Origin of the sequence: Thalassobacillus devorans MSP14 (genome assembly GCF_000496835.1) — a bacterium.
In the GTDB taxonomy this organism is placed as follows: domain Bacteria; phylum Bacillota; class Bacilli; order Bacillales; family Halobacillaceae; genus Thalassobacillus; species Thalassobacillus devorans_B.
Genome location: NZ_KI543238.1, coordinates 250,997 through 308,667 on the forward strand (window position 1 = coordinate 250,997; position 57,671 = coordinate 308,667).

Sequence of the window (57,671 nt, forward strand, 5' to 3'; positions counted from 1 at the left end):
ATCCGATGATACGAAGAAAAGGGGAGCGCAAGTTTTCCCGGCTCACCTGGGATGATGCTATGGATATGATTGCAGGTAAAATGAAGCATCTTGACCCGAAACAGTATGCTTTTTACCTGACATCCAGGGGTATCACGAATGAATCCTATTATGTAGCGGGAAAAGTGGCACGTTTTCTAGGAGCGAATCATATCGACAACGCATCCCGGATCTGTCATTCGCCTAGTAAGACAGCTTTGAAGCGTTCCGTTGGCGTGGGTGCTTCGACGGCGAACTACCAGGATTGGATCGGGACAGATGTCCTGTTGTTCTGGGGGAGTGTCGCTTCGAATAGTTCCCCTGTATCGACGAAGTACATGCTCGAAGCAAAGAAGAAGGGGACGAAAATCATCGTCATCAACCCTTACCGTGAACCTTCGATGGACAAGTATTGGATTCCATCCAACCCGGAGTCCGCTTTATTCGGGACAAAAGTAGCAGATGATTTCTACCAAATTAATATTGGTGGAGACATTGCCTTCATGCATGGAATCATGAAACACTGGTTCGATATGGAAGAAGAGCAGTATGGTGCTGCCATCAATCATTCCTTTGTAGATGAACACGTAAATGGCTATGAAGAATTGAAGCAGGAAGTGACATCCCAATCATGGGAAGAAATTACTGCCTCATCCGGCGTGACGAAAGAGCGTGTCATTGAACTTTCAGAGTTGTTGGCGAACAGTAAAAATGCTGTCTTCGCCTGGGCGCTTGGATTGACGATGCACTCCTTCGCTACAGATAATATTTCCCAAGTGGCCAACCTGGCGCTGCTCCGTGGGTTTTTAGGTCGTGAACACAATGGGCTGATGCCGTTTCGCGGCCACTCCAGTGTCCAGGGAAGTGGCGAAATGGGAGCGGATCCATTTGTCTTGCCTGGTGGTGATTTCAAGGATGACAATATCAGACGAATCGAAAAACTATGGGGATTTGAGCTTGCGAAGTGGCAGGGCGATGTAGTAGGGGTGACGCTCGAGAATATTTTGCTGCCCGAAGATCATGAACGAAAAGTGAAACTTTACTACTTATCCGGCGGTAACTTCTTAGAGACAATGCCGGATCCGGAGTTTGTTGAAAAAGCATTATCGGAGCTTGATATCCGCGTCCACCAGGATATAATCCTGAATACATCCACCCTCGTTGATGCCAAGGAAGCCGTCATCGTGCTGCCGGCAAAAACCCGCTATGAACAGGAAGATGGCGGAACTTCTACTTCCACGGAGCGGATGGTTTATTTTTCACCGGAAATCGAAGGGAATAAAAATAAAATAGAAGAAGCACGGACAGAATGGAAGATCTACATTGATCTAGCCAAGCGTTTGAAACCGGAAACCGCTCACTTAGTCGATTTCAAAGACGGACAGGCAGTTCGCGAAGAGATTGCTAAGGCGAACCCAAATTATGATGGTGTCCAGCACTTGAAGAAACAGGGGGATGTCTTCCAGTGGGGTGGTGCCTGGTTATGCGAAGGCGGTGTGTGTCCGACACCGGATGGGAAAGGCAATTTGATACCTGTAGAGATTCCAGACTTGAACAAAAAGCCAGGAGATTTTTATCTTACGACACGCCGCGGCAAGCAGTTCAATTCCATGGTATACAAAGAGACCGATCCGATTAACGGAGCGGAACGGTATGATGTTTTGTTGAATGCTGAAGATGCTGAGGAGAATAGAATTCAAGATGGAGAAGCTGTCGTGCTGTACAATCAGTATGGGGTTTTTCAGGGACGTGCTAAGCTTGCCAGCATTGCAAAAGGGAATCTCGGAGTCCATTTTCCGGAAGGCAACTTCTTACTTCCAAAAGGCCGTTATGAACAATTCGCTAAAATTCCTGATTATAATATTGGAGTGAAGGTCGAGAAAGCGGAGAAGTTCAATGCAAGGAAAGACACACAGTATTTAGAGAAACGAATTGATGATCTGGAAGATACACCAGGAGCATAGATGATAAACCTGATTGGGCTTAGAAAGTTCAATCAGGGGTTTTGATATATAGAAGGAAATTATCCAGGTTATTATTACAAAAAAACGAGATGGTTCGTCCATTGAACCATCTCGTTTATAACTATATATTAATTGGTGGAGTCAGCAAGCTTTACCAACACATGTGCCATATGCTTCCTTTCTTCTTCGTCAGCGAATTTCCAAAGTTCATTAAGCAATTTTTCCTCGCGGTTTCTTGGATCTTCATTCTTGGCGAGGTAGTCACCCACACGCTTGGCGCCTTTAGTAAGTCCTTCTTCCCCTAATCCAAGTTTCTCACCTTTGTTCACCTGGTCGCCTAAATAATCCTTGAACGTCTGGAAACTTTGCATGATATCGTCTTTTTTATCTTCGCTCATATTAGCTGCTGCATCACGTGGATCTTTCATGTTATCAAGCTCCTTTTTGTGTAATGGTAGACAATACCACTTACTGGTGAGATTGAAACATTTGGAAATGGTAAGTGGCAAGGTAATTTACATAAGAAAGAATTTTAACTAAAGTAATACTATAAACATTCCTGAGGATTAGGTGAACATATGGATATCAGACACTTGAAATATTTCATAGAAGTATCGCGATTCGGCAGTTTCACTCGTGCCGCTGATCATTTATTTGTAACACAGCCGACAATCAGTAAGATGATAAAAAACTTAGAGTCAGAACTTGGAGTAGAGCTATTTGACAGAACCAGAAAACAGCTGGTCCTTACAGATGCCGGCCGGGTGATTTTAAATCAAGCGCAAACGATTGATAAAGCCTTCGATAACCTGCAGACGGAGCTTGATGATTTGATTGGCCTGCAGAAAGGGCATATCAGAATTGGACTTCCGCCAATTATGGACGCCGATCACTTTTTTCGGATTTTGGGAAAGTTTCATCAACTTTATCCTAAGATAACTTTCCAGCTGATGGAAAATGGGACAAGAAAAATTGAGGAAGATATCATAGAAGATAACCTTGATGTCGGGATTGCTGTTCTGCCGACCGAAGGGGAAGAATTTGATCAATTTTCTTTTATGAAGGAAGAATTGCGTGCAGTTGTTCCTCCTTCCCATAAACTAGCCGCAAGGAAGCAAATTAAACTGGAAGAACTTAAGGATGAATTATTCATTCTTTTCAACAAAGATTTCGCACTGAATGACAGGATCAGGGGGGCCTGTAAGGAAGCGGGCTTTATACCCCAGGTCGTATCGGAAAGTTCACAATGGGACTTTATTGGTAAAATGATTACCTCTGAATTAGGTATCTCGATATTGCCCTATAGTGTGTCCAAGTTGTTGAAAGAAGACGTTCGTACGATCAAAATAGTTAAACCAATGATTGAGTGGGATTTGGCGATTATTTGGAGGAAAAATCATTATTTGTCTTATGCAACTAAAGAATGGTTGAAGTTTACCCAGGATAGGTTGATGCCGGGCACCTCGGAATAAGGGGTGCTTTTTTTAATAGATGATTTTACCATTCAGATACTTGCCGTGCATAGCTGAAAGCATTTGCATAGATAGTATCTATGTTTCCCATGATTAATATCCATTTCACTTATAGGAAACACAGGCTTACACTTGGAATATCAAACGTTTGAGAAACACTACATCAAAGAAAGGATCATTAATTATGATTGAAACAAAAAGTCCAAAAGAAAGCCTGATCGTGAATACTGATCAAGTGATGATCAACGATTTGAATAATTACAATACATTGTTCGGTGGTGTATTGATGAAAAAATTAGATAATAATGCGACTTTGTCGGCACGCCGGCATGCGCGGGCAAAAGAATGTGTGACTGCATCCACCGACTCGATTGATTTCCTGTATCCGATACATCAGACAGATTCCGTTTGTGTAGAATCATATGTATCCTATACCGGCAGCAAGTCGATGGAGATTTTTTGCAAAGTAATTGCGGAAGATATGATCACTGGTGAACGGCGGATGGCAGCCACAGCTTTTCTCACATTCGTTGCGCTTGATGAGAATAAAAGACCGATAAAAGTTCCTGAGATTGTACCGGAGACAGAAGAAGAGAAGTTTTTATATGAATCCGGAAAAGAACGTGCGGAGCGACGCAGAGTCCGAAAAGAACATAGTAAAGAATTGACTAAAATCATCGGTTTGGAGAAACCCTGGGAAAAAGGAGAGGAAGTATAATGGCCAACATGCTTGCTGGTTTGAACGACTTGTACGAAGCGAAGGAAGATTTGGATGCATTGAAGCAGGATTGCCCCGAATTAAGTGACCATCTGGTGCATGTCGTCAGCTTGACCAGACAGCTGCAGATCAAATATGGCTACATGGGCTCGTTATTGATGGATGAAGACCTGCCGGAATATAAGCCCAAGTTTGTTAGAGGTTCGATTCTTCACCTATATCAACAAGAAGTACAAAAACTGAAAGACCACCCTCGTATAGATGAGCTGAAAAGTGTAATGAGGAAACATCGGGCCATCAGTGACTCTAAACTATTTTTATTGACACTAGGCGCAAAACCCGAATTGCTCCAAGGTTCCACGATAATAAAATAAAGCATGAAAACAGCCAGCAGAAAATCTGCTGGCTGTTTTCATGCTTTTATAGAGTGACTGCGGATAGGGAAGCTCGCAAATATTGGGAGATTGATTGAAATCGCTCTCATGATAAAATAGATAAGAAAGATTTCAATCATCAGGAGCGTGGACGAATGCTGGAGATATTAGAAAATTACCGGGACGGCATACTGGAGACGATTTTCGGGAATGTCAACCATAGTATTGTAGTGGTTGATCGCAATGGGTTTGTTTCTTATATGAATGATAGTTATTGTGACTTTCTCGAAGTAGATAAAGAGAATGTCCGTGGCAAGCATGTGACTGAGGTAATTGAAAATAGCCGAATGCACATCGTGGCAGAAACGGGTAAAGAAGAACTTGCAGATCTCCAATATATACGTGGTAATTATATGATTGCCCACCGGATTCCGCTCCGGGCGGATGGAGAGGTGGTCGGTGCTCTTGGAATGGTATTATTTCGGGATACCGAAGAATGGCTTAAATTGAACAGTCATATCAAAGATTTGTTTCTGGAACTGGAATCCTACCGAAATCAAATGAAACAACTGAACGGTGTTTCTTATTCGTTGCATGATATCATCAGCAGTTCCTCGGAGATGCATGTATTAAAGGATAAAATAAAAAAAATAGCACCCGGCGATGTCTCGGTACTGCTTCGGGGGGAGAGTGGAACAGGTAAAGAACTGTTTGCCCATAGCATCCACCACCTTAGTGAACGGAATATGAAGCCCTTCGTTAAGGTCAATTGTGCGGCAATTCCCGCAGACCTTCTCGAGTCTGAGCTGTTCGGGTATAAAGAAGGTGCTTTTACTGGTGCCAAAAAAGGAGGCAAGCCGGGGAAATTCCAAATGGCAGATGGCGGGACCCTTTTTCTTGATGAAATCGGAGATATGCCGCTTCAGGCACAGGTGAAAATTCTCCGTGTCCTTCAGGAAGGGGAAGTTGAAGCAATTGGATCGGTTACACCGCAGAAAGTGGATGTAAGGATTATAGCGGCGACCAATCAGCCGCTCGAAGAATTAATAGCACAACAGAAATTCCGGGAAGATTTATTTTACCGGATAAATGTGGTCCAGATTGATATACCGCCGCTTCGAAAACGGCCGGAAGACCTCCGGGTGCTGGCAAAATATTTACTAGAAAAGGTAACCGAGCGGGTCGGTAAACGGGTTGTCGATTTTGAGCCCATCGTGTATGACTGTTTCCTGGAATATCACTGGCCAGGTAATGTCCGAGAGCTGGAAAACGTTATCGAGGCTGCTGTCCATCTCACGAACAATGAAACCATTGAACTGGAAGATCTGCCCGATCGCATTAAGCCAGATACACTATTAATGGAGGAAGATCGAAGTTTGAAGGCGATTTTGGAAACGGCAGAACGCCAGGCGATTGAAAGAGCATTGAAAAAAGTCCATGGTGACAAAGGAAAAGCTGCAACAATGCTTGGTATAGGAAAAACAAGCTTATATGATAAAGTGAAAAAATACCATTTATAAACCATTCCGGAAATTCGGAAAACCATTCCGATATTCTGGAATGGTTTATTTTTTGTTATATGATAAAGGGCTTTCATTGTTGTGATTGTAGTATTATGTTTAATTTTCCGAAAATCCGTAAATTATTTGTTAGCGCTTACAAGTGAATCGTCCTTCATCAGTGAATTTTCATTCACTTTAAAAGTTGGCATGCTTCTTGCATAAATAAAAGGTGAAGGGAGTGTAGCATGATGAAAACTATTTATACATCATTTGAAGAAGCAGTAAAAGATATCAAAGATTACTCGACAATCATGGTTGGAGGATTTGGTCTGGTTGGTATTCCGGAGAATCTGATTCTTGCATTAGTAGAATCAAAGGTAAAGCATTTAACGGTGATTTCCAACAACTGTGGCGTTGATGATTGGGGGCTGGGACTGCTCCTTGAAAATAAACAGATTGATAAAATGATCGGCTCTTATGTCGGTGAAAATAAGGAATTCGAACGTCAGGTGCTGGCCGGAGAACTGGAAGTAGAACTGACTCCACAAGGGACTTTGGCAGAACGTATCCGTGCCGGCGGAGCAGGCATACCTGCATTCTATACACCAGCTGGTGTAGGAACGCCGATTGCAGAAGGAAAAGAAGTACGTAATTTTGATGGAAAAGACTATTTGATGGTGACAGGTCTGAAAGCAGATTTCAGCCTCGTCCGTGCTGCCAAAGGCGACCGGCTGGGTAACCTTGTCTATAACAAGACGGCCCGTAATTTTAACCCGGAGATAGCAGCTGCAGGTACTACAACAATTGCAGAGGTGGAAGAGCTGGTGGAAGTCGGAACATTGCATCCGGATCATATTCATACCCCTGGTATTTATGTACAAGGGTTGATCGAAGGTAAACAGGAGAAACGAATCGAACGTCTGACGCTGAGAAAAGAAGCATAATAGGAGGGAACAGCATGGCAGTTAATGTGGATAAAGCACTAGTAAGAGAGAAAATCGCAAAACGAGCAGAGCGCGAAATTGAAAACGGTTTCTATGTCAACTTAGGGATCGGAATGCCGACGATGGTAGCGAACTACATCCAGGAAGATAAAGAAATCGTTCTTCAGTCTGAAAATGGTCTGGTGGGAATCGGACGCTCTCCGTATGAGAACGAAGTGGACCCGGACTTAATCAATGCTGGAAAAGAAACGGTCACAGCAGCGGTCGGAGCATCTTATTGCAGCAGTGCTGAATCATTTGCGATGATTCGGGGAGAACACTTGGATCTTGCCATTCTTGGTGGTATGGAAGTCTCTGAAACCGGTAATCTGGCAAACTGGATGATCCCAGGAAAGATGATCAAAGGTATGGGCGGTGCGATGGACATTGTCCACGGTGCTAAGAAGATCGTCATTATCATGGATCACGTAAATAAACATGGAGAGCCGAAAATTCTAAAAGAATGCAGTCTCCCTTTAACTGGTGAAGGTGTCGTGGATCGCATTATCACCGATCGTGCTGTCATCGATGTTACAGACGACGGGCTAGTACTGGTTGAAGTAGCAGAAGGATGGACAGTAGAAGAAGTAGTAGAAGCGACTGGCGCAGATCTTCAGGTCAGCGAAAATCTATTATCGGCAACGTTCTGATCTTTTAATCAAGGGGGATAAATGGAATGGTAGATAACAAGGTAGTATTCATAACAGGTGCAGCAAGTGGAATCGGCCACGAAATCGGAGTAGAGTTCGTGAAAAACGGCGCGAAAGTCGCGTTCAGTGACATCAATGAAGAAAAATTGCAGGAAGCGACAAAGAAGCTTACGGATGAAGGATATGACTGCATCGGCGTGAAGTGCGATGTTACAAAAGAAGAAGAATTGCAGCAGGCAATTGACCAGACAGTGGAAAAATACGGCCGGCTCGATGTCTTGATCAATAATGCCGGACTTCAACATGTAGCATCGATCGAAGACTTCCCGACAGAAAAATTCGAATTCATCACAAAAGTTATGCTGGTGGCCCCATTCATGGCAACGAAGCATGTTTTCCCGATCATGAAAAAGCAAGGCTTTGGACGTATTATCAATATGGCGTCAATCAACGGACTTGTCGGTTTTGCCGGGAAATCTGCGTATAACAGTTCCAAGCATGGTGTCATCGGATTGACAAAAGTTACCGCATTAGAAGGTGCAGAGCATGGTATTACCGTAAACGCGGTATGCCCAGGCTATGTCGATACGCCGCTTGTCCGCAACCAGCTGGAGGACCTGGCGAAAAATCGTAACGTGTCATTAGAGAAAGTACTGGAGGAAGTGATCTATCCATTAGTTCCACAAAAACGCTTGCTTCAAGTACAGGAAATTGCCGACTATACATTATTCCTCGCCAGTGATAAATCAAAAGGCGTCACCGGGCAGGCAGTCGTCATTGATGGTGGCTATACAGCACAATAAATGAAAGGGAGGAGTAACAGCATGGAAAACGTTTATATTTTAGAAGGTGCACGGACAGCATTTGGAAGCTTCGGTGGGTCACTAAAAGACGTCGATCCGACCGACCTTGGGGTGACCGTCAGTAAAGAAGCAGTCAAGCGAAGCGGCATCACTCCGGAAGATGTTGATTTAACTGTGATGGGGAATGTCATACATTCCGCAAACAACGCACCATACATGGTCAGACATATCGCATTGAAGTCCGGGGTGCCGATGGAAAGCCCGGCGCTTACGGTTAACAGACTATGTGGGTCCGGACTGCAATCGGTCGTATCTGCAGCCCAGTCTATTAAGCTGGGAGAAGGGAAAGTCGCCCTGACTGGCGGGGTGGAGAACATGAGCCAATCCCCGTATGCCATGCGTGGCAGCCGTTTCGGCACCAAGCTTGGCACGCCGAAAATCGATGACATGCTCTGGGCAGCATTGACAGATGAATATATTGGAAAAGGTATGGGCGTTACAGCAGAGAATCTATCAGAAAAATACGAAATTAGTAGAGAAGACCAGGACGCATATGCGGCAGAAAGCCACAAACGTGCAGCAGAAGCGCGCAACAGTGGAAAGTTCGAAGAAGAAATCGTTCCGGTAGAAGTGAAATCTCGCAAAGGTACCAGTGTTGTAGATACCGATGAACATATCCGTGAAGATACAACGCCTGAAGGGCTGGCAAAGCTGAAGCCTGCCTTCAAAAAAGATGGTACTGTGACCGGTGGAAATGCAAGCGGTATCAATGACGGTGCCGGAGCAGTCGTATTAGCAGGCGAGAGTTTTGTGGAAGAAAAGAACCTCAAGCCATTAGCTAAAATTGTATCCTGGGGAGTAGCCGGTGTTGATCCAGCCTACATGGGAATCGGTCCGGTACCCGCCATCAAAAAAGCATTGGCTCAAACGGACTTGTCTTTAGATGATATTGCTTTGATTGAAGTCAATGAAGCATTTGCTGCCCAGTACCTGGCAGTAGAAAAAGAACTTGGCTTAGACCGAAGCAAAGTGAATGTCAACGGAGGAGCTATTTCGCTTGGCCACCCGATCGGGGCAAGCGGCACGCGTGTTTTATATACAGTCATCAAAGAATTAAAACGCAAAAATGAAAAGTACGGGATCGCATCTCTATGTATAGGGGGAGGGCAGGGAATCGCGATGCTCGTAGAAATCGTATAGATAAACAGATAAAAAAGGTTTGGGAGAAACTATTCAACTAGTGGAGGAATCAACATGTTTGGAATATTATTAGGTCTCATTGTATTGATGGTACTGGCCTATCTCGGCTGGTCCATCATCTGGGTGGCCCCGATCGCTGCGGGAGTCGTAGCGGTCACAGGCGGCCTCGATTTGTTAGAAGCCTATAAAGATACGTATATGGGCGGGTTCGTTGATTTTGCTAAAGCATGGTTCCCTGTCTTCATGCTTGGGGCTATTTTTGGAAAACTGATGGAAGACACAGGCATGGCCAGGTCTGTCGCAGTTGCACTGACAAAACTGTTAGGAACAAAACGCGCCATTCTCGGGGTGCTTGCTTCCTGTGCTGTATTGACTTATGGCGGTGTCAGCTTATTTGTTGTCGTATTTGCTGTCTATCCACTCGCATTGTCATTATTCCGTGAAGCAAATATCTCCAGAAAGCTGATCCCGGCAACTGTCGCATTAGGTTCTTTTACCTTTACGATGACTGCCATCCCGGGTACACCACAAATTCAGAACCTGATTCCGATGCAATATTTTAAAACAGATGCCATGGCAGCCCCGGTTATGGGGATCATTGCAGCCATCATCATGGGGGTCGGAGGATATTTATACTTAAGGTGGCAGGAAAAGAAACTGACCCAAAAAGGGGAAGTATTTACCGAGCCAAGCGATAAAAATATGATGCAAGTGGAAGAAGAGGACGATCCTAATTTCATCCTGTCTATATTACCACTTTTGACTGTACTTATAACCTTGAATGTATTCGGATGGGACGTCGTCGCAGCCTTGATCGCAGGTATCCTGTTAATCATGGTATTGAATCCAGGCAAGTTCAAGCGCTTCATTTCATCGATGAACAAAGGAGCGAACGGCTCTGTCATCGCCATCATCAACACTAGTGCTGCGGTAGGTTTCGGTACCGTTGTGCGTGAAGTGCCAGGCTTCGAACGTCTGACTGAATTGCTGATGGGCGTCAAAGGGCATCCGCTCATTTCAGAAGCAATCGCGGTAAATATTTTAGCTGGTGCTACTGGTTCCGCATCTGGGGGGATGGGAATCGCACTGGAAGCACTCGGTTCCAAATATTACGAAATAGCACAGAACACCGGCATCAGTCCGGAAGCCTTCCACCGGATTGCTTCCTTGTCATCCGGAGGTCTCGACGCCTTGCCGCATAACGGTGCGGTATTGACGTTGTTCGCAATTACTGGCATGACCCATAAAGACAGCTATAAAGATATCTTTGTAGTAGCTGTCCTGATTCCGGTCATCTCTGTTGCAGTTGTTATCATGCTGGCAGCTATCGGAATTTTATAATTATAGAAAATAACCAGGTTTCCGCAATCCGGGCGGAGACCTGGTTTTTTTGAAATTTCAGCATAATTTAGCACTCATAAAGTAAAAATGGCTAAGCAGATATTGTAGAGAAGCAGCTTAGCCATTTTTTTGATGCAAAAGAGCCTAAATTAAGCATTCGCCCATTACACTTCTGCCCATATTACATAGATTGTAGTGAATAAAAGAAAGGGGTGGATACCATTGCCTTCCAGGAAGAAAAGCAACCTGCATCGTTATCAGACATTTAGAGAGAAACTATTAAAAATAATTAATCTTGTAACCTATCCTGAGTGTAATGACAGGGTAGGTTTTTTGGTGTTGTACAATCTATCAAAAAGGGAATACTACATAAAACATGATTAGCAGGTGATTACAATGAAAAAGCTATCTGCAGGGCTTATTTTGACAGATGGAGAATGGTTCCTCGGCTGTCATTCAACCGGAAATTGGTTTTATGATTTGCCTAAAGGAGAGGTAGGACGAGACGAAAATCCAAAAGAGACATGTATTCGGGAAGCCAAGGAAGAGACCAATCTGGATGTTCCAAAAGAGCAATTGGTCGATTTAGGAGTGTTTGATTATAACCCCAAGAAGAATCTTCATCTGTTTTTATGGAAGGTGAAAGAACTCCCAGACATAAATGAAATGAGCTGTTTATCCTTTTTCATACATCGTTATACTGAAAAAGAGACACCGGAAGTGGATGGATATAAGTATATTCGGTTTGGGGAGCAAGCGAGCTTTATGACGAAGAATATGGTAAAAGTGATTAAGGAGGTACAAACCTTAAAGCATAACTAGCAATCCTCCTAAAATTAATAATCAATAGGCAGTGAATCGACAGATTTACTGCCTATTTTCTTATTTAAAATATCAGAATAAAGAAATTAGTCGATTAAATCAGAAATTTTTAAAATGTATACTGAAATATCATAATATGAAATTTTGAGCTTTTTACTATTTCACTATTTTGTATAGTGATAACAGAAATTAATTATGGAGGTGGAATAACAAAAATGGATGTACGCGATTTAAGAAATTGTTTAGGAAGTTTTGCAACCGGTGTGACGGTTGTTACGTGGTATGAAGATGATGTGGTTAAGAAAGGCATTACGGTTAACTCTTTTACATCTGTATCCTTGGATCCCCCTCTGATTTTGGTATCCATTGATAAGAATGCTAAGTCTTATGAAAGTCTTAAGAATAAGAGTTTTATCGTGAACATCTTATCCTCAGGACAAGAAGCGATTGCCTGGCAATTTGCCGGTCGTGAACAGCAAGGGTTAAATATCGAATGGGAAGAAAGTGAATACGGTCCCAAAATCAAAGGGGCATTAGCAACCATTGAATGTACTCCATGGAAGGAATATGAGGGCGGAGACCATGTTTTATTTTTAGGTGAAGTAAAAAATTATACGTATCAGGAAGATGATGGATTAGTGTTCTTCAAAGGTAAATTTCGTCAGACAAAAGCTATTGAAAACTATGTTACAGATTAATTGAAGGAGGCACAACTGTTATGGGGATTCGTACTGGAGAGGAATATATAGAAGGTCTGAAATCACGGCAGCCTGAGGTATGGCTTGGTGGACAAAAAGTTACGGACGTATACAACGAACCTGTTTTTCACCAGCCAGTTAAGGAAATTGCCAAACTTTATGATATGCAAAACGATCCTGCATATCGGGATGAAGTCACTTATATTTGTGAGGAGAATGGGGAGCGAGTTTCACAGGCTTTTAAAGTACCAAAGTCATATGAAGATTTGAAAGCGCGTTCAAAACTTTTTGAGATTTGGGCAAGAGCTACTTTCGGGTTAATGGGCAGGACACCTGACTTTTTGAATGTAACAGTAACCGCAATGGCTAGTAACTCTTGGTTCCTTAAACAGTATGATCCCGAATGGGCTAAGAATATGATCGACTATCACAAGTACATTCGTGATCATGATCTCTTTTTAACGCACGCCATAATCAATCCTCAAAATGATCGAAGTAAAGCTTCTCATGAGCAAAATGATGAGTTTACTCATTTAGGAGTGGTTGAAGAAAGAGAAGACGGATTTGTCGTACGAGGAGCAAAGATGCTGGCAACTCTGGCCCCGATCACAGACGAAGTTATCATCTATTCTTTTCCTGGATTTAAACCAGGAGATGAAAAGTATGCCATCGCATTTGCTTTACCACTAGATACACCAGGGCTGCAAATCATTTGCCGGGAGCCGGCGCAGGATGGCAAACGTTCTCTGTTCGATCATCCGCTTTCCTCCCGATATGAAGAAATGGATGCCCTGCTTGTATTTGATGATGTCTTCGTTCCAAAACATCGAATATTCATCAATCAAAACGTGGAGGCTGCTAACCTGCTTTATCCTAAAACGGGCATTGGGCAACAGCCTGCACATCAATCGGGTGTTAGAGGGTTAATCAAGCTTCAATTTGCTGCGGAAGTGGCTGCCCGGGTCGCGGACTCTATAGGCGTGGATGGATATTTAAATGTCCAGACTCAGCTGGGAGAACTGATGCAGTCAGTGGAAGCTATAAGATCATTACTCCGTGTCTCTGAATATGAGTATGAAACATTGCCTCATGGGGAAGTTATGCCGGCAGGTACCCCGCTGGAGGCCATCCGTGGTATGCTACCCAAAATGTATCCGAGAGCAGTTGAAGTCATTCAGACTATCGGTGCTGGCGGCTTGCTGATGTCTCCATCAGAAGCAGACTTTGTTAATCCGGAGCTCAGGGGCGTTACAGAAAAATATTATGTAGGACGTGAAGGAGTTTCTTCAGAAGAAAGGGTACAATTATTCAAGCTTGCCTGGGATTTGAGTGGAGAAGCCTTCGGTCAACGCCTGCTACAATACGAGCGTTATTACTCGGGTGATCCTGTCAGAAGGCTGGGACGATTTTATGCCGGATTTAAACGCAAGAATAAATTTGAAATGGTAGATGAGGCATTGAAAGGAACAAAAATCGACCAGGTTCAAACGACCTAATTGTACATTTTCGTCAGGGCTGGTTAGCGTTTAGTTGAGTAATTCCTTTATACTGGGTGATATGGGAAAAATTACTTATAAACGTTATTGGAATGAGGGGGAAGGAAGCTCAGTGATCTCGTCTGTCCGAAAAGTTTCCAAAATTCTGAATTGTTTTACTAATGATGAGCCTGCACTTGGCAATTTAGAGATTGCAGAAAAGTTAGGGATGAATCCAAGCACGGTGAATCACCTTGTACGTACTTTATGCCAGGAAGGCATTTTAATACAAGATAGCCGCCGAAGATATCGTTTAGGCTGGAAGCTGCTTGAATGGAGTAATCATGTGATGTACCAGCAGGACATCTACAATGAAGCCACCCCGTTTTGTGAACGGCTAGTCAGAAAGTTTAATGGTACCGTGCATATTGGAATGTTTGATGCAGGGGAAGTTCGTTTTGTCCTTAAGGTGCAGTCGAAAGAATCCCTCCCTGTGCCAACTTACATTGGTGCTACCAAACCAGCCTATTGTACGAGTACTGGAAAAGTATTACTAGCTTATAACCCATCCTTTCTTAAACCGACGATATCCAAAGGTCTATTGAAACTGGCTCCAAATACAATTACAGATCTTGATACGTTGAAAAAAGAGTTAAGACAAATTAAAAAACAAGGTTATGCAATAAGTAATAATGAAAATGAACTTGGTTTATATGGAATAGCAGCGCCTATCCGTTCCTATACAGGGCAAATTATCGCCTCGTTAAATATGGTAGGGCCAATCACTTATATGAACGGCAGGAACCGTGAAGATATGATTAAAAATGTTGTGAGTACGGCGGAAAACATCTCGAAAGATTTGGGCTATATCAGCGCTTTATGAAAGCGTTTACAATAATGGTGATTTTTAATAAATAAGGAGGATTTTTGATGTCCACTAAATCTACATCTTTTTTACAATCCAGAGTGATGGATCTACAGAAAACGATTGAGGAAAATAAGCATTTGTTGCAACCACCTGTTAATAATAAAGTGCTATGGGAAGATTCCGAGTACATCGCGATGCTTCTTGGGGGACCTAATAAGCGTAGGGACTTCCATATCGATCCCGCTGATGAATTTTTTTATCAGGTGAAAGGAAGTGCCTTTGTAGAATGTATCAATGGTGAGGGAGAACGTGAAATTGTGGAGGTTGGAGAAGGGGAAATATTCATGCTTCCAGCTCACGTTCCTCATTCCCCGCACCGGGTTGCTGACTCGTATGGCATAGTCATTGAGCGTAAAAGAGGCGAGGGGGAGCTTGAGAGTTTCTCCTGGTTCTGTGATAACTGCAACCATGAAATGCACCGTGCTACCGTGCAATTGACCGACATTGGCACCCAGGTTAAAGAAGCAATTGAAACATTCAACGCTAGTGAAGAACTTCGAACTTGTGATGAATGCGGCTATGTTATGCCTCCTGAAGCAAAGGAATGGAAGGCATGAGGGTAGATTTTCACACACATGTTATTCCGAAAGATTTACCTGACTTCACAGAAAAATATGAGGGCAAATGGCCCACCTTGGATCAAACCTGTGCATGTGGCGCAAATATTATGATCGAAGGAAAAGTATTCAGGGAAGTGACCGACCAGGTTTGGGATCCTGAAAAAAGGATTAAGGACATGGATCGCGAAGGGGTGGATATTCAAGTCCTATCCCCGATCCCTGTTACCTTTTCATACTGGGCAGACGTAAAGGCTGCCACAGAGATGGCTAAAATACAGAACGATTTCATCTCGGAGACTGTCAAAGAAAACCCGGCACGTTTTATTGGCATGGGGACTGTCCCCATGCAAAACGTAAAAGCTGCTATCAAAGAAATGGAACGATGTATCAATGAGCTACACCTTTATGGGATTGAGATTGGTACGAATATCAATGGGGAGAATCTCGACTCCCCTCAATTTCTCGAATTCTTTGAGAAAGCAGAAGAATGGAACGTACCTTTATTTATTCACCCCTGGGAGACGATGGCGAAAGATCGTACGCCAAGACATAATTTCATGTACACCGTAGGGATGCCCAGTGAAACAGCACTGGCCGCAGCCAGCCTGATTTGGAGCGGGGTAATCGAAAAGTTTCCGAATTTGAAAGTTTGCTTTGCACATGGGGGTGGTTCCTTTCCATACATTCTCCCGAGATTAGATAAAGGCTGGGAAGTATGGCCTCATTTACGATTGACGTCCCATCCACCAAGTCATTATGTGAAGAACTTCTATTTTGATTCGTTAAACTATGATTCTCTTAATATCAACTATTTAATTGATCGTTTTGGGGATGACCGTGTAATGATGGGATCTGATTATCCATTTTTATTAAGGGAAATTCCACCTGGAAAAGTAGTTGATGAAATGGACAATCTCACAGATAAACAGAAAAGAATGGTATTAGGTGAAAATGCAATCCGATTCTTAAATGTAAAGGAGAAAAGACTGAATTATGGAACAAAAAGTAATAACTCCAGAGGAGAAACTTCAAAAACTCGGGCTTGAGCTTTCTCCTGTTCGCTCTGTGGTGGGGAATTATGTGAGCCATGTAAAGGCAGGTAATTTGATCTTCACTGCCGGTCAGGGAGTAGATCAATACCATGGGAAGCTGGGTTTAGACTTAAGTGTTGAAGAAGGATATCAAGCAGCACGTATCTCCATGTTAAATCTGTTAAGTGTCTTAAAAGCTGAGCTTACAGAATTAAGCAAGGTGAAGCGTGTTGTCAAATTATTAGGGATGGTGAATTGTACAGAGGACTTTATACACCAGCCAAAAGTGATCAATGGAGCCTCTGATCTTCTAGTCGAGGTGTTTGGCGAGAAAGGTCGTCATGCCCGTTCGGCAGTTGGAATGGCACAACTGCCAGGCGGCACAGCTATCGAAATTGAAATGGTTGTTGAAATAGAAGACTGAGATGGTGACGGAGCGTCACCATCTTCCCATAAAGCAATCCGAGATTTAGTAAGGGAGGATGTTACATGCATATAAAAGAGATGTCTGGAAAGAAGGTTCAGCCTATTGATTGCCGTCATTTTATCAATGGAGAGTATATGGACTTTGATGGTCAGAGCACCTTTGAAAATATTAATCCAGCTACAGAAGAAGTGATGGGCAAGGTGGCAGAAGGTGGATACGAGGAAATTGACTCGGCTGTTAAAGCAGCCAGGACAGCTTTAAAAGGACCATGGAGTAACTTTACTGCGGCAAAAAGATCACAGGTTTTACGCCGCATTGGGGATCTAATCCTTAATAGAAAAGAAGAGTTAGCAGCACTGGAGGCCATGGATACAGGTAAGCCCTATCAAATGGCACTGGAAGTTGATATTACAAGGGCAGCCTATAATTTTCATTTCTTTGCGGACTTCCTGACTTCTTTAGGAACTGAAGCTTATCAACAAGATGATCAAGCTCTGCATTATTCAATCCGCCGTCCGGTAGGTGTAGTAGGGATGATCAATCCGTGGAATTTACCATTACTCCTGTTGACTTGGAAAATGGCTCCATGTCTTGCGGCAGGAAACACAGTGGTAATGAAACCAGCAGAATGGACACCGATGACTGCCACAGTTTTAGCTGAAATCATTCAAGAGGCTGGCGTTCCAGACGGCGTCGTCAATTTGGTTCATGGGTTTGGCCCGAATTCTGCAGGGGCAGCTCTTACAGAACATGCAGATGTAGATGCAATCACGTTCACTGGAGAGACCAAGACAGGAACAGCAATCATGAAGGCTGCTGCACCTACTCTAAAAAAACTCTCCTATGAACTGGGGGGTAAAAACCCAAATATCATATTCGCAGATTCTGACCTCGATGAGGTAATTGAAACAACGCTTAAATCCAGTTTTATGAACCAGGGCGAAGTGTGTCTATGCGGTTCAAGGATTTATGTAGAACGGGAAGCGTATGACGAATTTCTGAAGAAGTTTGTAGCAAAAACCAGACAATTGCAGGTGGGAGATCCGTTTGACTCGGGGACAAAAGTTGGTGCTGTCATTTCGAAGGAGCATTATGATCGTGTGAATCAGTATATTCAGATAGCTAAGGAAGAAGGCGGAGAAATACTTGTAGGAGGCTATCGTCCAAAGGGAGTCCAAAAAGGATACTTTATTGAGCCTACTATTTTAGCCGGTTTGGACCGTGATTCCAGGTGTGTACAGGAAGAGATTTTCGGACCAGTTGTCACCGTATTGCCTTTTGATAGTGAGGAAGATGTTATAGACCAGGCTAATGATACGCATTATGGTTTGGGAACGACAATTTGGACAAATGACTTACGACGTGCCCATAGGGTAGCCCACCGAATAGAGGCGGGAATTATTTGGGTAAACACGTGGTACTTAAGAGATTTACGCACGCCTTTTGGGGGACTGAAACAAAGTGGTATCGGCAGAGAAGGCGGGATACACAGCTTTGAATTTTATAGTGAACTATCGAATATCACCATAAAACTTTAGTTTTTAACTATAAAAAAGGAAGGAGGTTTTGATTTTTGAGCAGAAAAATGCTGAGTAGCGAATTAGATGATTTATCCAGCAGATTAGAACAAGCAGAAAAACAACAGCAAAGTATACAGGCATTAACAGATATAATTAGCAATTTGACTATTGACGAAGCATACCAGATTCAAATGTCGAACATACAGAAAAAGGTGGAGCAGGGTCATTGGGTAGTGGGTAAGAAAATTGGACTAACATCGATTGCCATGCAAGAGCTGTTAGGGGTAAATGAACCTGATTACGGACATTTACTAAATACTATGGTAATAGAAAATGACGGGGAAATCCCACCATATAGAGTCCTGCAGCCAAAAGTAGAAGGGGAGGTAGCCTTTATATTAAAAGAAGAGTTGCGAGGGCCTGCTATTACCGTTGAAGATGTCATAAAAGCTACGGGTTCTGTGGTGACAGCTATTGAGATAGTAGATAGCAGGATCTCTGATTGGAAAATCAACCTCCCGGACACCATTGCTGACAATGCATCTTCTGGTCTGTATGTACTGAGTGATAACGCTACATCCATTCAAGAGGTAAACCTTCCAGAGGTGAACATGGAACTTTTTAAAAATGGCGAACGGGTGAATACAGGAAAAGGTTCGGCAGCCATGGGAAATCCAGCTAAATGTGTCGCCTGGCTTGCAAATAAGCTGGCTCAATATGATATTTCCCTGAAAAAAGATGAGGTAATTTTATCGGGAGCGCTTTCAGCAGCAGTTAACGCAGAACCGGGCGATGAATTTTTGGTAAGGATAGATCAACTTGGTGAAGCCTCCATAAGATTTTCTAATAAAAGTACATAGAGAAAGGAGCGTAAGGGTTGGAAACAAAAACATTTGATTTGAAAAAGTTAGCAAAGCACATCGACAAACATCAAAAAGATGCGGAGGAAATGGAAAAGCTAACAGTCCAGTATCCTGATATGACAGTAGAAGATGCTTATAGAATACAGAGCTTGTGGGGGAAACTGGCAGGCGCACGCGGGGATCGAATGATTGGCTGGAAGATGGGGCTTACAAGCCATGCAAAACAAGAGTCTGTGGGTGTCAATGAACCGATATATGGGCGACTCACTCAATCGATGGAAGTAGCGGAAAGAAAGTTGACTCTTAATGGTTTAATTCACCCAAGGGTAGAGCCTGAAGTTGCTTTTGTAATGAAAGAAAAACTGAAAGGAGAGAACTTTACTCCCAGGGATATTTGGGCAGCGACAGACTTCATCATGCCTGCAGTAGAGGTGATTGACAGCAGGTATAAGAATTTTTCTTTCACGTTAGAAGATGTAGTTGCTGATAACGCATCCTCTTCCAAGTTTTTTCTCGGAGATCAAGCTTATTCACCGTACCATACTTCTCTTAGTGATATGACAGTGAAACTGATTAAAAATGGGGAAATTGTACAATCTGGTTCAGGGTCTGCTGTACTTGGCCATCCTGTTCGTTCCATTATCGAACTTGCCAACATGATTAATAGATTTGACCTGGCAATTGAACCTGGAATGGTCATACTCACTGGAGGGATTACTGAGGCGGTAACCGTCCATGACGGGGATGATATTAAGGTGGATTTCGGTACGTTGGGAAGTATGGAACTCAATGTTACTGCTTTGTGAGGAGGGAAACCATGCCAATAGCTTTCCTCCATATCTTAAAAGGGCGTAAGGAAGGTACAAAAAAACAATTAATTAAAGAGGTTAACGAAGCAATAGTTCGAAATTTGAACGTTGATTCTGAAAAAGTACGTATTATTCTTCAAGAAGTTGAAAAGGAAAACTGGGCTGTTGCCGGCTTAACAAAAGCTGATAGCGAGAATTAAAAGTGAATGTTCATCTTGTTAACTTCTACTGAAAGAGGTGGTCCCTATGAGAGCACATTATAATAGTACACCAGATTTAACGGGGGCGGTGGTAGCCATTGGTGCATTTGATGGAGTACATCGCGGCCACCAGAAAGTCATCTTACAGGCCGTTCAAAGGAGTAAGGAACTAATGGTTCCAAGCTTAGTATACACATTTGATCCTCCTCCTCGATCTTTTTTTCAAGGCGCGAAAGTACTGACTACGGTGGAAGAAAAAGTTAGCAGAATAGCTGCGTTAGGGGTTGATCATATTGTAGTAGCCAACTTTGACCAATCCTATATCAATAGGACTGCTGATAGTTTTATTGAGGAACTTACAAGATTCTCTCCAAAAGAAATAAATGTAGGGCGGGATTTCCGGTTTGGAAAGAATCGATTTGGTGATGTGACAAAGTTATCAAAGCATTTCCACGTTAATATAACTAAGGCTGTTTGTTGTGCTGGAGGTGACACCATTTCTTCCACAAGGATTCGTAAACTATTACTGCAAGGAGAGCATAACGAAGCAGCTTTGTTATTAGGATGGGAACAACCATCCCCTGTCAGCTAAGGAGTTATGAAAAAGAAGGACCTTCCCCATGGCTTATTAAATTAATAGGAGGAATGTACATGAATAAACGTTTATATCTGCTCGTGTTTGCATTAATGTTGTTTGCCCTAGGAGCGTGTAGTAACTCATCTGGTACCGACGCTGCTCAAGATGCTAATGCACAGGATGGGGAGACTTATAAATTTAAATTGGCGCATATAACACCTCCTTCCCATATGTGGCATAAAGGTGCTGAAAAATTCAAGGAAGAACTTGATAAAAGGTCTGATGGAAGAATGCAACTGGAAATTTACCCTTCCAGCCAACTTGGTACGGAAGCAGATATGGTAGAACAGATTGTAGGGGGATCTATTGATTTTGGGTTGATAACTGCAGCTTATATGAGTTCGAGAGAGGAAGCATTCGCTGCATGGTTTACGCCTTATGCTTTTGAAAATCTAAAGGAGGCAAATGATGCCAGAGATTCAGATGTGGCTAAAAAGATACTGGACACTTTAGATCAACAGGGGTTAGTGGGGTTGGACTACCTTTTTGCAGGTCAACGGGTCATGCTTTTTAAAGACAAAGAGGTGAAAAATACAGCTGATATGGAAGGTATGAAGCTGCGCGTAACACCAAGTCCTCCAATGCAGGATTTTTATACATCAACAGGGGCTGGAACAGTAGGCCTTCCTTTACCGGAAGTATATTCTGCCGTACAGACAGGAGTCATTGATGGAATGGATATGGATCTGGATGCGGCTATTACAAATAAATACTACGAAGTAGTTGACCATGGAGCTGTGACAAATCATATGGTATGGCCTGCTATTGCTATGGTAAACAAATCTACCTTTGAAGGAATGTCAAAAGCAGATCAGCAAATTATACGCGAATCTATTAAAGCAGCTGCCGAATATACTGCTATGACTAGAGCAGAGAAAGAAGAAGAATTTAAAGAAGAGTTGAAAAGTAATGGTATGAATATCTATGAACTTGACTCTTCTGTCTTTGAGGAGCAGATTCAAATGTTTGATAAAAAATATGGAAAGAAAGATCCACTCATTCAAGAGTTCATAGATACATTCCGTTAAGACATAGTAGGGGGGACTAAAGATGAAGGCAATTAGTTATGGAATTTCAATAATAGAAAAAGGGCTTGCCATAATCTTGATGTTTTCTATGGCTGTTGTTTTGACACTTGCCGTAGCTTTTCGTTATGTATTGCAATCCCCATTGTCATGGGCAGGTGAAATTTCAATTTTTTTGCTTATTTGGATTAGTTTTATAGGTGGAAGCCTGGGGCTGAAATATAAGTCCCAGGCAAGTGTCACCATAATAACGGAATATATTTCGGGAAATATAAGGAGAATCATATTAATTATTGGGCATATCCTTATGCTGATTTTTCTATTTATACTTATTTTTTATAGTATAAATTGGATTTTGTCCCCAAGCGTAGCCTACCAAAAGTCAACTACACTTCTATTACCTATGTGGATTCCCTATATGGCGGTACCACTTGGATTGAGCTTTGCATCAATCCACCTGCTTTCCAATCTAGTGGATATTTTCAGGAAGGATGAAGGCTAATGAGTGTTTTAGTTGTCATCATGTTTTTTGTTTTTTTGTTTATGTCCATACCAATATCTTTGGTACTTGGGATGACGACGGTATTGTACTTTTTAGTGGAGGGGAATACCACTTTAATGCAGTCAGCCCCGATGCGGTTGTACTCTGGTCTTGATAACTTTGGGTTGCTGGCTATCCCATTGTTCATGTTAGCTGGTGAATTAATGAATGGAGGGGGAATTACCGCACGCCTGGTGAAATTTGCCAAAGTTCTATTCGGTCATGTCAGGGGAGGACTAGCATATGTGACTATTGTTTCTAATATGTTTCTAGCTTCTATATTAGGCTCTGCCAATGCTCAGGCTGCAATGATGAGCAAAGTGATGGTACCCGAAATGGAAAAAGAAGGTTACAATAAAGATTTTTCATCTGCACTGACACTCGCATCTTCTATCGTAGCACCGATCATCCCGCCGAGTATGATATTCATTATTTATGGCACATTATCTGGTACATCAATTGGTGGTTTGTTTATGGCTGGTATCATACCAGGGATACTTTATGGCTTAGGATTTATTCTTTTGGTAAGCTTCATAGGATATAAATACAACTTCCAAAAAAGTAATCGAGCAACTTGGAGGGAGGTCCTTACAAACACATTGAACGTATTGCCTGCTTTACTTGTTCCGTTTATTATTATCGCAGGCATCATTAGTGGGGTATTTACAGCTACAGAGTCTGCTGCAATAGCATCTGTTGTTGCTTATATAGTAGGTGCCTTCTTCTATAAAGAACTAAAATGGAGAAAAATGCCTGACATCCTCATTAATACTGTAATAACCTCTGCAACGGTGACGTTTCTCATAGCCATGGCGAACATTTTTGGCTGGATGATAGCATTCGAACAAATCCCTCAGGCAATAGTGGCTGGAATGACTTCCCTATCCGATAATCCAATCGTATTTTTGTTATTGGTGAATATCTTTCTTTTATTATTAGGAGCTGTGCTGGACGGGATTGCCGCTTTGATAATACTCGTACCTGTCTTTATGCCTCTCCTTACAACTTTTGAAATAGACCCCATACACTTCGGGGTAATAATATGTATTAATTTGACTATAGGTTTGTTAACACCTCCAGTCGGAACTGGACTCTTTATTGTTTCCTCTATAGCAGAAGTGCAGTTTGAAAAACTAGTACGAGCTGTTGCGCCATTTCTTGTTATGGGGGTCTTGATTCTCTTTGTAATCACATACTGGGAAAATGCTACCATGTTGATACCGAATTGGCTTGGCTTATAGAAAATGTTTCTTCACTATTCTTTTTTGGCATCAAGCATAAATAAAAAAGCTGCTGATTTCAGCAGCTTTTTGTTTACTTCCAGGCGAATGGCGTTTCCTGGTACACATAGTAATTCAACCAGTTATAGAACATCAGATAAGCATGGGAACGCCAGCGGTTCAATGGTTTCTGACCCGGATCATTATTTGGGAAATAATCAACAGGTACATGAGGATCCAGTCCTCTATTTGTGTCCCTGTGGTATTCGTCGGCAAGTGTTTCCGCATCATACTCGATGTGGCCTGTGATCATGACATGTTTTTGATCCTTGGAAAGAATCGTACATGGCCCGGCTTCCTCGGAGGAAGATAAAAGGATAAGCTCATCGTGTGCCAGGATTTCTTCTTCAGAAACACTGGTATAACGGGAATGAGGGACCACAAATTCATCATCGCTTCCTCTGGCAAGCTGGATATTGTCCTGCAGTAAGCGATGCTTAAAAACTCCAGTCAATTTTTGAGGTAACTCATATTTACCAATGCCATAGTGATGATAAAGTGCGGCTTGGGCGCCCCAGCATATATGCATGACAGAAGTGACATTATCTTTCGTCCATTCCATGATGTCCGTCAGTTCTTCCCAGTAGACCACCTCTTCAAATGGCAGCTGCTCGATCGGCGCACCGGTCACAATCATGCCGTCAAAACGCTGGTGTTTGATATCATTGAAACTTTTATAGAACTGCTGCAAATGTGACTTGCTGACATTTTTCGACTCATACGTAGCAGTATGTAAAAACTCGACATTTACTTGAAGCGGAGAGTTACTGAGCAGCCGTAGTAACTGAGTCTCCGTCCGTTCCTTTTCAGGCATCAGGTTCAAGATCAGAATATTCAAAGGACGGATATCCTGGGTTTTCGCCCGTTCTTCGTCCATCGTAAAAATGTTCTCTTCTGAAAGAATTTCGCCTGCTGGCAAATCTTTGGGTATATTGATAGGCAAACCAAGTTCCTCCTTCGATAAAAGAATAATATACTCATTATAGCGACGGAAGCAGATTCGGGCAATGGAGATGCAGGATAAATATCACTCTATTCGGAAGTTTTTGAAAGTAGAAGTACATATCTTCAAGATGATATAAAAAAGAAGCCCTTCCTTAAGAGCTTCCTTGTTTGTATTGGGTATTTAATTAAGAAAAAAATCCCAGATGGTAGGCTGGAAAAAAGAAATGACACGGAGTGCCTGCGTCAAAGATACATTATATTCAATGGTGCGATTAGCGGCTAGTTCAGCCCACTCATAAACCTCTTGGTGTACCTTATTTTCGTCTTTATATAAAACTTCTCCGAAAGATTTGAATAGATCAGCTCTAATTTTATAGTATTCTGCTTCTGGCATATCTGTTTCAGCAAAATTTTCCGGGTAAACTTTCATGACTTCTTCATTGAAGGTTTCTGTCAGCTCGTAGCGATGATCTACAATCTTTTCTCCTATATATTGGAACTCCGTTTGCATCATGAATTCTCCTCAATATTCGATCTTTTATCGAAATAAAACGCAACGTCAATCTTTTATTATCATACCAAAAAACTGGATATACACAAGCAATGCAACAATAGCATAGGGGAGGGAGTGTAATCGATTTCAATTACAGCTTGACAATAAAGTGTAGCAATTATACGATGAACTAAGAGAAATCTGCAGAGGTCATTTGGGGCCTTGTTATTTTTTTGTCCGTTTGTGCAATCGATTGCGCATTAATTATATAGAATACGACAACATGTTAGGAGTAGGCTATTATGAGCAGAAAATGGTGGAAAGAAGCAGTAGCATATCAAATATATCCGCGCAGTTTCATGGATTCGAATGGAGACGGAATCGGTGATATAAAGGGTGTCATCTCCAAACTGGATTACCTGAAAGATCTTGGAATAGACGTAATTTGGATTTGCCCGATTTACAGCTCACCGAACGATGACAATGGTTATGATATCAGTGATTATAAAGGTATTATGGAAGAATTCGGGACGATGGCTGATTTCGATCAATTGTTGAAAGAAGTGCATAAGCGAGGCATGCGTCTCATTATGGATCTTGTCATCAATCACACATCTGATGAGCATCCATGGTTTATTGAATCGCGTTCTTCGAAAGATAACCCATACCGTGACTATTATATTTGGCATCCTGGAAAAAATGGCAAAGAGCCGAACAACTGGGAATCTATTTTTGGCGGTACAGCATGGGAGTTTGATCCGGAGACGAAAGAGTATTACATGCATGTGTTTTCAAGAAAACAGCCGGATTTGAATTGGGAGAACCCGGAAGTCCGTAAAAACCTCTATGAAATGGTCAATTGGTGGCTCGATAAAGGTATTGATGGATTTCGCATCGATGCGATTTCCCATATCAAAAAAATTCCTGGCTTCCCGGATCTGCCTAATCCGGAAAATAAAAAGTATGTTCCTTCCTTCGAAGGACACATGAACAGAGAGGGCATCCAGGTTTTTTTGAAAGAGCTAAAAGAAAAGACGTTTGACAATTACGACATCATGACCGTCGGAGAAGCGAACGGTGTCAAAGTTGAGCAGGCTGAGGAATGGGTTGGTGAGGAAAACGGGAAGTTCAATATGATTTTCCAATTCGAGCATTTGGACCTTTGGGGCAAAAGCGCCGATGGAAAACTCGATATCCACGCTCTAAAAGAAACATTGACCAAGTGGCAAAAGGGATTGGAAGGCAGAGGCTGGAATGCCTTATTCCTGGAAAACCACGACCAGCCAAGGTCAGTTTCTACATGGGGGAACGACAAGAAGTATTTAAATAAGTCTGCAAAAAGTCTGGCGACGCTGTACTTTTTAATGCAAGGTACGCCGTTCATCTACCAGGGTCAGGAAATCGGCATGACGAACACGAAGTTTGATTCCATCAACGACTATAATGATGTAGCCATTAAAAATATGTACTTCAACGAATTAGAAGAGGGGAAATCACATGAGGAGATCATGGAGGTCATCTGGAAAAATGGCCGCGACAACTCCCGGACGCCGATGCAGTGGAATGATACAGAAAATGCTGGTTTTACAACAGGGACACCATGGCTGAAGGTGAACCCGAATTATACAGAAATTAATGTACAAAAAGGGATAAAGGATCCTAACTCCATCTATCATTACTATAAGCAGCTGATTGACTTAAGAAAAGGCAGCGATGTCCTCATTTATGGCAGCTATGATCTTATATTGGAAGACCACGATAGCATTTACGCTTATACCCGTACTTTGAAGGATGAAATGGTACTTGTTATTACTAATCTTCTTGAAGGTGAGGCTGTTTTAGAACTGCCATCTGATCTACAGGACAAAGAGGCACAGCTTTTGATCAGCAATTACGACATTGATTCAGAGGAAGACTTAATTTCTGCAACATTCAAGCCTTATGAGGCTCGCGTTTATAAGCTGAATTCATCTAAATAATCATAAGAAATGCACCTATCGTTTGTAGGTGCATTTCTTAATTGGTTAAACGCCATGAAAGCCATGATCAGATGGTATAGTGGATTTATTTGCTTCAGAGGCATGAAAAACAGAGCTTAGCAAAACCTAGAGATTGAGGTGATAATTATGAAAAAGCAACCAAAAGAGAATTTCAATACCCCTGTGGAAGCTAATAGCACAGGGGAGATAGGAATGCAAAATACAGTAAAGTCCAATCAGCCTTTTGACGCTGAGGATAGACTTTCTGGAGACTCCGTGGATGAACATAAGAAAATAGAATCTTTCAATGAAGATCAGGCCGCTAAAGAAATAGGACAGGTTTATAATAATTCCTGAGTTCGAGCTAATAACCTAATCACAACCATGTGGTTAGGTTATTTTTATTTGTAAAGGAATTCGGTTGCTTAATTCCACTGAAAATTAAAACGCATGGGAAAGGGACTTCCAAACATACATATAAGTACAAGTCTTCCTGGTAAGGGGTGTGTGTTTGAAAAAGTCATTAATCGACTGGCCGTTTTTTCTTGTGGCGTTTTTGTCCTTGTTAATACTATGCAGCATTGTTTTTTTCTTCCCAAATGTTACGCATACCTGGCTGGAACAGATGCATGTGCAATTAACGGATCTGACAGGGGTCCTGTACTTATGGATCGGTTTTTCTTCGTTGATTTTTTTAATATGGGCAGCGTTTAGTAAGCACGGGCAAATCAGGCTTGGTAAAAAGGAGGAGTCTCCAGAGTTCTCTACATTCAGTTGGATTTCCATGATTTTTTGCGCGGGTATTGGGTCGGGAATCATGTACTGGGGAGCGATTGAATGGGGATATTATTATCTCGAGCCACCGCTCGGTCTCATTCCTGGTACACCGTTTGCAGTGGAATGGAGTGCAGCATATGGATTATTCCACTATGGACCGACAGCGTGGGCGATTTATTGTCTGCCTGCACTACCGATTGCTTATCTTTATCATGTGAAAAAAGTTCCCATTCTTAAAATCAGCGAGGCTTGCCGCCCAGTGCTGAATCATCATACCGATGGTTTCGTGGGAAAGTTGATTGACATGTTTTTTATGATCGGTTTGCTGGGAGCGTCCGGGACAACCCTCGGCATCAGTATACCGATGATGGCTGAAGGGGTAAAACGGCTCACCGGAATACAGCATACCTATCTCCTGGATATCTCCCTGCTTCTCATCTGTACGATTGTATTTGCGGTCAGTGTATTTGCTGGAATGGAAAAAGGGGTAAAACGGCTAAGCAATATAAATGTCTATTTAGTTTTCTTTTTGCTTTTGTTTGTCACCATCCTTGGCCCGACTTTTTTTATTTTAGAAATCTCGACAAATAGTGTCGGGCTTGTATTGAATAACTTCTTTCGCTTGAACACTTGGATGGATCCGATTGCGCAGTCAGGTTTTCCGGAAAAATGGACCATCTTCTACTGGGCCTGGTGGATTGTCTATGCTCCTTTTATCGGTTTGTTTATTGCTAAAATATCCAGAGGAAGAACGATCAAGGAAATGATACTGGGGACGATAATTTTTGGCCCCGTCGGCTGTTGGCTGTTTTTCTTTGTCCTCGGAAACTATGGCCTTTATCTTCAGAATACGACTCAATTGGATGTAGCTACTATGATCAAGCAAGGTCATTCAAATGAGGCGGTCATTTCTATCATTCACTCGCTGCCCTTCGGCGATTTCACGCTGGTTTTATTTTTGCTTCTGGCTGTAATCTTTGTAGCGACTACCTATGATACCTCTTCTTATATGCTGGCTGCTGTAACCCAGCGAAGGATTGAGGGAGAACCGGTCCGGCTGAACCGCTTGTTCTGGGCATTTTCCCTTGCACTTCCGCCAATGGCCTTGTTGATTATAGGAGGATTGACAACCTTGCAGGCTGTCACCTTGTTAGTTGCCCTCCCTTCATGTTTCATCATGGTACTTTTATCCCTATCGTTTTTAAAATTGGTATAATTCATTTTCTTACTGCGGTTCTCTTGGTTTTCTGTGAGAACGAGATGGAAAAATTAACTGCTTGCATAACGTTACTTTCTATAGTACTGTGAATGACAGTCCTGAAAAAATGAATAGAGATCTTATCAAGAGAAGCAGAGGAACTGGTCCGTTGAAGCTTCAGCAACCTCCCGGGTGGGAAGGTGCTAATTCCAGCAAGTCATTGTACTTGGCAGATAAGAAGGAAAAATTAACTGAGCCTTCTTGCGTCTGCAAGAGGTTTTTTTATTACAAAAAATATACTCAGAATGGACATAATGAAAGTAACTGGAGGGAAAGACATGCAGGATAAAAAAATAATAGGGAATCCGCTGGCGCTGATTCCGTTTGGAATATTCATCTTATTATTTATAGGTTCAGGAGTGGTCACGGGGGACTTTTACAAAATGCCTGTCCTTGTCGCTATTTTCGTTGCTATTTTAACTGCATTGTTTATGAATCGAAAAGAAAGTTTTCAAACGAAAGTGATGCAGCTTGCCGAAGGAGGCGGACATCCGAATATCATCCTGATGGTGATCATTTTCTTGTTAGCGGGTGCGTTCGCTTCTGTCGCAGAAGGGATGGGAGCAGTTGAGTCGACGGTCAACCTCGGATTGACATTCCTCCCACAGAGTTTGCTTGTCGTCGGGCTGTTCGTCATTGGCTGTTTCATCTCGATTTCCATGGGGACATCTGTCGGAACGATCGTTGCCCTGGCTCCGATTGCCCTTGGAGTTGCTGAGCAGACAGGAATCCCGGTCGCTCTCGTAATGGGCGCGGTTATCAGCGGTGCTATTTTCGGTGACAACCTGTCAATCATTTCTGATACGACAATTGCCGCTGTTCGCACACAGGGTACTAAGATGAAGGACAAGTTTAAAGCCAACTTATTCATCGTCCTTCCGGCGGCTGTCCTGACAGCAGTAGTTTTTGGTGTGTTGAGTTCTGGTATTGGAGGATCTTTAGATGAAAGCCATCCATTTAACCTCATAAAAGTATTGCCGTACCTGGCCGTACTAGGTTTTGCGATAGCTGGGATCAATGTTATCTTTGTACTGATCGGCGGGATTATTTTTGCCGGGATTGTCGGTCTTGCTTTTGGAGATTTTGCCCTGATGGAGTTTGTTACGTTGATCAGTGAAGGCTTTACAGGCATGCAGGAGCTGACGATGCTCGTCATCTTGCTTGGTGGATTAGTAGAACTGATTCGCCGGAATGGCGGTATTGAGTATTTGTTGGAAAGTATAACGAAGCGGATTAATAGCAATAAAGGCGGTGAATCAGGAATTGCCGGGCTGGTCACAGCGGTCAATCTGGCAACAGCCAACAACACGATTTCAATCATTACTGCTGGTCCGCTGGCAAAGCAGATTTCAGAGCGGTTTGCCATTGACAACCGGAGGTCAGCCAGTCTTCTTGATATCTTTTCCAGTGCTGTTCAGGGATTGATTCCTTATGGCGCACAGATACTGGCAGCTGCCGGGGTGGCGAAGATTTCTCCAGTGGAAATCGTCCCTTATAGTTTTTACCCGATGCTGCTTGCGGTATCAGGGATTCTAGCCATCATATTCCGGTTTCCGAAGTTCACCCGGACACCGGTGGAAAAAAGAAAAAAAGCAGATGTGACTTCTTCATAACAGGCAGGCTCCGTTAGTGCGGAGCCTGTTTTTTATCACGACGAGGCTTGTCTTAGGCTTGTCGGGGTGAACAAAGCTCTTGCGCTTTTGTTCTATGAATAAAGTATTGTTTTAATTTTCTGTTTTTGAAATAATTGGTAGGGTAGAGTTGATGGAAATGGAACAATACAGTCCTCCACCTGGTTTTGGCTGTATTTCCTAAATGTCATGGCATAAAAGAAAAATGAAAATAAGGAGAGGGGGTTAAGCATTGGATATTAGGAAAGTGGTGTTACAAACGACGAAGTTGAAAGAAATGCAAGAATTCTATGTCAGTCGTCTTGGTTTTCGTTTGTTACATGAGGCTGCTGACCATTTTCGTATTGCGGTCGGTGCCAGTGAATTAGAGTTTACCTCAGAAAAAATTGAAGGTAACCCATATTATCATTTTGCATTTAATATACCTGCTAACAAATTTAACGAAGCAAAATTATGGATGAAAGAGAAGGTTCGTTTGAATGTGGAAGATGGAGAAGATGACGTATATTTTTCTCACATGGATGCCTATGCCTTTTATTTCTATGATCCTTCCGGAAATATAGTGGAATTCATATCACGTTCTACATCGAAAGAAAGGATGGAACCTTTTTCGGCAGCAAGTATTTTGAACATCAGTGAAATGAGTTTAACAGTAAATGATGCGATAACTGCCGGGGGAAAGCTTAGGGATATTGGGATTAAGGAACGCGACAATGAGTCCATAAGTTCCACCTCCCTTAATTTTATGGGAGATAGAGAATCAGGAGTCTTTCTTCTATTAGTGCAGCCAGGGAGAAAGTGGTTTTTCTCAGATAAAGTATCTGCTATTTTTCCTATAGAAATAACACTTCAAAACAATATGAAAGTCTGTATTAACAGAGATAATAAATTAGCTATAAATTCATAGTTACACAATGCAAGAGAGTAATATTTTCAGCAAGCGCAATTGGTGATTACATAGTGGGGGATTATCTATGATATTGGATAACGAGAACGGGTTATTACTCATGCGCCATGATGGTCTGGAAGAGCGGACCTGGAGAAATGATACTTGTTATAAATTGATATTCTCCTATTTTGGAAAAGGGGCGTATCAGACACACAGTGGCGATCTGTCCATCGAAAAGGACGAGTTCTTCATTTTCAATCCAGAGGTAGATCATAAACAACTGAGTGTTACTCAGGAAAAGTTCCTTGTGGAAATCCAGCCATCATTGCTCAGGGAGGCAGCCGAACGGATGGGGATTCAACAAGTGGAACCTGAGTTTGCTTTGATTTCTTACAAGCATCCTCAGGTTCGCCAGTGGGTGTCATTTATTCGTGACTTTCTTTCCCTTCAATATGAACCCTCAGGTTCGACATCTAGTCAGTTTTTTCTAGATAATAGTCTGACCCAACTCACCATTTTGATGCTTCAATTTGGTCCAGGATCCCATATGAATACGTTTCCTGCAATCAAATGTGAAGCAAATATCAACCTGGTGCTAACTGCCCTCCGTGAAAGTTATAGGGAAGACTGGACATTAGATCAGATGGCAATGGTAGCGAGAATGAATAAGTACCAATTTGCACACATGTTCAAGTCAGAGCTTGGGGTCTCTCCTTATTCCTGGCTACAATTATATCGGTTGTTTCGCAGTCAGCAGTCCCTTTTGTATACCAATGAATCGATTCTTTCTATTGCTCTTCAGCACGGTTTTAAAAGTGTTTCTTCCTACAACCAGCTATTTAAGAAAGTGTACCGTAAAACGCCGGGTGAATTTCGAAGTTTTAATGGCCTTAAAAAGTAATGCACCGGTACTACTAATAATGATGAATAAGCCACTGGATATCATTAATACTTTTATTGGAATAATTAAAACTAAGAGACCATAAAGCCCTAAGGAAACCGTGTTGGAAAAGTACAAGAGCACAGCATTAGAGCTGAAGGCCCGGCCCAATTTTTCCTCGGGAACGAATGTCTGCAATAGATAAACACGTGCCAGCCCTGCAATTGGAAGTCCTACCCCTACGAGTGCAGCTCCGATAAAGAAATGTGGCATGTCATACAGAAGACCATAATATAAAACCCCCGCCCCCCATATCAACGCCCCGATCAAGTAGTGACGCAGCGTCATTTTTTTAATGAAATAAGGCAGCAGGAGATTTGTAATGATGACTACTCCTCCAAATACCCCTTGCAACATGCTGTAGAGTTCCTCGCTTTGTGAACTCATTTCGGTCAGTGCAAGCAACATGCCTACTTGCCACACCCATGTATTGAAAAAGACAGTGATAAAAGTGAACAGAAATAATTTCCGGATCGTACGGTGTGCTTTTACCCATTCAGCAAATTCTGCAATTGCAACAAACACGGCCTTGAATGATTTGGTGGCAGTGTTTTTTGGTTCTTTTAAATCGACCTGATATATAAAAAGGGCACTGATGGCATAGGTGATAGCATCCACGGTAAAAAAGTGTACGACGCCAAAGCAGTTTAATAGCCATACGGATAAAACAGGACTGAGTACTGTCACACCACGTGTCAGTGTATCATTCATGCTATTTGCAGCTGTCCGTTCTCGTTCTCCTGTTATGGCAGGTAAAATCGAGCGATGAGCCGGGTTGAAGAAACAGCCGATGCTCTGGATGAAAAAACTTACAATCAGCAAGTAAATATAGGTAAGCATGTCAAAGTAGTAAAGCAAAACAATGGACGAAATTAACGGAATGCGGGCAATATCCAAGTAGATTAACCATTTCTTTTTTGGCAGCCAGTCTGCCATAACTCCCCCAATCAAACCGAATAGTAAATAGGGGATAGTCTCAGCCATCGCCATCCCTGTTGTATGGAGGCTTGACCCGGTGAGGTCATAAGCTAAAAACAAGAAAGCCATTCCAGATAGGGTGTCGCCCAGACGGGATATGCCTCCAGCTAATAAATAAAATCGGATATCTTTATTTTTCCAGATTGTTTTATACAAAGTAATCACCTCACTTACCAGTTTAAAAGTAAGAGAGGCGGCTTTCTTTCTATTTATTGCTGGAATGTCGAACAATTTTCTTGTTGTTCAATATAAAATTAAATATTGAGTTTCTTTCTAATTTTTGAAATAATCGGTATTAAAAAACGGCATCTGTTTTAAAATTGAGAAGGTGTGAAAGATTACAGACAAGATAAAATCTTATTTCAAGTGATTTAGTAAGAAATGATAATTATCTAAAAGGAGGAGCTAAATGAATAAAAAAAGGCTGATGTTATACGGTCTTATCGCAAGTTTATTGATTTCAAGTGGGTTCGTATACTATAAAATCACCGATGATACATACGAAGGGATGAGCATTATTCCAGAACAACACAAAGATATTCCGGTATATCAAGGATTAAAACCTACAAAAAGTAATTATGTGAGCCTGGGAAATCAATGGACTGAAATCTACAATTTTTACTTGAAAGAACTTCCTGAGCTGGGATGGGAAGTTGAACATGCTGATTCAGCGCTTGACGACAACAATAGTAAAAATGATTGGTCGGGCTTCCACTCACGGTGGAGAAAAGAAGGTTTCGATGGAGAATTATGGATTTCGGCAAGTTATAGCCAATTTGAAAATTACACGGAAGTGACCTTCGATAAAACGCCTCTCCGTGACTCAATCGCTTCGACAGAAGAAGCGAAAACACGGGATCGATCTGATTAACAGAGGATTGAACCCATTTCCTTAATGGCTGAAGGAAGGTGTGAAAAGTTAAACAGGAAGAAAACCATCCGATTCTTGATGACTCTTATGTGAGTACCCCTGAGATTACATGGGCTAACATTCTATCTGTGACAATATTTTTCCTGAGTCCGTATGTCTTTGATTTGCATTTTCTGCAGGTTGTTGCATTAGCCTATGTTCCATTTTTATTGAAACATATTTATGAAAGGAAAAAAATGAAAGATGATATTAGGTGATGGCATTAGCATCACTGTGCCTTTGCTCCTATGGTTTTTTCAATATACATAGTATTCATCAGAAAGTTAAAGAAGAAGTTTTATCAGGCCACCGATCAGCAAAATAATCGAGCCTGCTAAAAGGGCTATTTTTGTCGGCCGATTAGCTTTATGAAATATACGAGGAAACATTCCCAACACCTCCCTTATTTTTATTGAGCTTATTGTATATATACGGATGAGATATTTGAAAAGCTTCAATAATTTAAAAAAATACACCCAGGGAGCAGGGTGTAATCTTCATTCTTCATTTTCTTCAGATTCTTCATTGAACCACAGCGGGGAATCGTTATCCGCTTCTCCGTTATAGTTGATGAAGATTTCTTCGCCTGCCTTTATATCTCTGAAAGCGTAGAAATCGAACGAGTCATTGTCAAAGTTAATTTCATAAATCGCGTTCGGCTGGTAGGAATGATTAAACATCATCCCGTAGCCTAACAGAAATGCTGTGTGGTTTTTTCCATACTCGAAAGCATAATCGGCCAGGTACGTTTTTTCAATATGCTCATGTTCTTCGTTAGGATAGGGAAGTACTGGTGCCTGATGGATCAGTTCACCCTCCGCTATATCCTGGGTAGCGAATACGCCTTTATCCAGTGCATCATCAGAAATGGTAGATGTTTTTACTTCAATCAAAATTTCACCGTCGCCTTCTTTGTATTCTTAATGTTTGACTTTCCCCAGTCTGACAGGTAGTGTGCGAGAATGCAATCCAAATACGCCAAGGTTGTATCTTGTCCCCATCAATTAGTGAATAAAGTGTATGACTAGTGTTCCATTTGAATAACAATATTATGTTATAAAGAAAAACAAAGGGGATAAGGACATGGGTGAAAAAATAAAAAGTGATGGGACCGGAGACGATTCCATCACTTTATGTTTTTCATCCGGCAGCTGTAAATTTATAGGCTGGCAGGTTTTTCTTCAATGCATTTATTTCTTCGCTGTTCAGCGGAACCATCGGCAGTCGTACATCACCAACAGGGACACCCATTAAATTCAAGGCTGCTTTTACCGGTGATGGACTTGGTTGTGCAAACAGTGCTTTCATTACTGGAAGGATTTCCTGATGAATGGCTGCTGCGCGTTTTACATCACCGTAATTGTAGCTGTTGACCATTTCCTGCATTTCATTTCCAAGAATATGAGCGGATACAGATACAATCCCTGTGCCGCCGATTGCCAGTACCGGAAGGGTCAATCCATCGTCACCACTGTACAAAGTGAAATCCTCAGGAGTTTTCGTGATGATTTCTGTCATTGCGTCCAGATCCCCGCTCGCTTCTTTGACAGAAACGATGTTGTCAATTTCAGATAATCGGATGATTGTTTCCGGTGCGATGTTCGCAGCGCTTCGTCCTGGAATATTGTACAGCATCACTGGCAATGAGGTTGCTTCCGCTACTGCTTTGTAATGCTGGTACAACCCTTCCTGTGAAGGCTTGTTGTAATATGGCGTGGTAAGCATAATCGCATCGACGCCCGTCTGTTCTGCCTGTCTTGTCAACTCGATCGATGCTCGTGTATTATTCGAACCGGTTCCAGCAACTACGGCTGCTCTTCCGTCTGCAACTTGTGCGACGAAGCGAAACAATTCAAGTTTTTCTGCGTCGGTCAAAGTAGGGGATTCACCTGTTGTCCCCGCTACCACTAATCCGTCCGACCCGTTAGCGATTAAGTAATTGACTAATGTACGTGCAGCATTGAAATCGATCTCACCATTCTGGTCAAATGGGGTAACCATTGCGGTTAACACTTGCCCGAAATTCATGGCATTTCACACCCTTTTGGAAAAATTTTAAATAAGAGGCGTTTTATAGAGCCATTCCCATTTATCGCATTAAAAAAACAACAACGAGGGTTCGCTGTTGCAGTAGAAACGACATTGGATGCGTTTCATTGCGTAAGATAGCCCTCCATATAGTCGCCTATATGACAGTCCTGTATTTATTCAATAGCAGAACCAACTTTGAGAACATGAGTTTCTCTCCGCTTCGGCGAATTCCCCTTTCCACAATTTTCACTGGACCTCATGATCCTCCTATTGTGTACTGATGGTTTTCGCACCTCTATCCCGCTTCAAATTATTGAAGCAAGAAAATATTTAATTGACTGTACTTTAACAAAAATTCAATCTAATTTCAAGGGAAATAAGATGAAAAATTGAGATTACCCTTTTTTCGTTTGGGGAAATAGGAAAGTAGTGGAAGATGACGCACTGTCACTGGATTTACTGATGACAGGGTGTCATATTTAGGTTAAAATAAAAGGTGAATGACATAATGTCACATAGAGGTGCATAAAAATATGGAAATTAACCCTGTTTATGTAGAGAAGCTTAGGAAGTTGGCCTTCGATTTACGCGACAAAGGTGTAGATGTGAAAATTTGTAAAAAACCTATGGTTAAGCAGCTCGTACAAAGGGAAGATTGAATACTAACTTTATTTTTTAGAAAAGGGGAAATCACATGAATTTTTCCATGACGGATATGCCGAATTCTGTGAAGCGAGAGGTGGAGGAGTTAGAGAAAAAACTGTCACCAGTTACTAAAAAAGCTTCAAAGTATGTATTCTTATCGTTCCCTTTAATCGCAATCGCAGCTGTTAATCTCCTGACGTTACTATTCATGGTCCCAGAAGAAGAAGTAAGATTATCAGCCATTGCTATCTATGCACTTGTTGGTGCAGTGGGGATGGCGTTATCAAAAGAAGCGAAACATAAACAAGAAGAAATCCAAAAGCGGAGCGTTGATTATATAATTGAGCGAATCCGTAAAAGCAATATTGCGACAGAGCGAGCCAAAAGGGATTTTACGGATCAGGTAAAATCCCAGCCGATGAATGCCATGAAGCATTTCGTCGCATTTTTAGAAGAAGAAAAAAGACAGGAAAAATTAAATTTATATAGAGGATATTAGGAAAGCTGAAACACCACGTGCTGGTGTTTCTTTACATAGTGAATGGTGGGAGTACATTGCCGAAACAGACATTTTTCAATTTGCCGGAAGAAAAGAAACAGATCCTGATACAGTCCGCGGAGAAAGAATTTTCCCGCGTCCCATTATTTGAAGCCTCGATATCGAATATCATAAAAGCTGCCGGTATACCACGTGGCAGCTTTTATCAGTATTTTGAAGGGAAAGAGGATATCTACTTTTATCTTCTCGATAAGATGGCGGGGCAACGAAAAGGAAAATTCATTGCCTTTTTGCAGAAACATGATGGGGACCTGATTGAAGCGATGTTTGCCATGTTTGAATGTATGCTGCACGAACAGGAACACATCAGCTTCATGAAGAATGCATTTCTTAACATGACCCACAAGGTCGAATATAGTTTTCTTGGTATTTTCAGCGATGAGGAGAGTATTTCGGACTTCAAAGAAGTCAGCGCTCAAATTAATAAAAACAGCCTCAGTATCTCGGGTGATCAGGAATTGTATCACATTATGCAGATTCTTACCGCTGTCACCTTCCGTAACTTCGTAGCAAAATTCGCCCGAGGATTATCTGATGAGCAGGCGATGAAAAGTTACCGTATTGAAATGAACCTGCTAAAGAAAGGGATATATAAAGGGTAATAAGAAGACTGCCTCGTTTACTATAAGAGGCAGTTTTTTCTAATACTTTAGGAAAGTATAACTTTGTTAAATGATTAAAGTATAGAAAAACTTAGGCCTTCGCCATAAAGACTTGGCGAAAAGCCAAGTTTTTCTAATAGGAAATGGCTGGAAGGTGAAAAAAGTAGTAGAATGAAAGGAATGTGACAGTTTTAAAGGAGAGGTGGTTTTATGCGTCGGCTTTCTTCATGGGGGACAGCTGCTGCGTCGCTGCAGTGGTTGTTCTTCATTTTTGCAAACACGGTTGTTGTTCCAATATCGGTAGGGGCTGCTTTTGGTTTGTCTCAGGAAGAGATTGCTTCCATACTCAGAAGCGCACTGATTTTCACAGGAATAGCTTGTGTACTGCAAGGGTGGATCGGTCACCGCTATCCCCTTATGGAAGGTCCTTCTGGTGTCATGTGGGGATTGATATTAAATCTGAGCGCGGCAGCATCAGCAATGGGGATGAGCTTGGCTTCCATTGGCGGTGGGATTGCTACAGGTATGATTCTTGCAGGTGTTGTTGTACTTTTATTGGGTTTATTCAATTTGCTTTCTTTTATCAAGCGGATATTTACCCCAATGGTGATGAGCGTCTATTTGTTTTTATTGACCTTTCAGTTAATACTTATTTTCTTTGAGGGTATGCTTAAAGTTGATGCTGAGGGCAACTTGAATATACCTGTCAGTTTATTTTCTTTTGGGATTATCATTCTTGTCACCTTGCTGAAGATAAAAGGAAAGCAGACAGTCAGTAACTTTGCTATATTGATCGGAATGGTTGCGGGATGGGTGCTTTATCTCCTGTTTTTCCCTGCCGAACAGGAAACTGTTATTCCATCGAATGGTGGTCTGCTGTTATTCCCGTTCGGTGTTCCTAATCTTAATATTGGAATTGTCCTTATTACCTTTTTAGCCAGTATGATTAATTTGAGCAATACAATTGCTTCCGTTCGTGCAGCTACTCAATTAATGGGAAAAACTCCGGACGATAGACAGTTCCTCCGATCTTATATGCTTACCGGAGGTTACTCGGTCGTAGCAGGTGTGTTTGGACTTGTATCATATGCCCCATTTGCCTCATCGGTAGGGTTTTTAGAAAGTACCCGTATTTTTGATCGCAAGCCTTTCTTGATTGGTGGAGGGCTGATGGCATTGCTTGGTATCATCCCTGTCCTTGGCGGTGTGTTGGCGACTTTACCGATTACAGTAGGAAATGCGGTATTGTTTGTCGCTTATTTGCAGCTTTTTGGGACCTCTTTAAAAAGTCTTGGTGGTTACCAGTTCAATTCGGTTACGATTCATCGGCTGGCAGGTCCGGTGCTGGTCGGAGTGGGTATTATGTTTGTTGAACCTTCGTTGTTCAATCAGCTTCCAGTTTTAGTCCAGCCTTTGGTCTCTAATGGATTTATTGTAGGGGTATTGATTGCTATTCTCTTGGAGAAAACAATTAATTGGGAAAAGTATCAGAATGATTCGGTACACCCTAAGGTTATGAAGAAAAGCAGCTAGCAGTAACAGGGGCTGGAAGGTATGGAGAGGGTTATTCCTTCTCCTTTTTCAATGCCAAAATTTTACTTATGTATCTCTTTCACATGAACAGCGAGCATGTTTGCCATACTATCCGTGGGAGGATGCCTATGCTGACTGTGATATTAACTTTATTATTCTTTATTCAACCGATGACGTATGATGAAGACTTGACGATTACACACAATGATGAAGTGATTCAGCATATCAACCGGAATCAATTTGCTGAAAACGCAATGCTTCATCCTTTTTATAACCTGGGAAAGATCCAGCAACTGATCGTACAGGTAGAGAAAGAAATACATGAACAGGCACGAAATGCAAAAATTAAAAAGGATGGAAGTATTAAGCAGGAGAAGGTTGGGCGCCAGTTGAATCGGGAGAAATTCATGGAAGGCTTGTTCAGCTATTTGTATGGGAGTGGTGGTTCGAATATAGAGGTGCCGGAAATACCGATTCACCCGAAAGTGGATAGTGAACTGCTGGCGAATATCCGGACACAGGAAATCGGCAGTTATGTCACCTATTTCAATCCTAACAATAAAGAGAGGTCTCACAACATACGGCTTGCGGCTGAAGCCATCGACAGCCATGTGGTTTTTCCGGGCGAAACATTTTCTTTCAACGAGGTAGTCGGTAAACGGACAAAAGAGAAAGGGTATAAACCTGCCCCGGTTATCGTCAAAGGGGAAGTGACAGAGGGAATAGGCGGAGGAATTTGTCAGATTTCATCCACGATGTATAATGCCGTTGATAACGCAGGGGTGAAAATTCTCGAGCGATATTCCCATAGTAAACGTGTACCTTATGTGCCGGAAGGAAGAGATGCTACCGTCAGCTGGTATGGACCTGATTTCACTTTCAAAAATGTGTATAACCAGCCTTTGCTGATCCGGACGAGAGTGACCAATGGACAAGTAAGCATCAACGTGTATTCTTCGGACGTAGTCGACTTCGAATCACGTAAAATCCCGGGAGCAACAAAGAAACTGCCGGAAGAAATTGAATTGGATACTCAAGATTAAAGATAAGAAAGGTTGAGAGTATGGAGTGGGAAATAGCTGATTTGTCAGAAGAGCAGACACGAAGGATTATGGAGCTTGAAAGTGAACTGGGATATGTCTTAATTGCCTATGAGGATGGGCGCCGTGGATTTGCGACTTCCGACGAAAAAGTTGATTATTATGAGATGCTGCACAGTAGTGTCGAAGAATAGAGAAAGCTGACAGCCTGCAGAACTGTCAGCTTTTCTCTTTTCAAAAGTCTCTGTTAAACGTAGTTGTAGATGAGAGGCTTCTTCAACTATTGGGCCGAGAAGTCGAAGACTTGATTTCGAGATACTTCGGATCCGTTGCCTAGTTAGGAGTAAGGGCGGCTGGGAAACGATTCGCTTTCCTGTGGGGGAACTGGCAAGCCTCCTCAGACTTCGTCTTCCGGGGTCTTGCCTAGATCCTTCTCCCACGGGAGTCTCACCGTTTCCCCGCCACCCTACCTATTTTTTTGACGAACGAACCCTACCTTGTAAGGAGATATCTTCCACATACAACTGCATAACAAGGCCCAATGATACAGAAAACAAGGCCTTTTTGTAGCTGTTACTATGGTTGAATGATTCTACCTGTCAATGTTTCCGTTTTCCTTACCAATGTAAGGAGGGCAGGGAAATTGCGAGTCCTCGAAAATGCTATGCATTTTCTTCGTGCGGTGTTTATTCAGGAAGCTTAGTCAAAGTCCTATGGGAGGATAGGACATGGTGAGATCCCGCAAGGCGGAGCCTGAGGAAGCTCACCGTCCGCCCATGGAAAGCGAGTGATTTCCCGGCCCTCCAAACGCTCGTCACCGTAACGGAAACAGTTTCTCTCGAAACTGAGTCTTCAGCAATTGGGAGCTTAAATGGAAAATCAATACTGATATTTAAAGGAGCCTTGCAAAAAGGGGAATTAAATTTAATGTCGAATAGTTAATGTGGTAGGTTCAATGTAATGTAAGGGATAGGGAGGATATATATGGTGAAGGTTTTATTTGAAAAAGATGGGCATCTCGGCCGAATTACCATCAACCGGCCAGATCAATTGAACTGTTTTGATTATGAAACGCTTGCTTTGTTAGGGGAAACTGTAGAGTCCATTCAGGCAGATAAAGAAGTACGGGCAGTTATCATCACAGGGGCAGGAGAGAAAGCATTTAGTGCCGGGGCTGATTTGAAAGAGCGCAGAACACTGTCAGAAAAAGAAGTACGCCGCAATGTCCGGACGATCCGCGATGTCTTCACAGCGATTGAGGAACTCCCTCAACCGACAATTGCCGCCATCAATGGCTATGCCCTCGGGGGAGGTCTGGAGTTGGCACTCGCCTGTGACTTTAGATATGCAGTGTCTGATGCTCTCATGGGGCTCACCGAAGTGAGCTGGGCGATCATACCTGGAGCAGGTGGAACCCAGCGGTTGTCGAGACTGGTCGGGACGTCACGGGCAAAAGAGCTGATCTTAACTGCTCGCCGGATCGATGCTAATAAAGCATTGGATATCGGATTAGTTAATGAGGTGTTTGAGCGGGAGCAATTAATTGATGCAGCAAATTCTCTTGCTAAGGAAATCATGAGCAACGGACCACTCGCTGTCACCCAGGCTAAGTATGCGATTAATCATGGAAACAATGTAGACATACATACAGGTTTGGCGATTGAGGCAAAAGCATACGAAGTAATCATTCCGACAGAAGACCGAATCGAGGCATTGGAAGCATTCAAAGAAAAGAGACCAACCAATTTTAAAGGTAAATAACAAAAAAGGGTTGTCACCACGGGAGACAACCCTTTTTTAGTTAGCGGTCGAATGTAAAGTAAGCTTGAATGATCATCTCGAGCATCTCTCGTGACATGCGAAGGTGTCCGATATTGGTACCGCTTATCAGCTTTTGAGTATTGTCATCTTTAAAGGTGATATCACTTGCGAGGTAAACTTTGAACGTATCGATCATTTCATTCAACTTTTCTTCTTCTGGACTAAGCTCGTAATGATGATGAGCGTCCACAGTAGTTAAGCGGTGAAAGTCCAATGCATCCTGGAACATATCGAGCACTTCCGCATTAGTCGGAGGACTGGGATTGGTAATGTTATAAATTCCATAACGTTCTGCTTTTGTTAAAGCAAGTGCTAATATTTCTGCTACATAGTCGACTGGGACAAAATTTGAAGTGCCGGATGGGTTGGCAACAACTCGATAGAGACTATCATTTCCAGGCTCATGTTTACGTTCGATTTTACGTCTGAAAATATCCAATGCTCGCATAAAGCCGTAAAGCGTGAACTCCGAGTCCGCTTCCCCGGTTTTCGAATCTCCGACAATGATGGATGGTCGGAAAATGGAAACATCCATTACATCTCCATAGTTGAATACGAGATGCTCTGCTTTTACTTTACTCTCTTCATATGGGTTATGGGAGCAGTCATCCTCCGGGTAAAGATCCTCTACTCCGGTTTGTCTTTTTCCGACGGTGTAGGCGGTACTGACATAGAAGAATTTACGTATCTCGAGTTTTTTCGCCAGTTCCAGGGCATGCTTTGTACCCTCGTAGTTGATGGCAAATAACTCTTCTCTGAGAGATTCATCAAATTTTACCAGGGCTGCTGAATGGTAAAAGCAATCTATCCCGCCAGCGAGAGAACGGATTAGTCCATCCTCCATGCCGAATGATGGAAGTGTGATGTCGCCGGTTAGCAAATGAAGTCGATGTTGTTCTTCCGTGGTGAAGCTGTCTTTCAATCGTTCTGCTTTTTTAAGATTCCTTGCGAGGATATATAAGTGGTGGTCTGTCCCGTGGATCAGTTCTTTCATCACTTTTCCTCCGAGAAAACCGGTGGAGCCAGTTAATAAAATATTCAAGCATGTTCACTCCCGAAATTCATTTCCCTTAGTCTTTCCCGATAAATGATACTGCCGAAACTCGTTTACCTGCTTCGCTAAAAATACTGTATTTTTTCTTTCCTGTCAAAACTTCAATCATACTAAAAATATCAGAAAATTCGAAAATAACATTGACTTTCCATTGTTTTAACGTTAAATTTAGTGTTAAATAACATAATTTATATATGTCGTATTATTTACGTCATACCAGAGGTTTATTTGTTTGGTGATGTTTTGGGATAATACTATACAAGGGGAGAGATGGGAATGATTTTGCACGGAATTGAAAGCGCTTCACCAGAAGGAAGGAAAGGACTGCAATTAAAAAGACTTCAGGAGACCGTCCGCCGTGTTTATGAAAATGTACCTTATTTCAAACAAAAGTTCGACGAAATGGGTTTATTACCTGAGGATATTCGTTCGCTGGATGATGTAACCAAACTGCCATTCCTGGAAAAAAAAGCGCTGAGGGATAACTACCCATTTGGTTTATTTGCAGTAGATCGCAGTGAGTTGGTCCGCATCCATGCCTCATCCGGAACCAGCGGAAAGCCTACCGTTGTCGGCTATACAAAAAATGATATCTGTATGTGGTCGGAGTTGGTTGCACGTGCCATTACGATCGGAGGGGGGAAGCCGGGCGAAGTACTTCATAACGCGTATGGTTATGGGTTATTCACAGGAGGCCTGGGGTTGCACTGCGGTAGTGAAGAACTTGGAATGGCGACAGTGCCGATTTCAGGAGGAAACACAGAACGCCAGATTACTTTGATTGAGGACTTCAAACCGACTGTCATTTGCGGGACACCATCTTATCTCCTGAACATTGCTGAACATATGGAACAAGACGGGCAGGACCCTCGTCAGACATCATTGAAGTATGGCATATTCGGAGCTGAACCGTGGTCAGAAGAAATGCGCCGTACCTTAGAAGAAAAATTCGATATCAAGGCTTGTGATATTTATGGGCTGAGTGAAGTGCTAGGACCAGGGGTAGCGATGGAATGCCATGAAGCACAAGATGGGCTACATATTGCAGAGGACCATTTCCTCGCTGAAGTCATCGACCCTGATACGCTTGAACCTGTACCGGATGGCGAAGATGGTGAACTGGTTTTCACCAGTTTGACGAAGGAAGCATTTCCTGTCATACGTTATCGGACCGGTGATATTGCTTCCTTACAGCGCGGCAAATGTAAATGTGGCAGGACGACTGTCAAGATGTCCAGGGTAAAAGGGCGGATTGATGACATGCTGATTATTAGAGGGGTGAATGTGTTCCCTTCGGAAATTGAACATTATCTGTTGAGTGTAGAAGATATTGTACCTCATTATCAGCTTCATGTCTTTAAGAAGGGAAGCATGCAGCATGTAGAGCTTCAAGTAGAGGTAGACGAATCTTTTTACAATCGCATCCAGGAAGATCTGGAGCATCCAGACGTCGTAAAGCTTGGAAAACACATACAGAAAGTGATGAAGAATAATTGTCTGATTTCCGTTGATGTCAAAGTGCTTGGACCGAAGTCGGTTCCTCGTTCGGAAGGGAAAGCGGTGCGTATTGTCGACCGAACAAACGAAGCGATAGAAGTATAAAAGAACACAGTCATATGATGAAAATATTCGTTTTGCTAAATAAACGTAATATGGTTATAGTTTCAACAGTGGAAGGGTGAATGGCAGGGGTGTTGCATATTTATATTCTGCTTAGCGTTCGGAAGTTTTGAGAAGTTTCCGATGAGAAAGGAATAATAAAAATTAATTGAAGCAAGGAGGGGACGTCGAATAAGGTGTCCTTTTCCTCTATAGGGGAGAATAAATGATGAAAGAAGCAATTTTAGAGCGAGTGTCAAAAGACCCGTACGCCACATTTCTGGGAATAGAAATTGACCATGTCGGTGAAGGAGAAGCGACTGTTTCGATGACGATTACGGAGAATATGATGAATTTTCATGGAGCGGCTAACGGAGGAGTCCTATTCTCCCTGGCAGATGTAGCATTTGCGATCGCCAGCAATTCTTATGGTCAGACAGCGGTAGGTATCAATGTAAATATGAATTATATACGAGCTGGAATACTTGGGGATAGAATTATTGCTACAGCAAAGGAAGAGTCAAAGAACCCAAAACTCGGCCTCTACCGGATGATAGTTAAAAATGAAGCTGGAGAGCTGCTGGCAGCTGCTGATGGAATGGTTTACCGTAAAAAAGAGGTGTTTGCGTAAAAGACGGACATGATGATGTCTGTCTTTTTTTCTGCAGCATCGTTAAGGCAGAATGCCTCTGAATTAAGGTAGACAGCAGTGTATGGGGCCTATAGGTGCACGGTCTGGTTATAAAATGATTTTCCCTTACTTGCAAAATAAGGTAAAATGATTATAGTCTGAATTTTCGTACATTATTCTCAAGGAGGGAAGAAATTGAAGGCAGCTTATATAAAAGAAGAGCATGATATTTTACGAAAATCTTTGCGCAAGTTTTTAGAGAAAGAAGCTTATCCCTATTTTGAAGAATGGGAGCAGAATGGGCTGATTCCCAGGTCTTTTTGGGAAAAGATGGGGGCACAGGGGTATCTATGTCCATGGCTGGAGGAAAAGTATGGAGGGGTTGAGGCAGACTTTGGCTACTCGGTTATCATCAATGAGGAGCTGGAGAAAGTCGGAACCGGTTTGATTGGGATCGGATTACATAGTGACATCGTTGTCCCATATCTTGAGCAGTACGGTACAGACGAACAAAAGAAGCGTTGGCTGCCTAAATGCGCGTCAGGAGAAATTATTACAGCGATAGCTATGACGGAACCCGGTGCTGGTTCTGATCTCGCTGGTATCAAAACATCGGCAGTCCGTGACGGAGACAAGTACATAGTAAATGGAGAAAAGACATTCATCACCAATGGCATTCAGGCAGACCTGGTGCTTGTTGTCTGTAAAACTAATCCGCAAGCAAAGCCTGCGCATAAAGGAATAAGTCTATTAGTGGTAGAAAAGGATACTCCTGGTTTTTCAAAAGGGAAAAAACTTAATAAAATCGGCTTGCATAGTCAGGACACGGCTGAATTGGTTTTTGAAGATGCCAAAGTTCCTGCCTCTAACTTGATCGGTAAAGAAGGAGAAGGTTTTTACTATTTAATGAAAAATCTCCAGCAGGAACGGCTGATTGTCGCTATCGGAGGTATCGCTGCATCGGAAAGGATGCTGGAAATCACTACGCAATACGTTAAAGACCGTAAGGCATTCGGGAGAAGCATTGCATCTTTCCAAAATACACAATTCAAACTGGCAGAACTCGAAACAGAAGTAGAAATCGGCAGGACATTCCTGGACCGCGTGGTAGATTCCCATATCAAAGGAGAAGATGTCGTCAAAGAAGTCTCGATGGCAAAATGGTGGATCACCGATCTTACCAAGAAGGTGGCAGAGGAATGTATGCATCTTCATGGCGGCTATGGCTATATGGAAGAATACGAGATTGCAAGAAGATATCGGGATGCACCCGTTTCCGCTATTTATGCAGGATCCAATGAAATTATGAAAACGATTATCGCTAAAAAGATGGGGTTGGAATGATGGAACGGATGCTGGAAGGCGTCTGTGTCCTGGACTTTTCGAGGTATCTCCCGGGTCCCTATGCTACATTGAGGCTGGCTGAAAAAGGAGCCGATGTCGTGCTGGTGGAACCACCTGAAGGTGAACCGTCCCGAAGTTTAAACAGTACAGTATTTGCTGTAAACAATCGATTGAAAAGAAGCATAGTGCTTGATTTAAAAGACGCAAATGATCAGAATACAGCATTTAAACTTGCTTCAACAGCTGATGTGATTGTAGAAAGCTACCGTCCAGGTGTCATGAAACGAATAGGTTTGGACTATGCAAAAGTGCAGGAACATAACCCGGGCATCGTCTACTGTTCGATTACGGGCTATGGCCAGGCTACTCCCCAAATGAATTCACTGGCCAGTCATGACTTGAATTATATGGCACTTAGTGGAATGCTGTCGCAGCTGAAGGGTGATCAGGGGAAGCCAGTTCATCCTTCGGTCCAGATTGCTGATTTTCTCGGAGGTCTGACCGCGTCGGAGATGATACTCTCTGCGCTCGTACATCGTTACCGGACTGGAGAAGGTTCCTATCTCGACGTGGCACTGACGGATGGTCTCTATGCGATGTTAAATACCAACGTTGCCCTTGCAAAAGAAAGTGGTTATAACAAAGGAATTAATGAAATCAGTGGAGAAAAAGTATGTTATCACATCTATGAAACAATGGATGGACGCTATATCGCCCTTGCCGCATTGGAACCGAAGTTTTGGCGATCGTTTTGTCAGTATGCTGGTAGAAGTGATTGGATCGAACATCAATTTACTCGTGCGGAAAAGGGCTTTTCTATTTTTGAAAAAGTAAGCGCTTACTTTTGTTCTAAGCCATTAGAAGAGTGGATGGAAATCTCATTACAAGTGGATTGCTGTTTGACCCCAGTATTGGAAATAGGAGAGCTGGAACATCATCCATTATGGAAGCAGCGCGCGATGGAGATCAGGGAAGGCGGCTTAACACAACTGGCTACCATGTACCCAGCGCCTGCCACGAGAAAACGTTCCCCCAAAAAAGGAGAGCACCAAACCGAAATAATAGAATCATGGCTCCGGAAAGGAGTCCATCCAACAGGAGGAGATAACCAATGAGAGAAGTTGTCATCGTTGAAGCGGTACGCAGTCCGGTTGGAAGGAGAAAAGGTCTGTTAAGTGAAAAGCGGCCAGACGATTTATTAGGAGATGTTTTAAAGGAATTGGTGGACCGGGCGCAGGTTGATCCGGCAACAGTTGAAGATGTGATTGCTGGCTGTGTGTCCCAGGTTGGAGAGCAAGGGATGGATATTGCTCGTACAGCAGCCTTGATAGCAGGTTTCCCGAAAGAAGTGCCCGGGGTGACTATTGACCGCCAGTGCGGGTCGAGCCAGCAGGCGGTTCATTTCGGAGCCCAGGCGATTGCCAGTGGTGATATGGAAACAGTCGTTGCCTGTGGTGTTGAAAATATGACACGCGTACCAATGTTTTCAAACATTCAAGGGACAGAACACAGTAAAAGACTTACGGACCATTATGAAATTATCAATCAAGGGCTGTCTGCAGAGCGGATCGCTGAGCACTGGGGATTTTCAAAGCAGGAGCTCGACCAGTTTGCTGTGGAAAGCCATGAAAAAGCGCTGAAGGCAATAAAGGAAGGGCGGTTCAAAAAAGAAATCATGCCGGTGACCGATCGGAATGGAACCGTCAATTTAATGGATACCGATGAAGGACCGCGGCCAGGAACTTCGCTTGAAACGCTGGCAGAATTGAAGCCTGCCTTCAAGGAAGATGGAAAAATAACGGCTGGGAACGCCAGTCAAATCAGTGATGGGGCTTCGGCAGTGCTCCTGATGTCCCGTGAAAAAGTGGAGCAGTTGGGTGTGAAACCACGATTCAGGATTGTAGCCAGATCCGTAGTTGGTTCTGATCCTACATTCATGCTGACGGGGCCTGTTCCTGCTACTTATAAAGTGTTGCAAAAAGCTGGACTAAGTTTAGAAGATATGGACTTGTTTGAAGTGAATGAAGCCTTTGCCCCAGTTCCTTTATTCTGGTTGAAAGAGACAGGTGCAGACCCTGCTAGACTGAATGTCAATGGGGGAGCGATCGCACTTGGTCATCCTCTTGGGGCGACAGGAACAAGACTGATGACCACCTTAGTCCATGAACTAGAGCGGACAGGGAAGCGTTACGGCTTGCAGGCTGTCTGTGAAGGAATGGGAATGGCAAACGCAACCATCATCGAACGATTGGAGGAATGACAAATGAAGCTCAAAAATATCGTAGCAATCGTGACTGGCGGCGCTTCCGGACTTGGAGAAGCCACTGTAAGAAAAATTATCACAGCTGGCGGAAGAGCAGTGATTGCAGATCGAAATGAAGAACGTGCTGCTGACCTCGCCCAGGAACTTGGTGATCGTTGTCTGTTCCATACGACAGACGTAACTTCTGAACAGGATATCAACCAGCTGCTGGATTTGACGATCGATCAATTCGGAAGTCTTAACGCAGTCATCAATTGTGCCGGCATTGCAATTGCTGAAAAAGTTGTCGGGAAAGAGGGAGCCCATGATTTGGGGAGTTTTTCTAAAGTAATCGAGGTGAATCTGATCGGGACCTTCAATATGATCCGTCTGGCAGGGGAACGGATGCAAAGCAATGATGTCAATGCGGATGGTGAACGCGGGGTTATTATCAATACAGCTTCCGTCGCCGCTTTCGAAGGGCAGATTGGACAAGCAGCCTACAGTGCCTCCAAAGGCGGGGTAGCCAGTATGACACTGCCGATAGCCCGGGAATTTGCACGCTACGGTGTAAGAGTCATGACAATAGCCCCGGGGTTGTTTGAAACCCCAATGTTCGCGACACTTCCGGAATCCGCTCGTGAGGCGCTTGGTAAGATGACACCGTTTCCAAGCAGGTTAGGACGGCCGGCAGAATACGCCGAGCTTGTGGCAAGCATCATAGGGAATCCGATGTTGAATGGGGAGGTGATCCGGTTAGACGGAGCGATTCGGATGCAGCCAAAGTAAGGGCAGTAGAGACGACTGGCACTTAACTTTTAAGAAGGGGAGATAAATCGATGGGACCAACCTTGCGTAGCATGTTTGAACAGACGGTGGCGAAATATCCAGAGAAAGAGGGATTAGTTGATGTTCTCTTAGGAAAACGATGGACGTATCGAGAGTGGGATGAGGAAGTCAATTGTCTTGCGAATACATTGAAGGATGCCGGAGTCAGCAAGGGAGATAAAGTCTCGACTGTTTTATTCAATACAGCAGTGTTTGCGACTACGTTATTCGCCTGTATGAAAATAGGAGCAGTCTTCAACCCAATCAACTTCCGTTTGACCGCGAAAGAAATCTCATTTATTTTGCAGGATGCCGAGCCCAAAATCGTCATTTTTGAAAAAGCGACCCACCCACAGGTTTCACAGGCTGCACGGCAAGTGAAAGATGTTCAGTTCTGGTCGATTGACCATCATGATCTTGATTTTGCTGTGAATTTCACTGCACAAATGGAAGGATCCTCCCGAGGTAGACCTGATTGTGAGCTGGATGAGGATGACTTGTATGCCATCATGTATACGTCAGGTACAACCGGTCTGCCAAAAGGCGTGCTGCACACGCACCGAGATATGATAGATCAGGCGTTGATCATGGGAGCGGTCATGCAGGTGACCGACAAAGAACGCGGCCTTAGTGTCGGTCCCATGTTCCATTGTGCTGAGCTTCACTGCGCCTTTTTCCCAAGAGTGATGATGGGGGGAACCAATATCATCATGCATCATTTCGATCCTAAGCGGCTCATCCAAACGGTAAAAGAAGAAGCAATCACCACCTTTTTTGCTGCGCCGACGATGTGGAACATGATGCTGCAGGAAGACCTGTCTGATGCTGACTTTTCCACTTTGAATAAAGGGTTGTATGGCGGCGCTCCAATGGCCCCGGCACTAGTGAAGAAGTTACACGATACACTGGGCATCCGTTTATTCGAAGCCTACGGTATGACGGAAATGGGGCCGGCCATTACAGTACTGACCGAGGATGAGCAGATTGACAAGGCAGGGTCAGCAGGAAGGGCGTTGCTGAATCATGAAGTCAGAGTGGTCCGAACTAGAGAAGACGGACCAGCAGATCCAGCGGATATTTGCGAACCAGGGGAACTCGGAGAAATAATCGTCCAGGGCCCAAGCATGATGCCGGGTTATTATAACCGCCCAGAGGCTACGGAGGAAGTAATGTATAAAGGCTGGTATCATTCCGGTGACATCGGTTCCTTTGACGAAGACGGGTATCTTTGGGTCAGCGATCGTGTCAAAGACATGATTATCTCGGGTGGCGAGAATATCTATTCACGGGAAGTAGAGGACGTCCTGTTTGATCACAAGCAGGTAATGGATGCTGCCGTTATTGGTGAACCGGACGAAATGTGGGGAGAGCGTGTAGTCGCTTATATTGTGAAAAAAGAGGAATCACTAACGGAAAAAGAGTTGGATGAGTTCTGTACTGCCAATGAGCGGCTTGCAAGGTATAAGCGTCCTAGGCGCTATCAATTTGTTGATGAACTTCCGCGGAATGCCAGTGGGAAGCTGCAGAAATTCAAGTTGAGAGAAGAATTGATGAAAGAAGTTTAGTGAATTTAAATTGCTCCGGAAATAGTTTTCAAAGACCGCTAAGGTAATTTCACTGGATATAAAACATATAGATTCCCTTCATCGCCTGAAGTTAGATTCTTCGGGCTTTTTTGTGTTCTCTTTGATACTGGTCATGATTACCTTGAAATGTCATAAAAATGATAAGGAGGGGTTTATGAAAGTCTGTTTAATATAAAAAGGGGGGACGACGGGATGAAAAAGAAAGCAAGTATACGTTCAACGAAAAAAATGACGCCTCCACAGCTTCGGCAAATGGTAATTCATTTAAAATCTGAGCTATCTAAGTATCAGCAGGAACAAGAAGAGCAGCGGCCGAAGTTTAAACAAATATGGGAAGAAAACAATCAGCTGATTGAAGAAGTAAAAAAACTCAAGGAGGAGAACGATGAATTAAGGAATGAGAATACTCGTTTTAAAACGAAGCTCCCACAGCTTTATTTAAATAAAGAGCGTGTAACAGACGAACTGAAGAAAAGTAATGAAAGTCTGAGAAATAAGCTGAGGGAAAGCAAAGAAAATCATACGTCGTTAGAAGAAAAACATAAGCGGCTGGAATCGGAAATAAATGCTTTGGAAAAACAATTGAAAGATACGAAAGAATTGGTCCACATAGAGCAGGTGAAAAGGGAAATCAGTGCTGGGGAAAGTCACAAGCAGCTGGAACAACAGCAAGAGAAAGAGCGGGAGTTATTAAAACAAATAAAAGACTATGAACGGAAAGAGCAGGAAAGTGACCAAAGCTTTCAAGAGTTCCAACACTATATGAACGAGCTTAAGGAGCGGCTGGCTTCCACAACTGAGGCTCTGGAGAAGGAAAAAGGTGAGAAGTTAAAGCTCAGTGATGATCGAGACTCCAACCAAAAAGAAATTACGCTGCTTCAGGAAGCTATTGGTAAAGAGAGAGAGACGAATAAAGATTATCAACATCAAGTGGAGAATTTGAAGAAAGATCACAAAGTGATTCACCAAGATTTCTTAAGAGTAAGAAAAGAATTTGAAGCTAGTAAAGCGGAAAATCATAATCTGGAAGAAAAATTGCAGGGACATTTTAATAGAGCAAGAAAAGTGCAGCAGGAAAAGGAACAGAGGGAAAAAACTATAAATGAGCTTAAAGGGAAAGTGGAAAAAGCTCTAAGTGATCTAAACGAAAAGGAACGACTAACACGGGCATTACGTGAGGAAAATGAGCAGTTGACTAAGGAAAATGTCCGTGCGTTGAACGAACGAGCGAAGAGAGAACAGAACCTGGAAGCAGCTTTCAGACAACTCAACAACCATTACAAGACTGCTATTCATAAAAAATGGGGACTGATAGAAGAAAATAGAAATAAGAAAATGCAGTTGAAAGAGTTGGAACGATCGTATCAATCTCTTGCAGAACACTACACGAGACACTTGAAAAAGCTGGACGCCCTAGAGAAAAAATTAACCGAAAAGAAGAAAGAAAACAAATCACTCACTGCAAAGATTGAAATACTGGAAGCTAATCTTGAAACGAGGTCAAAAGAATTCGAGAATATGCAGGCAACAAAAGAAAAACATGAAGAAAAAGCCAGAGAGTGGGAGACGGAATATGAGAGGTTGGTCAAAGAGATCGACGGGAATAGAAAACTCATAAATAAACTTGAGAAAAGTATTACACAAGGAAAAGACAGGGAACAGTCCTTGCGAATAGAGATCAGCCGTTTAAAAAATGAAACACCTTATCTGTAAACCAAAATATTTTCCTGAAGGGAACAGACTTTAATTGCCCTGCTTTTTTTACCTATCCAAAGAGTATGCCCAGGCTGTTTGTAACCTTTCTGTCCATATCCACATATAGATAATATACACGTCAGCCCACGCATACATTATGGGAGGTTACGGTATGAGTAATAATAATATGGGAGACCCGGTTCAGCTCCAGCAGAAGATCATTTATTTCAAAGCAGAGCTAGCCAAGTATAAAGAGAAAGTGAAGGATTACCAGGAAAACTATCACTATGCCCAGCTTGATAACTTGAAAGAACAAAATATTCAGTTGCTGGAAGATAAAGCAGAATTAGATTATCAGGTAGAAAAAATGGAGAAAGAGCTGCAGACAGCTGAAGAGATCATCGCAGAGCAGCAAGGTGACCGTTCGCGAATGCAAATTAAAAATAAGTCCTTACAGGAATTGCTGCAAAAGCAAGAAAGCGAATTCCGAGTCATGAAAGAAAATCTAATAGAGAAAAATGAACACATTACGAAAGAGAAAGAGAGAATTCAAAATAAAGCCATCGAGCTAGAACAATCCAACCGGGAGCTGCAAGAAAAATACAAGAAAATGGTGAAGCAGCTGGAAAATAACATACATGCAAACCAAAAGGAACAGGGAATTCTTAAGGAAAAATGCAAGGAATTGACGGCAATCATCGAACAATTGAAGGAACGGGTATCCGTTTATGAACAAACTGAAACACAGTTGAAAAACGAGTTGGAGGACTACCGTTCCAAAACAGACGCTTCATCGGCGGGCGAGATGGACTGGGAAAAATGGAAGCAGGCGAAGGAAGAAACAATAGAAGCGCTGACTCAGGATAATTTGATTTTGAAATCGCAAGTAGAAAAATTGAAACAGAAGCTGGAGTCTACTAATAACTAACTGGAAAACGGTGGGAAAACCGCCGTTTTTTCCTGTTATAACAATGTAAACGCTTAACTTTATAGAATAAATAAAATTTTCAGAAAAGATGTTGTTTTTTGTCTAATTCCGTTATAGAATACTCCCTATCACTTATTTTTGAAGGGAGGCTCAGCGATGATTACATTTGTTGCATCCATCGCACTATTACTCGCAGGTTACTTATTTTACGCAAAGGTGGTCGAACGAATTTTCGGCATTGATGATGAACAAGAAACTCCAGCATACACCAACAATGACGGCTTTGATTACATGCCGATGAGCTGGTGGAAGGCAAGCTTAATCCAGCTGTTGAATATCGCTGGGCTTGGTCCGATATTTGGCGCGATCCTTGGAGCATTATATGGTCCGATTGCGTTCATCTGGATTGTCGTCGGTTCCATTTTCGCAGGAGCCGTCCATGATTATTTTTCAGGGATGTTGTCGCTTCGGCATAATGGAGCACAGTACCCGACCCTTGTAGGGAAATACTTAGGAAAACACGCAAAAACGATTATCAATATGTTATCGATCGGGTTAATGATCCTCGTAGCGGCCGCATTTACGGCTGGACCCGCGCAATTGATGGCAGAGGTCACACCACTGGGCTTTATGGCGTCGCTGCTGATCATTTTTGCTTACTTTTTGATAGCAACCGTATTGCCGGTCAATAAGATTATCGGAAAAGTATATCCGGTTTTCGGAGCAGTACTGATTTTCATGGCAGTTGCCATTGGTATCGGATTATTCTTTTTCGAAAATCCAGTCCCGAATTTAACAATCAATAGTCTTCATCCTGATAATTTACCAGTCTGGCCGTTATTGATGGTCACCATTTCCTGTGGTGCGATATCCGGTTTCCATAGCACTCAGAGCCCGATTCTTGCCCGTACACTGAAAAAAGAAAGTGAAGGACGCAAAGTATTTTATGGAGCGATGATTGCAGAAGGGGTCATTGCTTTGATTTGGGCAGCCGCCGGGATGGCGTTCTTCGGCAGTACTGGTGGTCTTCAAGAAGCCCTTGCTGCTGGCGGACCTGCCGGAGTTGTCAACGAAATCAGTAAAACAACCCTTGGCACTTTAGGGGGTATACTTGCTGTACTTGGTGTCATCATCCTGCCGGTTACAACAGGAGATACAGCGCTTCGTTCTTCCAGAATGATGCTGTCTGAACTTCTTAAGCAAGTGAGTAACAAAGACTTTAACGGAAAATGGGCTAAAATCGTGCTTGTATTCCCTGTGGCGCTTCCTACATTTTTATTGACACAAATGGATTATAGTTTTCTATGGCGCTATGTCGGCTGGTCCAACCAGGTGGTGGCTACGGTCATGCTTTGGACAGGTGCGATGTACTTATTGCAGAATAAGAAATTCCACTGGATTGCCAGTGTCCCCGCTTTGTTTATGACGGGAGTTGTCAGCACATACATTTTCTATGCACCGGAAGGCTTTGACCTTGCTTATTCGACCTCGATGATTGCCGGAGCGATCATCTGGCTGGTGGTTGCAGGCTGGTTTGTAGTACAAATAGCAAGGTATAAGCATGATTCATATAAGAAGATATTAACGAGAAAAGCTGGTTAAAAAAACCCCCCGATCCGGTTATAAATGGATCGGGGGGTTGATGCTATTGTTACCTGTTTAAGCTATGAACAGTGTTTCTGATTATTTTTTAGTAACGCCCTTCAGACAACACCCTCCACTGCTCTTTTTTACAAGCTTTACCTTGGACTTATCATTGATAGATTTCTGAATGACTTTAGGACGTTTGGAATTACCCTTTTTCAAAACTTACAGCTCCCTTTTTGTAATACTACATAATTATTCTTTAGATAGGAATAAGGTAGGGCTAAGCCATAGTTTCAATATGAAAAAGGGCATATGCTATATCCGGTGTTCCAAATTTTATAACTTTATTGCTAAATTTTAAAAATAGAATACCTATATTTACTTTTTTGTTCGGATGACTTTTACTGTCATGCTGAAAGTTCTGCAGCAGTAGATGGATAAGAATAGTAAATGGTTAATACCTCTTTATCTTTCCTCTTGATTTTCTCCAGCAAAGCTTCAACTTTTTCTTGGCTATCATAAAAATATTTCACAATGTTTCCATTCATTTTCTAGTTTCTATACTGTCTGTACTTTGTAGTCATAGCCATATGAGATTCCACATCCCTCTTGAGAGGGGTGCCTTGTCACGTAAGAGTCATTTTTTATGAAGGTTTTCGTGGATGATCATAAAAGGGAGACCGAGTTCTCTTTGGAAAGATGTTATTATTTTTTTTTGAAGAAGTATTGGTTTGTGCAGACTTGACCATTTGTTGGAATCGTCTATAGTTTGATACCTGGTTAACATTACATTCCGCCTCTTTTTTTGTATGTTCATTTACTGTTATTGTTTCTTTTAGTTGTTTTACTTCTTCTCTTAAAGAGTTTAGTTCATTTTTGATATCCAAAACGCCACTTTCAACATATTTTGATGGTATCAATTCATCCAATTTTTCATAAAGGTCTTCAATAGCATCCCCTACTTTTTTCTCCAAACAATTGAAGGACCGATTCAAGGATTCTGCTTGGGTGTACATATCTGTTTTTAAAGGGTGATTCCACTCAGGGAAATCCTGTCTTTTTTTCACTGATACCCCTCCTTTGCTCCTGCTCACATAAGTGAACGGTAGTTTCATTACGATTACTTCTTTATGTACTTTCATCATATTGGTTCATTAGCATAGTGTGACTAATAAAAGCGTCTATTTCTTGGAAACTTCCGCTCCTTCATTATAACCAACTATCACAATTCACATATGCTGAAAGTGAAAGAAATTAATCTTAACCGGAGGTGTTTGCAAATATGCAAGCTAATAATTCAAATGG

General features: G+C 42.5%; 57 protein-coding genes and 2 riboswitches (2 of these 59 running past the window's edge). Of the genes, 49 read left to right on the plus strand and 8 right to left on the minus strand.

Annotated elements, in window-relative coordinates; translation table 11 throughout:
• Positions 1-1,982: the 3' portion of an FdhF/YdeP family oxidoreductase gene (locus P855_RS0117390; RefSeq protein ID WP_028784760.1), read on the plus strand. The gene continues 379 nt to the left of window position 1, outside the view; the window shows 1,982 of its 2,361 coding nt (coding positions 380-2,361); its start codon lies off the left edge, out of view; the stop codon is at positions 1,980-1,982.
• 128 nt (positions 1,983-2,110) lie between these two features.
• Here the strand turns inward: P855_RS0117390 and P855_RS0117395 are convergent, their stop codons facing one another.
• Positions 2,111-2,410: a DUF3243 domain-containing protein gene (locus tag P855_RS0117395; protein WP_028784761.1), complete on the minus strand. Its 300-nt coding sequence runs from the start codon at positions 2,408-2,410 to the stop codon at positions 2,111-2,113.
• 150 nt (positions 2,411-2,560) lie between these two features.
• On the opposite strand from P855_RS0117395, the gene cidR reads away from it, so the two are divergent.
• The 24 genes from cidR (at position 2,561) to P855_RS0117515 (ending at position 23,802) form a co-directional block, all read left to right on the plus strand.
• Positions 2,561-3,454: a cidABC operon transcriptional activator CidR gene (gene cidR, locus P855_RS0117400; RefSeq protein WP_028784762.1), complete on the plus strand. Its 894-nt coding sequence runs from the start codon at positions 2,561-2,563 to the stop codon at positions 3,452-3,454.
• A gap of 184 nt (positions 3,455-3,638) precedes the next feature.
• Positions 3,639-4,172 (plus strand): acyl-CoA thioesterase, encoded by a 534-nt coding sequence (locus tag P855_RS0117405; RefSeq protein ID WP_028784763.1) that lies wholly within the window; start codon positions 3,639-3,641, stop codon positions 4,170-4,172.
• Positions 4,172-4,546 carry a hypothetical protein gene (locus P855_RS0117410; protein ID WP_028784764.1) on the plus strand — a complete coding sequence of 125 codons (375 nt, stop codon included), beginning with the start codon at positions 4,172-4,174 and terminating at the stop codon, positions 4,544-4,546. Before P855_RS0117405 ends, P855_RS0117410 begins: the two co-directional genes overlap by 1 nt.
• A 155-nt stretch (positions 4,547-4,701) precedes the next feature.
• The gene (locus P855_RS0117415; RefSeq protein ID WP_028784765.1) at positions 4,702-6,066 is read left to right on the plus strand and encodes a sigma-54 interaction domain-containing protein; all 1,365 of its coding nucleotides are present in this window, start codon (positions 4,702-4,704) and stop codon (positions 6,064-6,066) included.
• A gap of 230 nt (positions 6,067-6,296) precedes the next feature.
• Positions 6,297-6,992, plus strand: a complete 696-nt coding sequence (locus tag P855_RS0117420; RefSeq protein WP_028784766.1) for a CoA transferase subunit A — start codon at positions 6,297-6,299, stop codon at positions 6,990-6,992.
• 14 nt (positions 6,993-7,006) lie between these two features.
• Positions 7,007-7,681: a 3-oxoacid CoA-transferase subunit B gene (locus tag P855_RS0117425; protein ID WP_028784767.1), complete on the plus strand. Its 675-nt coding sequence runs from the start codon at positions 7,007-7,009 to the stop codon at positions 7,679-7,681.
• Between the two features lie 26 nt (positions 7,682-7,707).
• The gene (locus P855_RS0117430; protein WP_028784768.1) at positions 7,708-8,484 is read left to right on the plus strand and encodes a 3-hydroxybutyrate dehydrogenase; all 777 of its coding nucleotides are present in this window, start codon (positions 7,708-7,710) and stop codon (positions 8,482-8,484) included.
• A gap of 21 nt (positions 8,485-8,505) precedes the next feature.
• Positions 8,506-9,684, plus strand: a complete 1,179-nt coding sequence (locus P855_RS0117435; RefSeq protein ID WP_028784769.1) for a thiolase family protein — start codon at positions 8,506-8,508, stop codon at positions 9,682-9,684.
• A 54-nt stretch (positions 9,685-9,738) separates the two neighbouring features.
• Positions 9,739-11,025, plus strand: coding sequence for a GntP family permease (locus tag P855_RS0117440; RefSeq protein ID WP_028784770.1), 1,287 nt, complete (start codon positions 9,739-9,741; stop codon positions 11,023-11,025).
• Positions 11,026-11,421: 396 nt separating this feature from the next.
• Complete coding sequence (locus P855_RS0117445) at positions 11,422-11,847, plus strand: NUDIX hydrolase (RefSeq protein ID WP_028784771.1); 426 nt, start codon at positions 11,422-11,424, stop codon at positions 11,845-11,847.
• A 215-nt stretch (positions 11,848-12,062) separates the two neighbouring features.
• Entirely contained in the window at positions 12,063-12,545 is a 483-nt protein-coding gene (locus P855_RS21260) for a flavin reductase family protein (RefSeq protein WP_051353299.1), read from the plus strand.
• Between the two features lie 20 nt (positions 12,546-12,565).
• Positions 12,566-14,041, plus strand: coding sequence for a 4-hydroxyphenylacetate 3-hydroxylase family protein (locus tag P855_RS0117455; RefSeq protein ID WP_028784772.1), 1,476 nt, complete (start codon positions 12,566-12,568; stop codon positions 14,039-14,041).
• A 112-nt stretch (positions 14,042-14,153) separates the two neighbouring features.
• The gene (locus tag P855_RS0117460) at positions 14,154-14,903 is read left to right on the plus strand and encodes an IclR family transcriptional regulator (protein ID WP_028784773.1); all 750 of its coding nucleotides are present in this window, start codon (positions 14,154-14,156) and stop codon (positions 14,901-14,903) included.
• Positions 14,904-14,989: 86 nt separating this feature from the next.
• Positions 14,990-15,505: a 3-hydroxyanthranilate 3,4-dioxygenase gene (locus P855_RS0117465; RefSeq protein ID WP_037986552.1), complete on the plus strand. Its 516-nt coding sequence runs from the start codon at positions 14,990-14,992 to the stop codon at positions 15,503-15,505.
• Positions 15,502-16,554 (plus strand): amidohydrolase family protein, encoded by a 1,053-nt coding sequence (locus P855_RS0117470; protein WP_200865971.1) that lies wholly within the window; start codon positions 15,502-15,504, stop codon positions 16,552-16,554. Before P855_RS0117465 ends, P855_RS0117470 begins: the two co-directional genes overlap by 4 nt.
• Positions 16,502-16,963: a RidA family protein gene (locus tag P855_RS0117475; protein ID WP_037986427.1), complete on the plus strand. Its 462-nt coding sequence runs from the start codon at positions 16,502-16,504 to the stop codon at positions 16,961-16,963. The genes P855_RS0117470 and P855_RS0117475 overlap by 53 nt, the downstream gene beginning before the upstream one ends.
• A 65-nt stretch (positions 16,964-17,028) precedes the next feature.
• A complete protein-coding gene (locus P855_RS0117480) occupies positions 17,029-18,504 on the plus strand; it encodes an aldehyde dehydrogenase (RefSeq protein ID WP_028784777.1) in 1,476 nt (491 codons plus the stop codon).
• Between the two features lie 35 nt (positions 18,505-18,539).
• Positions 18,540-19,346, plus strand: coding sequence for a 2-keto-4-pentenoate hydratase (locus tag P855_RS0117485; RefSeq protein WP_327084790.1), 807 nt, complete (start codon positions 18,540-18,542; stop codon positions 19,344-19,346).
• A gap of 17 nt (positions 19,347-19,363) precedes the next feature.
• Positions 19,364-20,155: a 2-keto-4-pentenoate hydratase gene (locus P855_RS0117490; RefSeq protein WP_028784779.1), complete on the plus strand. Its 792-nt coding sequence runs from the start codon at positions 19,364-19,366 to the stop codon at positions 20,153-20,155.
• An 11-nt stretch (positions 20,156-20,166) separates the two neighbouring features.
• Positions 20,167-20,358: a 2-hydroxymuconate tautomerase family protein gene (locus P855_RS0117495; protein WP_028784780.1), complete on the plus strand. Its 192-nt coding sequence runs from the start codon at positions 20,167-20,169 to the stop codon at positions 20,356-20,358.
• Positions 20,359-20,404: 46 nt separating this feature from the next.
• A complete protein-coding gene (locus tag P855_RS0117500) occupies positions 20,405-20,950 on the plus strand; it encodes an FAD synthetase family protein (protein ID WP_028784781.1) in 546 nt (181 codons plus the stop codon).
• A gap of 59 nt (positions 20,951-21,009) precedes the next feature.
• On the plus strand, positions 21,010-22,023 hold the full coding sequence (locus tag P855_RS0117505) for a TRAP transporter substrate-binding protein (protein WP_037986431.1): 1,014 nt from the start codon (positions 21,010-21,012) through the stop codon (positions 22,021-22,023).
• A gap of 22 nt (positions 22,024-22,045) precedes the next feature.
• The gene (locus tag P855_RS0117510; protein WP_028784783.1) at positions 22,046-22,522 is read left to right on the plus strand and encodes a TRAP transporter small permease; all 477 of its coding nucleotides are present in this window, start codon (positions 22,046-22,048) and stop codon (positions 22,520-22,522) included.
• Positions 22,522-23,802: a TRAP transporter large permease gene (locus P855_RS0117515; protein WP_028784784.1), complete on the plus strand. Its 1,281-nt coding sequence runs from the start codon at positions 22,522-22,524 to the stop codon at positions 23,800-23,802. Before P855_RS0117510 ends, P855_RS0117515 begins: the two co-directional genes overlap by 1 nt.
• A gap of 73 nt (positions 23,803-23,875) precedes the next feature.
• Here P855_RS0117515 and metA read toward each other — a convergent pair whose 3' ends face one another.
• Complete coding sequence (gene metA / locus P855_RS0117520; RefSeq protein WP_028784785.1) at positions 23,876-24,784, minus strand: homoserine O-acetyltransferase MetA; 909 nt, start codon at positions 24,782-24,784, stop codon at positions 23,876-23,878.
• 183 nt (positions 24,785-24,967) lie between these two features.
• Positions 24,968-25,297: a hypothetical protein gene (locus tag P855_RS0117525; RefSeq protein ID WP_028784786.1), complete on the minus strand. Its 330-nt coding sequence runs from the start codon at positions 25,295-25,297 to the stop codon at positions 24,968-24,970.
• A gap of 284 nt (positions 25,298-25,581) precedes the next feature.
• Here P855_RS0117525 and P855_RS0117530 point away from each other — a divergent pair, with 284 nt between their 5' ends.
• The 6 genes from P855_RS0117530 to P855_RS21600 all read left to right on the plus strand — a co-directional run bounded on the left by P855_RS0117530 (position 25,582) and on the right by P855_RS21600 (position 32,714).
• Positions 25,582-27,258: a glycoside hydrolase family 13 protein gene (locus tag P855_RS0117530; protein ID WP_037986436.1), complete on the plus strand. Its 1,677-nt coding sequence runs from the start codon at positions 25,582-25,584 to the stop codon at positions 27,256-27,258.
• Between the two features lie 147 nt (positions 27,259-27,405).
• On the plus strand, positions 27,406-27,615 hold the full coding sequence (locus tag P855_RS0117535; RefSeq protein ID WP_028784788.1) for a hypothetical protein: 210 nt from the start codon (positions 27,406-27,408) through the stop codon (positions 27,613-27,615).
• A gap of 154 nt (positions 27,616-27,769) precedes the next feature.
• The gene (locus P855_RS21265) at positions 27,770-29,251 is read left to right on the plus strand and encodes a BCCT family transporter (RefSeq protein WP_051353301.1); all 1,482 of its coding nucleotides are present in this window, start codon (positions 27,770-27,772) and stop codon (positions 29,249-29,251) included.
• Between the two features lie 119 nt (positions 29,252-29,370).
• A riboswitch (SAM riboswitch) is annotated at positions 29,371-29,473 on the plus strand.
• 98 nt (positions 29,474-29,571) lie between these two features.
• On the plus strand, positions 29,572-30,906 hold the full coding sequence (locus tag P855_RS0117550; protein ID WP_028784790.1) for a Na+/H+ antiporter NhaC family protein: 1,335 nt from the start codon (positions 29,572-29,574) through the stop codon (positions 30,904-30,906).
• A 250-nt stretch (positions 30,907-31,156) separates the two neighbouring features.
• The gene (locus tag P855_RS0117555) at positions 31,157-31,831 is read left to right on the plus strand and encodes a VOC family protein (RefSeq protein ID WP_028784791.1); all 675 of its coding nucleotides are present in this window, start codon (positions 31,157-31,159) and stop codon (positions 31,829-31,831) included.
• A 67-nt stretch (positions 31,832-31,898) separates the two neighbouring features.
• On the plus strand, positions 31,899-32,714 hold the full coding sequence (locus P855_RS21600) for a helix-turn-helix domain-containing protein (protein WP_051353302.1): 816 nt from the start codon (positions 31,899-31,901) through the stop codon (positions 32,712-32,714).
• Here P855_RS21600 and P855_RS0117565 read toward each other — a convergent pair.
• Entirely contained in the window at positions 32,649-33,887 is a 1,239-nt protein-coding gene (locus P855_RS0117565) for an MFS transporter (RefSeq protein WP_028784793.1), read from the minus strand. The genes P855_RS21600 and P855_RS0117565 overlap by 66 nt on opposite strands.
• Before the next feature lie 253 nt (positions 33,888-34,140).
• Here P855_RS0117565 and P855_RS0117570 point away from each other — a divergent pair, with 253 nt between their 5' ends.
• The gene (locus P855_RS0117570) at positions 34,141-34,602 is read left to right on the plus strand and encodes a hypothetical protein (RefSeq protein WP_028784794.1); all 462 of its coding nucleotides are present in this window, start codon (positions 34,141-34,143) and stop codon (positions 34,600-34,602) included.
• Positions 34,603-35,138: 536 nt separating this feature from the next.
• Here P855_RS0117570 and P855_RS0117585 read toward each other — a convergent pair.
• The gene (locus P855_RS0117585; RefSeq protein WP_028784795.1) at positions 35,139-35,534 is read right to left on the minus strand and encodes an SET domain-containing protein; all 396 of its coding nucleotides are present in this window, start codon (positions 35,532-35,534) and stop codon (positions 35,139-35,141) included.
• Between the two features lie 247 nt (positions 35,535-35,781).
• Complete coding sequence (gene dapA / locus P855_RS0117590; protein ID WP_028784796.1) at positions 35,782-36,669, minus strand: 4-hydroxy-tetrahydrodipicolinate synthase; 888 nt, start codon at positions 36,667-36,669, stop codon at positions 35,782-35,784.
• 130 nt (positions 36,670-36,799) lie between these two features.
• Positions 36,800-36,978: riboswitch (Lysine riboswitch) on the minus strand.
• A 388-nt stretch (positions 36,979-37,366) separates the two neighbouring features.
• Here dapA and P855_RS0117600 point away from each other — a divergent pair.
• The 6 genes from P855_RS0117600 (at position 37,367) to P855_RS0117625 (ending at position 42,812) form a co-directional block, all read left to right on the plus strand.
• Positions 37,367-37,816 carry a DUF5392 family protein gene (locus tag P855_RS0117600; protein ID WP_028784797.1) on the plus strand — a complete coding sequence of 150 codons (450 nt, stop codon included), beginning with the start codon at positions 37,367-37,369 and terminating at the stop codon, positions 37,814-37,816.
• A 56-nt stretch (positions 37,817-37,872) separates the two neighbouring features.
• A complete protein-coding gene (locus tag P855_RS0117605; protein ID WP_028784798.1) occupies positions 37,873-38,478 on the plus strand; it encodes a TetR/AcrR family transcriptional regulator in 606 nt (201 codons plus the stop codon).
• A 210-nt stretch (positions 38,479-38,688) separates the two neighbouring features.
• Complete coding sequence (locus P855_RS0117610; RefSeq protein ID WP_028784799.1) at positions 38,689-40,011, plus strand: uracil/xanthine transporter; 1,323 nt, start codon at positions 38,689-38,691, stop codon at positions 40,009-40,011.
• A gap of 128 nt (positions 40,012-40,139) precedes the next feature.
• Positions 40,140-41,054 carry a VanW family protein gene (locus tag P855_RS0117615; protein WP_028784800.1) on the plus strand — a complete coding sequence of 305 codons (915 nt, stop codon included), beginning with the start codon at positions 40,140-40,142 and terminating at the stop codon, positions 41,052-41,054.
• Positions 41,055-41,074: 20 nt separating this feature from the next.
• Positions 41,075-41,245, plus strand: coding sequence for a hypothetical protein (locus tag P855_RS22310; RefSeq protein WP_161628832.1), 171 nt, complete (start codon positions 41,075-41,077; stop codon positions 41,243-41,245).
• 790 nt (positions 41,246-42,035) lie between these two features.
• Positions 42,036-42,812 (plus strand): enoyl-CoA hydratase-related protein, encoded by a 777-nt coding sequence (locus P855_RS0117625; RefSeq protein ID WP_028784801.1) that lies wholly within the window; start codon positions 42,036-42,038, stop codon positions 42,810-42,812.
• Positions 42,813-42,852: 40 nt separating this feature from the next.
• Here the strand turns inward: P855_RS0117625 and P855_RS0117630 are convergent, their stop codons facing one another.
• Complete coding sequence (locus P855_RS0117630; RefSeq protein WP_028784802.1) at positions 42,853-43,914, minus strand: SDR family oxidoreductase; 1,062 nt, start codon at positions 43,912-43,914, stop codon at positions 42,853-42,855.
• A 288-nt stretch (positions 43,915-44,202) separates the two neighbouring features.
• Between P855_RS0117630 and P855_RS0117635 the strand changes: the two genes are divergently transcribed.
• The 10 genes from P855_RS0117635 to P855_RS21275 all read left to right on the plus strand — a co-directional run bounded on the left by P855_RS0117635 (position 44,203) and on the right by P855_RS21275 (position 56,381).
• Positions 44,203-45,528 carry a phenylacetate--CoA ligase family protein gene (locus P855_RS0117635; RefSeq protein ID WP_028784803.1) on the plus strand — a complete coding sequence of 442 codons (1,326 nt, stop codon included), beginning with the start codon at positions 44,203-44,205 and terminating at the stop codon, positions 45,526-45,528.
• A gap of 226 nt (positions 45,529-45,754) precedes the next feature.
• Positions 45,755-46,156: a hydroxyphenylacetyl-CoA thioesterase PaaI gene (gene paaI / locus P855_RS0117640; RefSeq protein WP_028784804.1), complete on the plus strand. Its 402-nt coding sequence runs from the start codon at positions 45,755-45,757 to the stop codon at positions 46,154-46,156.
• Positions 46,157-46,351: 195 nt separating this feature from the next.
• Positions 46,352-47,500, plus strand: coding sequence for an acyl-CoA dehydrogenase family protein (locus P855_RS0117645; RefSeq protein ID WP_028784805.1), 1,149 nt, complete (start codon positions 46,352-46,354; stop codon positions 47,498-47,500).
• On the plus strand, positions 47,500-48,615 hold the full coding sequence (locus P855_RS21270) for a CaiB/BaiF CoA transferase family protein (RefSeq protein WP_161628833.1): 1,116 nt from the start codon (positions 47,500-47,502) through the stop codon (positions 48,613-48,615). The genes P855_RS0117645 and P855_RS21270 overlap by 1 nt, the downstream gene beginning before the upstream one ends.
• Entirely contained in the window at positions 48,612-49,760 is a 1,149-nt protein-coding gene (locus tag P855_RS0117655; protein WP_028784806.1) for a thiolase family protein, read from the plus strand. The genes P855_RS21270 and P855_RS0117655 overlap by 4 nt, the downstream gene beginning before the upstream one ends.
• A 3-nt stretch (positions 49,761-49,763) precedes the next feature.
• On the plus strand, positions 49,764-50,531 hold the full coding sequence (locus tag P855_RS0117660; RefSeq protein ID WP_028784807.1) for a 3-hydroxyacyl-CoA dehydrogenase: 768 nt from the start codon (positions 49,764-49,766) through the stop codon (positions 50,529-50,531).
• A 50-nt stretch (positions 50,532-50,581) separates the two neighbouring features.
• A complete protein-coding gene (locus P855_RS0117665; RefSeq protein ID WP_028784808.1) occupies positions 50,582-52,135 on the plus strand; it encodes a fatty acid--CoA ligase in 1,554 nt (517 codons plus the stop codon).
• Positions 52,136-52,348: 213 nt separating this feature from the next.
• Positions 52,349-53,869, plus strand: coding sequence for a hypothetical protein (locus P855_RS0117670; RefSeq protein ID WP_028784809.1), 1,521 nt, complete (start codon positions 52,349-52,351; stop codon positions 53,867-53,869).
• 154 nt (positions 53,870-54,023) lie between these two features.
• A complete protein-coding gene (locus P855_RS0117675) occupies positions 54,024-54,779 on the plus strand; it encodes a hypothetical protein (protein ID WP_028784810.1) in 756 nt (251 codons plus the stop codon).
• 156 nt (positions 54,780-54,935) lie between these two features.
• Positions 54,936-56,381: a carbon starvation protein A gene (locus P855_RS21275; protein ID WP_037986443.1), complete on the plus strand. Its 1,446-nt coding sequence runs from the start codon at positions 54,936-54,938 to the stop codon at positions 56,379-56,381.
• Positions 56,382-57,010: 629 nt separating this feature from the next.
• On the opposite strand, the gene P855_RS0117690 is transcribed toward P855_RS21275, so the two are convergent.
• On the minus strand, positions 57,011-57,433 hold the full coding sequence (locus tag P855_RS0117690) for a hypothetical protein (protein ID WP_028784811.1): 423 nt from the start codon (positions 57,431-57,433) through the stop codon (positions 57,011-57,013).
• Between the two features lie 215 nt (positions 57,434-57,648).
• On the opposite strand from P855_RS0117690, the gene P855_RS0117695 reads away from it, so the two are divergent.
• Positions 57,649-57,671, plus strand: the 5' portion of a protein-coding gene (locus tag P855_RS0117695) for a hypothetical protein (RefSeq protein ID WP_028784812.1). Its footprint extends 670 nt past the window's final position; 23 of the gene's 693 nt are visible here — the first part of the coding sequence; it begins with the start codon at positions 57,649-57,651; the stop codon falls past the right edge of the window.

Excerpts from the sequence above, each read along its gene's own strand:
- P855_RS0117395 (WP_028784761.1), bottom strand. The coding sequence starts at position 2,410 with ATGAAAGATCCACGTGATGCAGCAGCTAATATGAGCGAAGATAAAAAA.
- cidR (WP_028784762.1), top strand. The coding sequence starts at position 2,561 with ATGGATATCAGACACTTGAAATATTTCATAGAAGTATCGCGATTCGGC.
- P855_RS0117405 (WP_028784763.1), top strand. The coding sequence starts at position 3,639 with ATGATTGAAACAAAAAGTCCAAAAGAAAGCCTGATCGTGAATACTGAT.
- P855_RS0117410 (WP_028784764.1), top strand. The coding sequence starts at position 4,172 with ATGGCCAACATGCTTGCTGGTTTGAACGACTTGTACGAAGCGAAGGAA.
- P855_RS0117415 (WP_028784765.1), top strand. The coding sequence starts at position 4,702 with ATGCTGGAGATATTAGAAAATTACCGGGACGGCATACTGGAGACGATT.
- P855_RS0117420 (WP_028784766.1), top strand. The coding sequence starts at position 6,297 with ATGAAAACTATTTATACATCATTTGAAGAAGCAGTAAAAGATATCAAA.
- P855_RS0117425 (WP_028784767.1), top strand. The coding sequence starts at position 7,007 with ATGGCAGTTAATGTGGATAAAGCACTAGTAAGAGAGAAAATCGCAAAA.
- P855_RS0117430 (WP_028784768.1), top strand. The coding sequence starts at position 7,708 with ATGGTAGATAACAAGGTAGTATTCATAACAGGTGCAGCAAGTGGAATC.
- P855_RS0117435 (WP_028784769.1), top strand. The coding sequence starts at position 8,506 with ATGGAAAACGTTTATATTTTAGAAGGTGCACGGACAGCATTTGGAAGC.
- P855_RS0117440 (WP_028784770.1), top strand. The coding sequence starts at position 9,739 with ATGTTTGGAATATTATTAGGTCTCATTGTATTGATGGTACTGGCCTAT.
- P855_RS0117445 (WP_028784771.1), top strand. The coding sequence starts at position 11,422 with ATGAAAAAGCTATCTGCAGGGCTTATTTTGACAGATGGAGAATGGTTC.
- P855_RS21260 (WP_051353299.1), top strand. The coding sequence starts at position 12,063 with ATGGATGTACGCGATTTAAGAAATTGTTTAGGAAGTTTTGCAACCGGT.
- P855_RS0117455 (WP_028784772.1), top strand. The coding sequence starts at position 12,566 with ATGGGGATTCGTACTGGAGAGGAATATATAGAAGGTCTGAAATCACGG.
- P855_RS0117465 (WP_037986552.1), top strand. The coding sequence starts at position 14,990 with ATGGATCTACAGAAAACGATTGAGGAAAATAAGCATTTGTTGCAACCA.
- P855_RS0117470 (WP_200865971.1), top strand. The coding sequence starts at position 15,502 with ATGAGGGTAGATTTTCACACACATGTTATTCCGAAAGATTTACCTGAC.
- P855_RS0117475 (WP_037986427.1), top strand. The coding sequence starts at position 16,502 with ATGGAACAAAAAGTAATAACTCCAGAGGAGAAACTTCAAAAACTCGGG.
- P855_RS0117480 (WP_028784777.1), top strand. The coding sequence starts at position 17,029 with ATGCATATAAAAGAGATGTCTGGAAAGAAGGTTCAGCCTATTGATTGC.
- P855_RS0117495 (WP_028784780.1), top strand. The coding sequence starts at position 20,167 with ATGCCAATAGCTTTCCTCCATATCTTAAAAGGGCGTAAGGAAGGTACA.
- P855_RS0117500 (WP_028784781.1), top strand. The coding sequence starts at position 20,405 with ATGAGAGCACATTATAATAGTACACCAGATTTAACGGGGGCGGTGGTA.
- P855_RS0117505 (WP_037986431.1), top strand. The coding sequence starts at position 21,010 with ATGAATAAACGTTTATATCTGCTCGTGTTTGCATTAATGTTGTTTGCC.
- P855_RS0117510 (WP_028784783.1), top strand. The coding sequence starts at position 22,046 with ATGAAGGCAATTAGTTATGGAATTTCAATAATAGAAAAAGGGCTTGCC.
- P855_RS0117515 (WP_028784784.1), top strand. The coding sequence starts at position 22,522 with ATGAGTGTTTTAGTTGTCATCATGTTTTTTGTTTTTTTGTTTATGTCC.
- P855_RS0117525 (WP_028784786.1), bottom strand. The coding sequence starts at position 25,297 with ATGCAAACGGAGTTCCAATATATAGGAGAAAAGATTGTAGATCATCGC.
- P855_RS0117530 (WP_037986436.1), top strand. The coding sequence starts at position 25,582 with ATGAGCAGAAAATGGTGGAAAGAAGCAGTAGCATATCAAATATATCCG.
- P855_RS0117535 (WP_028784788.1), top strand. The coding sequence starts at position 27,406 with ATGAAAAAGCAACCAAAAGAGAATTTCAATACCCCTGTGGAAGCTAAT.
- P855_RS0117550 (WP_028784790.1), top strand. The coding sequence starts at position 29,572 with ATGCAGGATAAAAAAATAATAGGGAATCCGCTGGCGCTGATTCCGTTT.
- P855_RS21600 (WP_051353302.1), top strand. The coding sequence starts at position 31,899 with ATGATATTGGATAACGAGAACGGGTTATTACTCATGCGCCATGATGGT.
- P855_RS0117570 (WP_028784794.1), top strand. The coding sequence starts at position 34,141 with ATGAATAAAAAAAGGCTGATGTTATACGGTCTTATCGCAAGTTTATTG.
- dapA (WP_028784796.1), bottom strand. The coding sequence starts at position 36,669 with ATGAATTTCGGGCAAGTGTTAACCGCAATGGTTACCCCATTTGACCAG.
- P855_RS0117600 (WP_028784797.1), top strand. The coding sequence starts at position 37,367 with ATGAATTTTTCCATGACGGATATGCCGAATTCTGTGAAGCGAGAGGTG.
- P855_RS0117610 (WP_028784799.1), top strand. The coding sequence starts at position 38,689 with ATGCGTCGGCTTTCTTCATGGGGGACAGCTGCTGCGTCGCTGCAGTGG.
- P855_RS0117615 (WP_028784800.1), top strand. The coding sequence starts at position 40,140 with ATGCTGACTGTGATATTAACTTTATTATTCTTTATTCAACCGATGACG.
- P855_RS22310 (WP_161628832.1), top strand. The coding sequence starts at position 41,075 with ATGGAGTGGGAAATAGCTGATTTGTCAGAAGAGCAGACACGAAGGATT.
- P855_RS0117625 (WP_028784801.1), top strand. The coding sequence starts at position 42,036 with ATGGTGAAGGTTTTATTTGAAAAAGATGGGCATCTCGGCCGAATTACC.
- P855_RS0117635 (WP_028784803.1), top strand. The coding sequence starts at position 44,203 with ATGATTTTGCACGGAATTGAAAGCGCTTCACCAGAAGGAAGGAAAGGA.
- paaI (WP_028784804.1), top strand. The coding sequence starts at position 45,755 with ATGAAAGAAGCAATTTTAGAGCGAGTGTCAAAAGACCCGTACGCCACA.
- P855_RS21270 (WP_161628833.1), top strand. The coding sequence starts at position 47,500 with ATGGAACGGATGCTGGAAGGCGTCTGTGTCCTGGACTTTTCGAGGTAT.
- P855_RS0117655 (WP_028784806.1), top strand. The coding sequence starts at position 48,612 with ATGAGAGAAGTTGTCATCGTTGAAGCGGTACGCAGTCCGGTTGGAAGG.
- P855_RS0117660 (WP_028784807.1), top strand. The coding sequence starts at position 49,764 with ATGAAGCTCAAAAATATCGTAGCAATCGTGACTGGCGGCGCTTCCGGA.
- P855_RS0117665 (WP_028784808.1), top strand. The coding sequence starts at position 50,582 with ATGGGACCAACCTTGCGTAGCATGTTTGAACAGACGGTGGCGAAATAT.
- P855_RS0117670 (WP_028784809.1), top strand. The coding sequence starts at position 52,349 with ATGAAAAAGAAAGCAAGTATACGTTCAACGAAAAAAATGACGCCTCCA.
- P855_RS0117675 (WP_028784810.1), top strand. The coding sequence starts at position 54,024 with ATGAGTAATAATAATATGGGAGACCCGGTTCAGCTCCAGCAGAAGATC.
- P855_RS21275 (WP_037986443.1), top strand. The coding sequence starts at position 54,936 with ATGATTACATTTGTTGCATCCATCGCACTATTACTCGCAGGTTACTTA.